This window comes from Myxococcota bacterium, assembly GCA_035498015.1.
Lineage (GTDB): Bacteria > Myxococcota_A > UBA9160 > SZUA-336 > SZUA-336 > VGRW01.
In genome coordinates, this window is the sequence record DATKAO010000134.1 from 1 (window position 1) to 57,671 (window position 57,671).

The following is a 57,671-nucleotide window of genomic DNA, read 5'->3' on the forward strand; positions in this document are numbered from 1 at the left end:
CCGATGCGCGCCAGGCGCGCGACGTTGCGGTAGTCGAGCCCGTGACCCACGCCGATCTCGAGGTGGAGCTTCGCGGCGAGCCGGATCGCGTCCTCGATGCGCCGCACCTCGTTCTCGTGGTCGGGGCCGCGCTCGGCGTAGCGGCCGGTGTGGATCTCGACCGCGCGCGAGCCCACGCGGTGGGCGGCCTTGATCTGCTCGAGGTCGGGGTCGACGAACAGGCAGCTGCGCACGCCGCCGTCGCCCAGCGCCCGCACGATCTCGCCGATCTCGCCGATCCGACTCTGCACGTCGAGCCCGCCCTCGGTGGTGAGCTCCTCGCGGCGCTCGGGCACGAGCGTCACCGAGCTCGGGCGCACCTCGAGGGCGACCTTGAGCATCTCCTGGGTCGCGGCCATCTCGAGGCAGAACTGGCCGTGCACGGTCTGGCGCAGCAGCCGCACGTCGCGGTCCTGGATGTGCCGCCGGTCCTCGCGCAGGTGCACCACGATGCCGTCGGCGCCGCCGAGCTGCGCGAGCGCCGCGGCCGTGACTGGATCCGGCTCGAGCCCGCGCCGCGCCTGCCGCACGGTGGCCACGTGGTCGACGTTCACGACGAGGCGGCGTTCGCTCATGAGCGGGTGTCTCCGATCGCTTTGCGCAGGACTTCGCAGAGCTCCTGCGCGAGTGTCTCGATGCGCGCCGCGTCGTCGCCCTCGATCATGACCCGGGCGAGCGGCTCGGTGCCCGAGTAGCGCACGTTGGCGCGTCCGTTTCCGGCCAGCGCGCGCTCGGCCTGGGCCAGCGCGCGCGCGAACTCCGGGATCTCGCCGAACGGGGTCTTCGTGCGCACGCGCACGCTCTTCAGCACCTGCGGCGTGCGCTGCATGACCCGTGCGAGCTCCGACAGCGGCCGCTCCTCGCGGCGCATGAGCGCCAGCACCTGCAGCGCCGAGAGCATGCCGTCGCCGGTCGTGTTGTGGTCGAGGAACACGAGGTGACCCGACTGCTCGCCGCCCAGGTTGATCTTCTCGCGCAGCATGGCCTCGACCACGTAGCGGTCGCCCACGTCGGCCCGCACCAGACGGATGCCGTGCGCGTGGAGCGCGCGCTCCATGCCCAGGTTGCTCATCACGGTGCCGACCACGGCGTCCGCGCTGAGCGCGCCGCGCCGCTTCAGGTCGAGCGCACACAACGTGAGGATCTGGTCGCCGTCGACCAGCTCGCCGCGCTCGTCGATCAGCATGACCCGGTCGGCGTCGCCGTCGACCGCGATGCCCAGGTCGGCGCGGGACTCGCGAGTCACTGCCGCCACGTGCTCGGGGTGCGTGGCGCCGCAGCCGTCGTTGATGTTCGTGCCGTCGGGCCGGTTGCCGACCGCGACCACCTCGGCGCCGAGCTCTTCGAGCACCGTGGGCGCGACCTTGTAGGCGGCCCCGTTCGCGCAGTCGATCGCGATGCGCAGCCCTTCCAGCGTGCAGCTGCGGGGAATGCTCTTCTTGAGGAAGACGATGTAACGCCCCGACGCATCGTCGATTCGCCGTGCGCGGCCGAGGTCGGCACCCAGCGCGCGCGCGCCCTCGAGCTCGGGCGACTGCATGAGCTCCTCGACCCGCGACTCGAGCTCGTCGGGCAGCTTGAAGCCGTCGCGCGAGAAGAACTTCACCCCGTTGTCCTCGAACGGGTTGTGCGAGGCCGAGATCATGGCGCCCGCGTCGCAGCGCATGTCGACGGTGAGAAACGCGAGCCCCGGCGTCGGGATCGGGCCGACCTGCAGCACGTCGACGCCCATCGAGCACAGGCCCGCCGCGAGCGCGTCCTCGAGCATGTAGCCCGAGAGGCGCGTGTCCTTGCCGATCAGCACGCGCGGTGCGTGCGAGCCGTTGGGGCCGAGCCGGAACACCAGCGCCACCGCGCGGCCGAGCTGCATCATGACCTCGCCGGTCATGGGGTAGACGTTGGCTCGCCCGCGGATGCCGTCGGTGCCGAAGAGCTGTCTCGTGCTGCCCACGTTCTCCCTCAAACGCGCCGAGAATCACTCGCCCGTGGAGTGGCCCGCCGCGGGCTCGACCTCCACGGTCACTCGGATCGGCCCCCCGTCCGGATCCTTGCGCCATACGTGCGGGTAGCCCAGGGCGACCGAGCTCTCCAGTACCGCCGTCTCGCGCAGCCGCGCGAGCTCGATGCGGTCGGTCACCACCTCGCGGATGTTCCGCACGGAGCTCTTGGCGCCCAGGATCGCGATCTCCTTGGGCTCCAGCGAGACGCGCACGAGCCGCAGCCCGGCCGGCAGCTCGCCCGCCAGGTCGGCGCGCACCGGCACCGTCTTCGCGACCACGGGCTCGAGCGTGTAGACCACGGTCGACGGCGAGCGCGCGGCGATGCGCGCGCCGCGCGGCACCGTGAGCTCCTCGCGGTTCACGGCCAGGCGCGCCTCGCCGGCCTTCGCGCCCTCGAGTGACACGGTGTAGTGCTGCAGCGTCTTCGAGGCCTGGCGCAGCGCGGCGCGGCTGCCCACCAGGCGCAGGTTGATCTCGTGCGCCGACTCCTCCACCACCACCAGGTTGTCGGGCACCTTCTCGACCGCGATCGGCACGTCGAGGCTCTGCTCCACGTCGGTGACTCCCTGCGCGGCGGCCCACAACACGCACGCGATCAGGAGTGACACGATCTTGTAGAGCATGTTGTCGAAGATGCGCATGGCCCTAGCGCACCTCCGCGACGCGCGACTCTTTGACCTCGCCCTCGCCGGTCTCCGCCTCGCCCTCGGGCTCGCCTTCGCGCGCGCCGCCGCCTGAGAGCTCGAGCAGCGCCTCGCGCAGGTGCGGGCCGTCGAGGTCCTCGCGGATCTCGCCGCCCGCCACGAGCGAGATCTTGCCGCTCTCCTCGGACACCACCACGACCAGCGCGTCGGTCTCCTCGGTGACTCCCACCGCCGCCCGGTGGCGCGTGCCGAGTGACTCGTGCAGGGTGGCGCGCATGGCCAGCGGCAGGATGCAGCCGGCGGTGGCGATGCGGTCGCGGCGCACCACCACGGCGCCGTCGTGCAGCGGAGAGTACGGCAGGAAGATGGCGATCAGGAGATCGCGCGTGAGCTCGGCGTCGAGCGGCGTGCCCTGCTCGACGAACTCGTCCAGGTGCACCTCGCGCTCGATCGCGACCAGCGCGCCCACGCGCCGCTGCGCGAGCGCCTGACACGCGCGCACGATCTCTTCGATCGTGTGCGCCTCCTGGGTGCGGGTCGAGCCGAACACGCCGCGCCCCACACGAGTCAGCGCGCGACGGATGTCGGACTGGAAGATCACGATCAAGACGAGCAAGCCCGACGACAGGAAGTTGTCGAGCAGGAAGCTCATGGTCGCGAGCTCGAGCAGGCTCGCGAGCCGCCAGGCCAAGACGAGGATCAGGAGCCCGAGGGCCATCTGCGCCGCGCGCGTGCCCTTGATGCGCATGAGCAGCCAGTACACGACCCAGGCCACGACCAGGATGTCGATCGTGTCGCGCACCGGCTGGAAGTTCTCGGAGAAGGTCTGCCAGCGGTCGAGCAGCCAGGCGTAGACGACGGGAATCACGAGTCACCCGCCGTTCGGGCCCTGCGGATGGCCGCGGCCACGTCGACCGCCTGGCGCGCGGCGGCCACGTCGTGCATGCGCAGCCCGGCGGCGCCTTCGAGCACGCAGGCGGTCGCGGCCGCGAGCGTGCCCGGCAGGCGCTCGTCGGCTGGAACGCCCGTGAGCTCGGCCAGGAAGCTCTTGCGCGAGGGACCCACGAGCACCGGGTAGCCCAGCGCCACCAGCTCGGACAGGCGCGCGATGAGCTCCACGCTGTGCCGCGGGTGTTTGCCGAAGCCGATGCCCGGGTCGAGCCAGATCTGCGCGCGGGGCACACCCGCGGCCTCGGCGAGCGCCGCATCGGCCAAGAGCTCCTGCGCGACCTCGCCGATCACGTCGGTGTAACTCGGCGTGCGCTGCATGGTTGCGGGCTCGCCGCGCATGTGGTTCAGCACGAGCGTCGCGCCGTGCGACGCGCACACATCGGCCAGCGCCCGATCGCGCAGCCCCGAGACCGCGTTCACCACGCGGGCCCCGCGGGTGAGGGCCGCGTCTGCGACCTCGGCCCGGCGGGTGTCGACCGAGATCGGCAGCGCGCAGCGCTTGGCCAGCCCCTGGATCACGGGCAGCACCCGCGCGCACTCTTCCGAGACCGGGACCGGCTCGGAGCCGGGTCGCGTCGACTCACCGCCCACATCGAGCCAATCGGCGCCCTCGGCCGCCAGCTCGAGCCCGCGCGCGATCGCGGCGTCGGACGAAGCCCACCGACCCCCGTCGTAGAACGAGTCCGGAGTCACGTTGACCACCCCGGCCACGATCACCCGCGGGCCTTGGTCCGGCGGGGCGGACATGGGGCTATCCTGGAACCGGCTCGGGGTCGGGGACGGGCTTGTCGCCGAAGCGGCGGCGCGCTCCCTCGGATTCGGGGGTCGCACGAGCGGGCACGCCCGGCGAGCGCTGCGGCTCGGGCAGGGCCGGGAGCTCCCGGCCATCGAGCAGGAGCCGCAGGTCACTCTCCTCGAGCGTCTCGCGCTCGAGCAGCGCGTGCGCGATGCGGTCGAGCACGTCGCGGCGGTCGATCAGCATCTGCTTGGCGCGCGCGTAGCGGTCGGACAGGATCGAGAAGACCTCGTCGTCGATCTGCCGCGCCTTGTCGGGGCTGTGCTTCGGTGTCGCGCCGAACTCGCGCCCGATGAACACCGGGTTGTGGTCGTCCGACAGAGTCACCGGGCCGAGCTTCTCGCTCATGCCGTAGCTGCACACCATGTCGCGCGCGATCTTGGTCGCCTTCTCGAGGTCGTTGGCCGCACCCGTGGAGAAGTGCTGGAACACGAGCTCCTCCGCGGCGCGCCCGCCCATGGCGCGCGTGATCGTCGCCAGGAGCTCCTCCTTCGAGACGCAGTAGCGGTCCTCGGCGGGCAGGGTCATCGTGACTCCCAGCGCCCCGCCGCGCGGGATGATGGTGACCTTGTGCACGGGGTCGCTGTGCTCCTCGAGCATGGCGATCAGCGCGTGACCCGCCTCGTGGAAGGCGGTGATCCGCCGTTCCTTCTCGGACAGGATCATGCTGCGGCGCTCGGCGCCCATCAGCACCTTTTCCTTGGCCAGCTCGAAGTCGCGCATGGCGACGGCCTCACCGTCGCGGCGCGCCGCGAGCAGCGCCGCCTCGTTCACGAGGTTCTCCAGGTCGGCGCCGGAGAAGCCGGGCGTGCCGCGCGCGATCACCGACAGGTTCACGTCGGCGGCGAGCAGCACGCGCCGCACGTGCACGCGCAGGATCGCCTCGCGACCGCGCAGGTCGGGGCGATTCACGGTGACGTGGCGGTCGAAGCGGCCCGGGCGCAACATCGCCGGATCGAGCACGTCGGGGCGGTTCGTCGCCGCGATGATGATCACGCCCTCGTTCGACTCGAAGCCGTCCATCTCGACCAAAAGCTGGTTCAGCGTCTGCTCGCGCTCGTCGTGACCGCCGCCCAGGCCGGCGCCGCGGTGCCGGCCGACGGCGTCGATCTCGTCGATGAAGATGATGCAGGGCGCGTTCTTCTTGCCCTGACTGAAGAGATCGCGCACGCGGCTGGCGCCCACGCCCACGAACATCTCGACGAAGTCGGAGCCCGAGATCGAGAAGAACGGCACGCCCGCCTCGCCCGCGATCGCGCGCGCGAGCAGTGTCTTGCCGGTGCCCGGCGGGCCGATCAGCAGCACGCCCTTCGGGATGCGCCCGCCCAGGCGCGTGAACTTCTTGGGATCGCGCAGGAACGCGACGATCTCTTCCAGCTCGGCCTTGGCCTCCTCGATGCCCGCCACGTCGGCGAAAGTGATTCGCTGCTGGTTCTCGGACAGGAGCTTCGCGCGCGACTTGCCGAAGCTCATGGCCTTGCCCCCGCCCGACTGGAGCTGGCGGAAGAGCAGGAACCAGAGCCCCGTGAAGGCGAGGATCGGCAGCCACGACAGCAGGAGCGACTGCCACACGCCGGTGTCGTCCGGCTGCTTGTAAGTCGTCTTCACCTCGTGTCTGCGCAGAAGCTTCTGGAAGCGCTCGCCGTCGGTCGGGCCGTTCGTGGTGAAGGTGGAGTTGTCGTTGAGCTTGCCGTCGATGTGCTCGCCCTTCACGACGATCTCGGCCACGTCGCCCTGCTCGAGCCGAGACAGGAACTCCGAGTAAGTGACTTCGTTCGCTTCCTGCTGCGTGCTTCCGAACAGGCTGAAGATGGCCAGGAGGACGAACATGGCCATCGCCAGTGTCAGCAGGTTCTTGTAGAGATGGTTCAACGCACCTCCGATGTGCCCGGGAACGTGGCCCGATCGACGGCCGGGCTTGGGGCGATTGGACTGCTAAACGCTCGGATTCTCTCGCAATCTAACAAGTAAAGCGCGGGCTCGAAAGTCGCTCCGCCCGGATCTCGCAACTCACCTCGGCGGCAGGCGCGCCGTGCGCCGCCCAGAGGCCGGGTACCCAGACAATCTCGCCACACCTTTCGATGACGAGCGCACGTGCACGTTCCCTGCGTGCCCAGCGCGCGCCCGCGAATACCTCCGCCAGGCGGCGCTCCCGGCCCCGGACCCGAACGAGATCGCCGTCACATGCGCTGCGCACGGTGCAGGCGTCGGCGGGGGCCACCGGGAAGCGGTCGAGCGCGGCGACGGCGGGCGAGCTCCGGGCATCGACCCAGGAAAGACGAAGGCCCCTCTCGGGAAATTCGAGCGAGTCGCCCGCCGCGAGCGCGCGCCGCACCGGCGGCGGGAAGTGGGGCCCCGAGGCCGGCCCCAGCCAGACGCGCGCGCGGTCGCGGTAGAGCGAGCGCGTGCCGGTGAGTGACAGCCGGGCGCCTGCTCGCGCGCCAGCCACGAACGCCTCGATGCGCACGAGCTGCGCACGCGTGATGCGCTCGCCCAGCTCGGCCCGTCCGGCCAGCTCCGCCAGCGCGCGCCGGCGCCGCGCCGGGTCGAGTGACAAAAGCGGCGCGCACTCGAGCCACACCCCGCCTTCTCCCGGCTCGGCCGCGCGTGCGAGCCAGGCCTCGAGCTCGGGGCGAGCCGCGTCGTCGGCCTCGCGCGCCCGGGCCGCGAGCTCGGCCAGGTGCGCGACGGCGCCGGGCGCGAGCGACTCGAGCGCCGGCAGGACCTCGGCGCGCAGGCGATTGCGCGGCACGATCCACTCGGCGTTCGACGAGTCCGTGCACCAGGCGAGCCCGCGCCGCGCGAGATACTCGCGCAGCTCCGCCCGGCGCAGTCCCAGCAGGGGCCGCAGCACGCGTCCGCCGTCGAGCGCGGGCCGGATCGCCGCCAGCCCCGCCAGGCCGGTGCCGCGCGCCGCGCGCAGCAGCACGGTCTCGGCCTGGTCGTCCATGTGGTGCGCGGTGGCGATGCTGGCGTAGCCGCCGGCGTCGCGCATGCGCTCGAGCGCCTCGTAGCGCAGCGCGCGCGCACGCGCCTCGGGCGAGCGGCCGTCGCGGCGGCGCGCGTCGACCCGCTCGGCGTGGAACGGCACGCCCAGCCGGTGTGACAGCTCGGCCACGAAGTCGGCCTCGCGGTCGGCCTCGGCGCCGCGCAGCCCGTGGTGCACGTGGGCCACCCCTACGCGCTGGCCCAGCGAGACGAGCGCGTGCAGGAGCGCCACCGAGTCGGGACCGCCGGACACCGCCGCCAGCACGCGCGCCGTGCGCGTGACTCCCTCGCCGCGCAGGAAGCGCGCCAGCTCGCGGTGCACCGGGTCGAGCCGTCCGGGCATGCGGCGAGGGTACGCGGCCCGCGGCGCGCGCGCCCCTCAACAGACACTTGCCGGCCGCCGAAAACCTACGAAGGCGCCGCGGCCTGCGTGTGCGCCGGGTTCGAGCTGCGTCGAGAGAGGTGCGGGTTGGAAGGCATCGCCAGGTTCGCGAGTGGGCTCGCCGCCATTCTGGCGCGCCTCGCCGACGACCACCCGCTCGCGATCGGCGCGCTGGTCGGGCTGGGTGGCGGTCTCCTGCTCGCCTGGATGGTGCGGCGCCGGCAGCAGCGCGAGGCGCCGACCGGGGGCGAGGCCGACGTGCAGAGACTCGTGTCGCGCGGCGAGATCGAGCGCGCGGCCGACCTTCTGGTGGAGCGCCACCAGGCGGCGCGCGCCCTGCCGCTCTACGAGAAGGCAGGCGCCAACGCCAAGCTCGCGCGCACCTATCTCGCGCTGAAGCAGCCGGCGCGCGCGGCCAAGGTCTACGGCGAGATGGGCCGGCACGCCGAGGCGGCGCATCACTACGAGGCGGCGGGCTCCTGGGCCGAAGCCGGCGAGTCACTCCTCACGCTGGGCGACGAGCGCGCCGCGGCGGAGCTGCTCGAGCGCGGCGGCGAGCTCGAGCGCGCCGCGCGCATCCACCAGAGACTCGGCGATCCCGAGAGCGCGGCGCGGCTGTTCGGGCGCGCCGGCCTCGGGGTCGAGGCCGCCGACACTCTGCTCCAGGCGCGCGGCCGCAAGCCGCGCATCCTGGCGCGCGCTGCCGACCTGTACGAGTCCGCGGGTGACTTCGAGCGCGCCGCGGTCGCCTACGCCGAAGCCGGTGAGCCGCGCCGCGCCGCCGAGCTGTTCGAGAAGATCAACCGTTTCTCGAAGGCGGCCGAGTGCTACGCGCGCTCGGGCGCGTTCGAGCGCGCTGCCGACTGCCACGAGAAGGCGGGCGAGATCACCCAGGCCCGCGCCGCCTGGGAGCGCGCGGGCGACCGCACCCGCGCCGCCGAGCTGGCGCTCGAAGAGGGCAAGAACCTGGAGGCCGGCGCCGCCTTCTACGAGGTCGGCTCGTACGAGCGCGCGATCGACATCCTGCAGCGCATTCCCCCGACCTCACCCGACGCGCGCGCGGCCTCGCGCCTGCTCGCGCGCATCTTCCTCGAGAAGGGCCTGATCGACCGCGCGCGCGAGCGGCTGCAAGCGCTGGCCGTGCAAGGTCCGCCCGAGAAGGACGACCTCGAGCTCCTGCTCACGCTGGCCACCGCGCTCGAGAGACTCGGCGACGGCTCGAGCGCGGTCGAGTCACTGGAGAAGATCGCGGCCGTCGACCCCGGCTACGCCGACGTCGAGGCGCGGCTCGAGCGGCTGCGCGAGCGCGCGAGCGGACCGGCCACCCTGCCCGCCGCCGCGCTCGAGTCCGCGCGCTACGAGCTGCGCGACGAGATCGGCCGCGGCGGCATGGGCATCGTGAAGCTGGCCTGGGACCGCGAGCTCGAACGGCCGGTCGCGATCAAGTTCCTGCCGCACGAGCTGGCGGCGAACCCCGAGGCGCTGAAGATGTTCCGCGGCGAGGCGCGGGCGGCCGCGGCCATGAACCACCCGAACATCGTGCACATCTACGACGTGGCGGTGATCGAGGGCCAGCCCTGCATCGTGATGGAGTACGTGCAGGGCCGCACCGTGCGCGAGGTCATGCGCGTGCGCGGCTCGAGCGAGAAGCAGCCGCTGCCGCCCCAGCGCGTGGCCGAGATCGGCCGCGAGATCTGCAACGCGCTGGCCTACGCGCACCGCCAGAACGTGATCCACCGCGACGTGAAGCCGTCGAACATGCTGCTCGCCGCCGACGGCACCGTGAAGCTCATGGACTTCGGCATCAGCAAGGTCATGGAGACCGGCGACGAGGCCAAGAGCGAGGCCAAGGGCACGCCGCAGTACATGCCGCCGGAGCAGATCCTCGGGCGCGAGATCGATGGCCGCACCGACCTGTATGCGCTCGGGATCTCGATGTTCGAGATCGCGACCGCGCAGCGCCCCTTCAGCGGCGAGGGCGTGGTCGACCAGCAGCTGCACGCGGTGCTGCCCGACCCGCGCCGGCTGCGGCCGGAGATCCCCGAGTCACTCGTGCGCATCCTGCAGCGCGCCTGCGAGAAGAACCCCGACCAGCGCTACGCCTCGGCGCACGAGATGGCGCAGGCGCTGGAGCGCTTCCTGGCCGAGCTCGAGTCAGTCCCCCAGAGCTGAGGCCGTTCCGACCACGACCGGCGTGCGCCGCGCGTCGTCCTTCTCGACCCAGACCTCGACCGAGCTGCGCCGCGCGCCGCCCTCCGGCTCCGTGCCCACGAGCTTGCCGCGCGCGCGCACGCGCTCGCCGCCCCACAGCACGTTCACGAGCTTCACGTCCATGCGCCCGCCGGCGAGCCAGCCCGTGCCGAAGGCGTTGGCCATGAGCTGAGACACCAGACACGTCGACAGCATGCCCTGCACCACCACGTCCGGGAAGCCGAGCTTGCGCGCTTCGTCGCGGTCGGTGTGGTAGTTCTTCACCGGGCCGCTGAAGCGCCAGCAAGTCGCGAGGTCGACCTCGAGCTCGACCGGCTCGAGCTCCTTGCCGCCGCTAGCGCCCGGCTGCGGGCGCTCCTTCTTCGCGGCCGTGTCGCGGTCGACCACGTTCTCGGCGGCCGAGCGCTCGTCGGCGAGGAACGACTGGTGCGTGCGCGAGCGCACGAGCAGACGCCCGTCGGAGTCACAGTAGTCGACTTCGTTGACCACGAAGTCGCGGTCGCGCTTGCGGTAGCGCTCGACCACGGTCGAGCGGGTCGCGAGCTCCTTGCCCGTGCGCAGCGGCGCGAACAGCTGCCACTCCTGGCGCGCGTGCAGGTTCCCGACCAGCCGCTTCAGATACCAGCGGTCGATGTGGCTGTAGACCTCGCTGTGGTAGAGCAGCGGCGGCGCGAGCCCGTCGCGGTACAGCGGATTGCGGTCGCGGAAGGTGTCGCAGTAGAACGCGACGATCTCGGGAGACACCGGGCGGCGCGCGCTGTGCACGAGATCGCCGACGCGAACGGGCTGGCCGCGGAGGTTCACGGGGCCGATTGTGTCACACTCGCCGCCCGATGCGCCCCGATCCCGGACCCGAGGCCAACGTCGGCACCTGGCTCGCGCTGCACGCGGCCCAGCGCCCCGAGCACACGGCGATCGCGGTCGAGCGCACGGGTGAGCGGATCTCGTACCGCGAGCTCGCAGCGCGCGTCGAGCGCCACGCGGCGGCGCTCGCCGGGCTGGGTCTTCGCGCCGGCGACCGCATCGCACTCGCGCTGCCGAGCGAGCCTCTGTATCTCGAGCTCTACTTCGCCGCGGCGCGCCTGGGCGCGATCACGCTGCCATTGAACACGCGACTCACCGCGGCCGAGCTGGCCTTCCAGCTCGACGACTCCGAGCCGCGGCTTGCGGTGCGGGCCGCCGACTCGGCGCTGCCCGCGCGCGCCGGCACCCGGGCGCTGACACCGGACGAGCTGTCGGCGCACACCGCGAGTCACCAAGCTCCGGCTCCCGCGCCGGGCGGCGAGTCAGCGCAGGTGATCATGTACACCAGCGGCACCACCGGCACGCCCAAGGGAGCCGTGCTGCCGCACCGGAAGACCTATTGGAACACGCGCAACGCGGAGCTCTACTTCGAGCTGGACTCGAGCTCCGTCGTGGTCTGCCCGATCCCCCTCTTCCACTCCTTCGGGCTGAAGATCCTGTCGGTGCCCGCGCTGTACTGCGGCGCGACGCTCGTGCTGGTGGACCGCTTCGACGCGCGCGAGCTGCAGGCGTGCGTCGCGCGCCACCGCGCCACCCTGCTCGGCGCCGTGCCGGTCATGTACACGCGCATGCTCGAGGCCGGGCTCGTGCCCGAGCAGCTCCAGTCACTGCGCTTCGCCTTCACGGCCGGCGCGCCCATCTCCCCCGAGACGCTCGAGCGCTACTTCGCGGCGGGCATCTGCCTGAAGCAGGGCTACGGACAGACCGAGACCTCGATCCTGTGCTGCCTCGATGCGGCCGACGCGCGCCGCAAGGCGGGCTCGGTCGGGCGGCCCGTGACCTTCGGCGAGGTGCGGATCGCCGACGAGTCGGGCCGCCCCGTGCGCTGCGGCGAGACCGGCGAGGTCCAGGTGCGCGGCCCGATCGTGATGCTGGGCTACTGGCGACGGCCCGAGGAGACCGCTGCGAGCCGCATCGGCGGCTGGCACCGGACGGGCGACCTGGGCGTGGTGGACGCCGAGGGCTTCGTGACTCTCGTGGGGCGCTCGAAGGAGCTCTACATCAGCGGCGGCGAGAACGTGTATCCCGCCGAGGTCGAGCGCGTGCTCGGGCAGCACCCGAACGTGTCGGAGGTCGCGGTGGTCGGCGTGCCCGACGAGCGCTGGGGCGAGTCGGGCCGCGCCTACGTGGTGCCGGCACGCGCGCCGTTCGACGCGCCCGAGCTGCTCGCGTGGGCCAGCCAGCGCCTCGCGCGCTACAAGCTCCCGCGCGAGGTCGTGGTCGTCGCCGAGCTGCCGAGGACCGCCTCGGGAAAGGTGCAGAAACATGTCCTGCTCCACAGTCACTAGGCTGCTGCTCGCCGCGGCCGCCGCGGGCTCACTCACCGGCTGCACGTTCCTCATGGCGGTGAAGGGCCCGCCGACCACGCCGCCCGCGCTCGACCCCGACCTGGTGCAGCGCGGTGCCATGCTGTTCAACGACCCGAAGCTCTCGGGCGACGGCTCGCGCGCCTGCGCCACGTGTCACCCGGGCGGAGGGTCCGACATGAAGGTGTATCTCGACGGGAGCCCGGTCGCGCCGGGCACACCCGGCGGCTGGCGCACGCTGTCCCTGCGCGGCGCCTGGCAGACCGCGCCCTATCTGTGGGACAACTCGGCCACCACGCTCGCCCAGGCGGTCGACCGCATGTTCGCGGTCGAGATGCGCGGGGGGAAGCTCGCGGGCCGCGAGCGCGAGGCGCTCGAGGCCTACGTGCTCTCGCTCGCGCCCTTCGACCGCGGCCGCCTGCAGCCCGACGGCACGCCGAACGAGCCGGTGTCGCTGGCCGCGCGGCGCGGCTTCGCGGTGGCGCAGGACGCGTGCCTGGGCTGTCACAAGCCGCCCGCCTACGCGCGCCTGCTGCGCTACGACGTGGGCACGGGCGGCGCGTTCGCCGTGCCCACGCTGCGCGGCGTATCGGCGGGCGGCCCCTATGGCCACGACGGCCGCTGGCCCGATCTGGCCACCTGCATCCGCGCCATCGCCGCCGCCAAGGAAATCACCCTGACCGACGACCAGCTCTCGCAGCTGCTGGAGTACCTGAAGCTGCTCTAGCAGCGCGGGGCGTGCCCGACTATCGTGTGCCGCCCGTTTTCCCGTGGCGATGTAGCTCAGGTGGTTAGAGCAGGCGGCTCATATCCGCCGTGTCGGGGGTTCGAGTCCCTCCATCGCCACCACTCCAGCAGATCCGGTCACTTGGCGCGCGCCTAGGTGACACACCGCGCGGCGCTGTCCATTGCCACCGTACCGCGGCACGTCCCCGGCAGGCGCGCCCGAACTACGACGGCACTTCGCCCGCGACCGTGGTCGCGTGATACATGACGCCCCTCGACCTCACGGTGCGCGCGTTCAGATCAGCGTCGAGTCAGTCGCCAGGATCTTCGCGCGCCGATCTCGGGGTGTGGCGCAGGGCGGAATCGAACCGCCGACAGGCGGATTTTCAGGCTAGACGCGCCCGTGGTCGTCGCAGTGCGTGCCGTGCGCGTGGTGCAGGTGGCCGGCGACCAGATAGTCGACGTGCTCGCCGTGCGGGACCACTTCGTGCCCGCAACCTCCTCCGTGCTTGTGACCCGCCGCGTGTCCGTTGCACACGTGGCCGGGCGTGCAGGAGTCCGGGTTGTTCGCGCTGATCGTGATGCGATGGTCGTCGATGTGGTCGCCGTGAACGTGGTGCAGATGCCCCTCGTGGAGGTAGTCCATGTGCCCCTCGTGCCTGAGGGCCGTGTGCCCACAGCCCGGTCCATGCATGTGCCCGCCGTGCTTCTCGTGTTCCGTGCACTCCATCGCTGAACTCCTTCCTCCGGTCGCGCGTTGCGCGCCCGATGTCCATCCCTCTTAGCGCCGGCCCGGCCGTGCTGCCATTAGATCGGTGGGAAAAGTGGCGCGCCGAACGAATGCGACAGCGACGAGGACAATGGGCGGGCCAGTCTCGCGGTTCCGCGGCCGGGCGCTCCCCGATCCCGCGTGCCAGTACGACCGCGACGTGCCGGTAGGTCGAGACCGTGCGTGGTCGGTCGAGGTGGATGACCAGGGCGCGCGCAGCCCAGTCCTGAGATGGGGCGGTTTGACGCTGGGCTGAGGCGGTCAGTCCCGAGCGTGCGCCGATCGCCCGCGACTGGACGCCGCTGCGCCGGTACGTGCTTTGCGTCTCCGTAGCTCGAGGAGGAGCTGCCGTGGGAGCAACCGACGAGCGCGAGCGCATGGTCGAGTTACAGCTGGCCGGGCGCGGCATCGAGAACGCACGGGTGCTCGCTGCGTTCCGCAGCGTGCCGCGCGAGGAGTTCCTGCCGCAGGAGCTGGCCGAGTTCGCCTACGAGGACACGCCGCTGCCGATCGCGGGCGGCCAGACGATCTCGCAGCCGTACATCGTCGCCGTCACGATCGACGCGCTGGGTCTGCGCGGTGGGGAGCGCGTGCTCGAGATCGGGACCGGCTCGGGCTATGCCGCGGCGGTGCTGAGCCGGGTCGCAGGCGAGGTGTTCACCGTCGAGCGGCTCGAGCCGCTCGCCGAGGTCGCGCGCGAGCGCCTGGCCAGGCTCGGGTACCGCAACGTCCACGTGCTCTGCGCGGACGGGACGCTCGGCTGGCCCGAGCACGCGCCCTACGACGCGATCGCCGTCGCGGCCGGCGGGCCCGACGTGCCAAAGGCGCTCTTGGACCAGCTCGCGCCGGGCGGGCGGCTGGTGATGCCCGTGGGACCCGACGAGACGTTGCAGACACTCGTGCGCGTGACTCGCGAAGCCGGCGGCCGCCATCACACCGAGCCGCTTGGAGAGGTGCGCTTCGTGCCGCTGATCGGCAGTCAGGGCTGGCCCGAGAAGGAGCCGGCGCAGGTGGCGCGCGCGCCTCGCACGCGGCACGCCGACGCTGCGGTGCCCAAGCTGATCCACGAGGCCGCGGAGCCGATTGCCGACCTCCACACGGACTCGCTCGACGCGCTCGTGGAGCGCATCGGCGACGCGCGCCTGGTGCTGCTGGGCGAGGCGACGCACGGCACGAGCGAGTTCTACCGCATGCGCGCACGCATCTCGCGCGAGCTGATCGAGCGGCGTGGCTTCGATTTCGTCGCGGTGGAGGCGGACTGGCCGGACGCGATGCGGATCCACCGCTACGTCAGCGACGCGCCGCGCTCTCCGGTCGAATTCACGCCGTTCTCGCGTTTCCCGACCTGGATGTGGCGCAACGAAGAGGTGAGTGAGTTCGTGTCCTGGCTGCGCGCCCGCAATCAGAAGCAGCCCGAGCACACGCGGCGCGCCGGATTCTACGGGCTCGACCTGTACAGCCTGTTCACGTCGATTGCGCACGTGCTCGAGTATCTCGACCGCGTGGACCCGGACGCCGCGCGCGTGGCGCGTGCGCGCTACGGCACGCTGACCCCGTGGCAGCGGGACCCGGCCGCCTATGGTCAGGCCGTCCTGAGCGGCCGCTACGGGAGCTCGGAGGCGGCGGTGGTCGACATGCTGCGCGAGCTCTTGCAGCGGCGGCTCGACTACGCGGCGCGCGACGGCGAGAGCTTCTTCGACGCTGCGCAGAACGCGCGCGTCGTCGCCGGCGCCGAGGCCTACTACCGCACCATGTACTACGGCTCCGCGGCGTCATGGAACCTGCGCGACACGCACATGTTCGAGACACTGCAGGCGCTGCTCGCCTTCCACGGACCCCGCTCGCGCGGCATCGTATGGGAGCACAACTCGCACGTCGGGAACGCTCGCGCGACGGAGATGAGCGCGCGCGGCGAGCTCAACATCGGCGAGCTGTGCCGCGCGAAGTTCGGCGCCGGCGTGTACGCGATCGGCTTCGGCACCGACCACGGCACGGTCGCGGCCGCCTCCAACTGGGATGCGCCCATGCAGCGCATGCGCGTTCGCCCGGCCCATCGGGATAGCTACGAACGCCTCTGCCACGACTCGGGCGTGCCGGCTTTCGCGCTGCCCCTGCGCGAGCCGCGGCGGCGTGAGGTCCGCGACGAGCTCTTGTCGCCGCGTCTCGAGCGCGCCATCGGCGTGATCTACCGCCCGGAGACGGAGCTCGCGAGTCACTACTTCACCGCGATCCTGCCGGTCCAGTTCGACGAGTTTCTCTGGTTCGACCAGACGCGCGCGGTGGAGCCGCTGGGCGCCGAGCGCCGCCCGAGCCCGGAGCTCCCGGACACCTATCCGTTCGGGCTATAGCCGCAGGTAGCCCTCGGGGACGAGGCTCGTCGCGAGCATCACCTCGTTGATGTCGCGATGCTCCGACCAGGTCGTGTTGCTTCGGTGCTCCGGCTCGAGCCAGAAACTCTCGATCCCGGCCCCCAGCGGCGCATAGGGGGCACACGCCGCGAGGCGGGCGTCCATGCCAACGCTCGCCAGGCCGATCGCGAGACCCAGCTCGCGGAAGGCGAGCCGCTGCGACGCCGGCTGGCGCAGCTCGCCCAGTCGCGCGTAGTGCCGGAGGCCGTCTTGCGCGGCGGCCAGCAGGTCCTCGAGCAGCTGCGCGTGCTTCGACGAGCCGCGCTCGACCAGCTCTGCGAGTCGATGCGCATCGGACAAGAGACCGCCGAGGCCGAGCGGATCGGCCGTCCGCAGCTCGGCGCCCGCGAGCATCGCGGAGAAGTCGGCCGCGGCGCGCGCCAGGCTCGGCCCGTCCGCCGCGCCCCCGAGCCGCGCCGCGCTCGCCTCGAGCTGCAGGCAGGTGATGAGTCCGTCCAGCGGGTCGTGCTGTCCCATCGACGGCACGAGCGCGCGCGACAGATCGCAGCTCATCTTCCAGACCATGCGCGGGCACCCCGCGCCGCGAGGCGTGTAGCTGAACCGGGCGTGAGCGACCTCGGCCAGCTCGCGCGCCCAGAGGTTGAAGCGCGGCTCACGCGTCGCGTTCGCGACCTGGTCGAGCGCGTACATCCATTTGGTCAGGTAGTGAAAGTACTGGCCGTCGCGCTCCCACTCGAGGTGCTCGTCGAGCGGCTCGCCGCGGCCGCGCTCGGGCAGCGGCTTGCCGATGCGCAGCCCGCCGCGCGTGGGATGCGCCTCGCCGTCGCGCTCGCCCAGACTGCTCAGCCACCCGGTGCGCGCGTCGTCGGGGCGGTGGCGTCCGAGCACGGCGTGCACGCGCTCGACGAGCCGGAGCGCCAGATCCATGTAGCGCTGCTCGCGCGTGGCGCGGGCGAGCCCGAGGAAGTTGCAGACGGCGAACGCGTCGGTCCACAGGTAGCGGCGCTCGGGCCGCTCGGGCTCGAGGCCCGTGCGCTCTGCGAAGCTCCTCATGAGCGCGGCCGCGGTCTCGACGGCGCTGGCATCGCTCGCAGCCATTGCCGTGGCTTAGCACAATCGCGGCACACAGGGGGCGCGCCCGAGTCACTGGTGCAGCGCCAGCAGGCCGGCGCGCCCCGCAGGTTGACCGCGCAGGTCTGCGAGTAGTATCAGCGCCGTGGTGAGCGGTTCCGCGCCCACATGGTTCTCTCGTGGGGCTCGCCTGGCGCTCTGGCTGCTCGCCGTCATGGCGCTCGCCGGGGGCGCACGCGCGGACGACACCGGCCCGGTCGGCACGACTCCCGTGCTGGGCAGCGGCGTGCCGCGCGACCAGGTGCCCGCGGCCGTGCAGGTGATCGAGCGCGACGAGCTCGAAGCGCGCCCGACGCAGCCGCTGGGCGTCACCCTGGGCCAGCGCTTGCCGTCGAGCGCGCTCTCCGACACGCAGGGCAGCCCGTTCAACGCCACGTTCGAGCTGCGCGGCTACTCGGCCTCGCCCGTGCTCGGCAGCCCGCAGGGCATCGCGGTCTATCAGGACGGGCAACGCATGAACGATCCGTTCGGCGACGGCGTGAGCTGGTCCACCCTGCCCTCGTTCGCGATCGATCGCGCCGAAGTGACTCCGGGCGCGAACCCGGTGTTCGGCCTGAACGCGCAGGGCGGCGCGGTCGCGCTGCGCACCAAGAACGGGTTCAGCGCGCGCGGTGCCAGCTCGTCGGCGTTCGGCACCACCTTCGGCGGCTTCGGCGGCACCAGCGAGTACGGCTGGAACGACGGGTCGCACGCGCTGTACGGCGGGTTCAGCGCCCTGCACGACCACGGCTGGCGGCACGACTCACCCTCGGACGTGTACCAAGGCTTCGCGTCCGCCGACGCGCGCAACGACCGGCTGGCCGGGGGAGTCACGCTGACCCTGGCCAGCGCCGACTTCCTCGGGAACGGGCCGTCGCCGGTGGAGCTGCTCGACCAGAGCTACCGCGCCGTGTTCACCACACCCGACGAGACGGACCAGTGGCTGGTGGGACTGGCCGCGCACGGCGGCTACGCCTGGAATGACTCGACCGCGCTCGAAGGCAACGCGTATTGGCGCCGCAGCCAGCTCGACACGACCAACGGCGACAGCGCCGACTTCGCGCCCTGCACCGGCATCGCCGGCCCGTCGAGCTCGACCTGCGCGAACGCGGGCGAGCCCGACGAGCAGGTCGTGGTGGACGAGCGCGGCGACCCGGTCGCGGTCAGCGCCGGCGTCGACGGCCTGCGCAACCGGACGAACACCCGCAGCCAGGCGTTCGGCGCCACGGGCCAGCTCTCCGACCACCGCGACCTGTGGGGCCTGGAGAACCGCTTCGCGGCGGGCGCATCGCTCGACCTCGGCACCACGCGCTTCTCGACGCGCGCCGAAGCCGGGACGCTCGACCCGTCGCGCGAGGTCGACTCACTGGGCTTCTCGCTGGGCAACGAGGACCTGAACACCGACCTGCGCACACAGAACCGCTATCTCGGTGCCTACTTCACCGAGGTGCTCGCGCTCTCACCCGAGCTCTCGGCCACGCTCTCGGGCCGGCTCGACTCGGCCCACGTGGAGCTCCACGACCTGCGCGGCGACGAGCTCGACGGCACGCACGACTTCCTGCGCTTCAACCCGGCCGCCGGACTCACCTGGCGCTTCGCAGCGGCACAGACCGCGTACCTCTCGTACGCGGAGGCGAACCGCGCGCCCACGCCCGCCGAGCTGGCGTGCGCCGACCCGGAGCGGGCCTGCCGCATCCCGAACGCCTTCACGGCGGACCCCGACCTACACCAGGTGGTGTCGCGCACGATCGAGCTCGGCGCGCGCGGCGACCTCCTGCCGGAGTGGGCCGAGAGTCACGACCTGGCCGTGCGCTGGTCGGCCGCGGCGTACTCGGCCTGGAACTCCGACGACATCCTGTTCGTCGCCTCGGGCCCGGTGCCGGGCTCGGGATACTTCTCGAACGCCGGCACCACGCGTCGGCTGGGCTTCGAGGCCGAGCTCGTGGGCCACGCCGCGCGCGCTTCCGCGTATCTCCGCTACGGCTACGTGCAGGCGACCTTCCGCGATGCGCTCGCGATCGCGAGCCCGAACAACCCCGGCGCCGACGCCGACGGCGAGATCCACGTGAAGCCCGGCGACCGCATGCCCAACGTGCCCGAGCACACCGTGAAGCTCGGCCTCGACGGCTCGCTCAGCGACGACTGGAGCGCAGGGGTCTCCGCCGTCTACGCGTCGAGCCGCACCTACCAGGGCGACGAGGCGAACCTGCTCGGCGGCGTGCCGGGCTGGTTCGTGGTCGACGCGGAGAGCACTTACCAGCTCACCCCGCACGTCGCGCTGCGGCTGCGGATCGTGAACCTGTTCGACGCGCGCTACTACACCGCCGGCGCGCTCGGCGACCCGAGCGAAGTCTTTCCCGACTTCAGTGACCCCCGCTTCCGCACGCCAGGCCAGCCGCGCACCTTCGAGCTCGCGCTGTTCGCGCACTTCTAGCGCAGATGGCGCTCGAGCGGCGCGAAACGTCGTCGGGCGGGGCCATGATCGGAACACGAGCCGCCGGCTGCTTTCTAAAGTAATCTGCGGACATGAGCGAGCACCGGCACTTCCCCCGATCACGGCGTTCCTACCTCGTCGGCTCGCGGACCGACCTGCGCGTTCCGGTCCGCGACGTCGCGGACACGGGCGTGCGGCTCTACGACACGAGCGGCCCGCACGGTGACGCGGCGCAGCAGGTCGACCTGTTCGCGGGTCTGCCGCACCTGCGCGACGGCTGGATCCGCGAGCGGGACGACGTCGAGGAGTACGCGGGGCGGGCGGCGCGGCCCGAGGACGACGGCCGGCGCGGGGCCAAGACGCCGGAGTTTCCCGGCAAGCGCACGCGGCCGCTGCGCGCGCGCGCCGGGCGCGCGGTGACTCAGCTCGCCTACGCCCGCCAGGGCATCGTGACTCCCGAGATGGAGTTCGCCGCGCTGCGCGAGGGCGTCGAAGCCGAGCTGGTGCGCGCGGAGATCGCGCGCGGGCGGGCGATCCTGCCCAGCAACGTGAATCACCCCGAGAGCGAGCCGATGCTGATCGGCCGGAAGTTCCTGGTGAAGGTGAACGCGAACATCGGAAACTCCGCGGTCAGCTCGTCGATCGACGAGGAGGTCGAGAAGCTGCTGTGGGCCGTGCAGTGGGGCTCGGACACGGTCATGGACCTGTCGACGGGCGCCAACATCCACACCACGCGCGAATGGATCCTGCGCAACTCCCCGGTGCCGATCGGCACGGTGCCGATCTACCAGGCGCTGGAGAAGGTGGGCGGCAAGGCGGAGGATCTCACGCCGGAGCTGTTTCTCGACACCCTGGTCGAGCAGGCCGAGCAAGGCGTGGACTACTTCACGATCCACGCGGGTGTCTTGCTGCGCTACGTGCCGCTGACCGCGGACCGGGTGACCGGCATCGTGTCTCGCGGCGGTTCGATCATGGCCAAGTGGTGTCTCGCGCACCACCGCGAGAACTTCCTGTACACGCACTTCCGCGAGATCTGCGAGATCATGCGCGCCTACGACGTCGCCTTCTCGCTGGGAGACGGCCTGCGCCCGGGCTCGATCGCCGACGCCAACGACGCGGCGCAGTTCGCCGAGCTCGAGACACTCGGCGAGCTCACCCAGATCGCCTGGGAGCGCGACGTGCAGGTCATGATCGAAGGGCCGGGTCACGTGCCGCTGCACAAGATCAAGGAGAACGTCGACCGCCAGCTCGAGGTGTGTCACGAGGCGCCCTTCTACACCCTGGGGCCGCTCGTGACCGACATCGCACCCGGCTACGACCACATCACCTCGGGCATCGGCGCGGCGCTGATCGGCGCCTTCGGCACGGCCATGCTGTGCTACGTGACGCCCAAGGAGCACCTGGGCCTGCCCGACCGCGACGACGTGCGCACCGGCGTCATCACCTACAAGATCGCCGCACACGCGGCCGACCTGGCCAAGGGCCATCCCGGCGCGCAGCTGCGCGACGACGCGCTGTCGCGCGCGCGCTTCGAGTTCCGCTGGCAGGACCAGTTCGAGCTGTCACTCGACCCGGAGACCGCGCGCAAGTTCCACGACGCGACGCTGCCTGCCGAGGGCGCGAAGGTCGCCCACTTCTGCTCCATGTGCGGCCCGAAGTTCTGCAGCATGGAGATCACGCAGCAGCTCCGCGAGTACGCGCGCAGCCAGCGCGTCGACGCCGAGATCGCGCGCAAGGAGGGCCTCGACGCGAAGTCGCGCGAGTTTCGCTCGACCGGCGGCGAGCTCTACCGCTAGCCGGCGAGAGCCCGGTGGACTGAGGCCATCCACCACAGCCATACCGTCCGGCGTGGCGGATCTCCGCAGCGGCGAGGCCTGGGGGCCGCCCCCATCGGGCACCCCATTTGCTCAACGCGTCGCCGCTCATGCCGCCGGTGCTGATGCTCGCCTACAAGCTCCTCGTCACCGACCGCGCCAAGTTCGCGGCGCTCGTCATCGGGCTCACGTTCTCGGTCTTCCTCATGGTCCAGATGACGTCGATCTTCTCCGGCGTCCTGCAGCGCGCGTCGGCCACCGTGATCAACATGGGCGCCCCGATCTGGGTCATGGACCCGGCCGTCATGACCGTGGCCAACAGCATCCCGCTGCCCGACTATGTGCTGGACGCCGTGCGCAGCATGAACGGCGTGGAGTACGCCGTGCCGCTCTACTCCGGCGGCGCGCTGGCCCGGCTCTCGTCGGGAACCTACCAGGCCGTCAACGTGATCGGGCTCGACGACACGAGTCTTTTCGGACGGCCGAACCTCCTCGAGGGCAGGATCGAGGACCTGTACGGGGACGACGCGTACCTCGTCGTGCACGACTCGGAGTTCGCAAAGCTCGAGAGTCCGGCGATCGGCACGAGCTTCGAGATCAACGATCACCGCGCGGTCGTGGTGGGGATCGCCGAGGTGCCGATGAGCGCTCTCTTCGGCGTGCCCACGCTCTACACCACGTATCGCCGCGCCATCGAGGACATCCCGTCCGCACGCTTCACGCTCTCCTACGTGCTCGTGCAGCCGCGGAGCCCGGCTGACCTGGCGCGAATCCAGGATCAGGTCGCGAAGCTCGGATATCGCGCCGTCTCTGCCGACGGCTTCATGACTCAGATCACTTCGTTCTACGTGTGGCAGACGGGCGTCGGGATGAACCTCCTGATCATGACGGTCATCAGCTTCATCGTCGGGATCTCGATCTCGGGTCAGACCTTCTACACGTTCATCGTCGAGAACCTCGAGCGCTTCGGCGCGCTGAAGGCGATCGGATCCAGGTCGCGAGACCTGATCGCCGTGATCTTGTTCCAGGCACTCCTCACCGGACTCACAGGCTATGGGCTGGGCGTCGGGCTCAGCACGCTCGTCATCACCCTCGCGAAGCTGCGCCTGCCCGACTACGCGTCCGTGATCACGGTTCGCAACCTCGGCATGGCGTTCGTCATGGTCCTCGTCATCGCGGGAGTGTCCGGCTACATCGGCGTGCGCAAAGTGATCCGTGTCGAGCCCTTCGACATCTTCCGCGGCTAGCGTGGAGGCCACGGCGATCGAGGCGCGCTCCGTCACGAAGTGGTTCGGAGAGGGCGCGGCGAGGACGGTCGCGGTGCGCGACGTCAGCCTCAGCATCTCGTTCGGCGAAATGCTCTACATCGTCGGGCCGTCGGGCAGCGGCAAGACCACCCTGCTGAGCATCCTGTCCGGGATCCTGCGCCCGGACGCAGGCACGGTGTTCGTGAAGGGCCGGGACATCTGGCGCCTCGGCGACGACGAGCTCGCCGACTTCCGCCTGCACACCGTGGGGTTCGTGTTCCAGGACTACCACCTGTTCCCGCGGCTCACGACGGCCGAGAACGTCGCCGTCCCGCTGATCCTCAAGCGCCGGTCGTGGGCCGACTCACTGTTCGCCGCGCGGCAGTGTCTCGAGATCGTCGGGCTGTCGGGCCGTGCGGAGCTCGCACCTGTGAAGCTCAGCGGGGGCGAGCAGCAACGCGTCGCGATCGCGCGCGCGATCGTCGGCGAGCCCGACATCCTGATTCTCGACGAGCCGACGGCTTCGCTCGACGGCGAGACCGGCCGCCGCATCGTCGAGTTCGTGCGCACGAAGGTGCTGACCTCCACGCGCTGCATCGTGATCGTGACTCACGACGTGCGGATCACGGAGTTCGCCGACCGGACCATCTCCATGGAAGACGGCCGCATCGTCGGCGAGCGGCATGGAGGCTAGGATGCGCCCGCGTCTCGTCTTCGCGATTGCGGTCGCAGGGATCGTCGCCGGGCTGGTCGCGGCGGCGATCTTCGCGGTCCGCCCGAGGACGGCCGCGCCGGCCTTCGAGCCCGTCGCGAATCCGTATGAGCGGGGCATCTACGCCAGCGGGATCGTCGAGAGCGAGCAGGCCAGCGGCGAGAACGTCAACGTGTTCCCGGAGGTCGCGGGCACCGTGACCGAGGTGCTCGTGCGCGAGGGCCAGCAGGTCGGCCGCGGGGCCGCCCTCGTCCGCATCGAGGACTCGGTGCAGCGCGCCACGGCCGAGCAGCTCGAGGCACAGGCGTCTGCTGCGCACGCCCTGCTCGAGGCGCTCCGAGCCCAGCCGCGAGCCGAGACACTCCACGTCGCAGTCAGTCAGGTGGCGGCCGCGCAGGCGGCCTTGCGCACGTCGAGCGACCAGCTCGCGAAGCAGCAGGCGTCTTACGCCGATGACTCGCGCTCGGTGAGCCAGCTCGCGCTCGACGACGCGACCAACGCGGTTCGGGTCGCCGAGGCGAACCTCAAAGTCTTCCAGCGCCAGCTCGAGCTCGTGAAGGCGGGAGCCTGGATCTACGACATCCGCAACCAGGAAGCTCAGTACACGGCGCTCTCGAAGTCGGCGGCGTCGGCCCGCGCGCTGCTCGCCAAGTACGAGATTCGCGCGCCGACCGACGGCCTCGTGCTCGCGCTCGGCGTGTCGGTGGGCAGCTACGCGTCACCGCAGGGCACGCTCGACACCTACACGCAGGGAGCCCGGCCGATCGTGGTGATGGGCCAGGCGGGAGACCACCTGGCGGTGCGCGTCTTCGTCGACGAGATCCTGATCTCGAAGCTCGGCAGCATCGAGCAGCTCGACGCGACGATGTACGTTCGGGGCACCGACGTGCGGGTGCCGCTGCAGTTCGTCCGCGTGCAGCCCCTCGTGTCTCCCAAGGTGGAGCTCTCCAACGAGCGCACGGAACGCGTCGACCTGCGCGTGCTGCCCGTCATCTTCCGCTTCGCGCAGCCGGCGGGGCTCCGGCTCTTCCCCGGCCAGCTCGTGGACGTGTATGTCCGGGCGCGCTGAGACGCTTCGGCGCTGGCTCGCGGCGGCGCCGCTCGTCGCCGCGGTGGGCTGCGCGGTCGGCCCCGACTTCGAGCCGCCGGCCGCCCCGGCCGCGGCGACGTACACGCCGGAGCCCCAGCCGACCGAGACCGCGGTCGCCGGCGGCCGTGCGCAGCGCTTCGCGGCCGGGAACGCCCTGCCCGTGAAGTGGTGGGAGCTGTTCGAGTCGCCGCGGCTCGACGAGCGCGTCGAGCAGGCGCTCGCCGCAAACCCGACCCTCCAGTCCGCCCAGGCGACTTTGCGCCAGAGCGAGAACGAGCTGCGAGCGGGCTACTCCGTCTTCTTCCCGCGCGTCGACGTGGGAGCCTCGGCGGTGCGCGAGCGGACGTTCGTGCCAGCCCCCAGCGTGCCGCGCGAGACCCTGACGGTCTACTCGCTCGCCGCCAACGCTTCCTATGTCCTCGACGTGTTCGGGGGGGAGCGGCGCAAGGTGGAGAGCGAGCGGGCGCAGACGGACACCCGGCGCTACGAGACGGCCGCGACCTATGTGACTCTGGTCGCGACCGTCGCGAACACGACGATCGCCGAGGCCGCGTACCGCGAGCAGATCGACTTCACGCAGCGCCTGATCGATGCGGAGCGGGACCAGGTCGCGATCACCCAGAGCCGGGCGCGCTCGGGACTCATTCCGCGCGCCACCTTGCTCGCGCTCGAGACACAGCTCGCCAGCACCGAGTCACAGATCCCCCAGCTCGAGCAGCGCTGGTCAGAGGCGCGCGACCTCCTGGCCGTGCTGCTCGGGCGCGAGCCCGCGAGCTTCGAAGCTGCCCCGGTGCCGCTCGCCGAGCTCGTGATCCCGCAGGAGATCCCGGTGTCGCTGCCGTCCGATCTGGTCCGCCAGCGGCCCGACGTGCTCGCCGCCGAGGCGCGGCTCCACGGCGCCAGCGCCGACATCGGCGTCGCGACGGCGGCGATGTTCCCGCAGATCACCCTCTCGGGCAGCTACGGCACCGCCGGAACGGGTGCGCTGTTCAGCGGCCCGACGGCCGCCTGGTACGCGGCCGCGCAGCTGGTCTCCCCGGTCTTCCACGCCGGCGAGCTCTGGTTCCAGCGGCGCGCGGCGATCGAGGCCTACCAGGCGTCGCTCGCCAGCTATCGGGAGACCGTGCTCGGCGGGCTCGAGCAGGTCGCGGACTCCCTCCGCGCGCTCGAGCACGACGCCGCCCAGGTCGAGGCGCAGCGGCGCCAGGAGAGCGCCGCCCTCGACTCACTGCAGCTGGTCGGTGTGAACTACCGCGCGGGCCTCGCGGGCTACCTCGACGTGCTCGTCGCCAATTTTCAGGCGAACGAGGCGACCATCGCGCGAATCGAGGGGGAGGCGCGGCGGCTCCAGGACACCGTCACCCTGTTCGCGGCCCTGGGCGGTGGCTGGTGGGAGAACCCCGGAGCAGTCGCTCCGCCCTGAGTCATCGGTGCGGCTAGGCGGCCTTCAGCGAGGCGAACTTCGGCATCACCTGTTCGATGAAGAGCTGCTGCGAAGCCGCCCAGGCCGCGTCCTGCTGCGAGTGGTCGAACGTCAGGATGAGCAGCGCGCCGAAGCCGCCGCAGGTCTGGTACATGTCGCCGAGCTTCTGCGCGACGGTGCGCGGCGAGCCGACCAGCCAGCTGTGCTCGCACAGATACTCGGGCGTGACGTCCGAGTCGGGCACGTCGGGCGAGTGTTTGAACAGCTGCGTGAAGCCGAAGGCGCCGAACAGCGGCAGGAGATACTCGCGGTAGGCGCGCGCGAGCATGCCGCCCAGCGCGTGGCGGCGGGCCTCCGCATCGGTCTCGGCCACGAACACCTCGCGCACGATGCGCCAGCCGCTGCGCGCGGGCTTGCGGCCCGACTTCTCGGCGCCCTTCTCGACCGACGCCCAGTGCGACGCGAGATACGACGGGTTGATGTTCAGGCTCATGGGCATGAAGCCGTGCTCGCCCGCGAGCAGGAGCGTGTCCGAGTTCGGCGAGAGACCCGCCACGCCGATCGGCGGATGCGGCTTCTGGAACGGCTTCAAGTGAAACTTGAGGTTCCCGAACATGGTGTCGGGCCGGTTCACGTTCCAGTACTGGCCCTTGTACTCGAAGGGCTCGTTCGCGGCCCAGAGCCGCAGGATGATGTCGAGCGCCTCGCGCGTCATCTTGCGGTTGTCGCCGCTCATGCCGTCGACGTCGAACAGCCGCCAGTCACTCGGCAGGCCGCTCGACCCCACGCCGAACATGAAGCGGCCGCGCGCCATGTGATCGAGATACGCCACGCGGCAGGCGAGCTCCGCCGGGTGGTGGTACGGCAGCAGGTGCGCGCCGGGCGCGAGCTTCATGGTCTGCGTGCGCAGCAGCGCCTGCGCGATCAGCAGATCGGGCGCCGGGTTCGGCTCCCAGGGCGACGTGAAGTGCTCGCCGATCCAGGCCTCGGCGAAGCCGAGCCGATCGCACATGGCCAGGTGCTCGAGGTCCCACTGGTAGCCGTCGCGCAGCGACCGCTCCGGCGGGTGCGACGGCATCATGAAGATTCCTGCTTCCAAGACGACCTCCTCCCCGCCGCATCATGGCACGCTCGCAGGGGCGTCTGCCGTCAGCGCGCGGCGATGGCGAAGCGGCGGCGGTAAGCGCTCGGCGGAAAGAACGCGAGCCACTCGGTGAGCGCGGTGACCAGCACGAGCGACGACACGAGCCCGAGCAGCGACGGCGGAAGCTCGTAGTGGCCGAGAATCTGCGCGGCGAGGTGGAGCCCCGCGACGCCGGCGATCGCGCCCGTGCCCACGCCCCACAAGAGCATGCGATTCGCGACCAGCGGATCGCCGAGCCCGAGCTGCGCGCGGCGGCGCATCAGCGCCGCGTAGCGCGAGGGCTCGAAGCTCGACCAGCCGTACGCGACCAGCATGCCGACGTTCGGCGCCCAGTGACCCAGCCACACGCCCAGGCCGTCGCTCTCACCGCGCACGTGAAGCGGCCAGGAGCCCGCGACGCCGAGCAAGAGCCAGAGCGCGAGCCCCGCGAGCCCGGCGCGCGAGGCCCGGCTCTCGGGCCGGAACACGCGCTGCGAGAAGAGCGCGATCGTGAAGGCGCCGATCGAGATCGCAGTCACGCCGGCGAACGAGCCGAGCCCGGCGTACGGTCCGAGCACGCGCAGCGACTCGGCGGCGATCAAGAGCGAGTAACCCAGGGCCCCCGCGAGCAGGAAGTTCAGGCCGATCGCGAACTCGGGCAGGCGGCGCGTGCGCGAGGCGAGCATCAAGAGGCGCACGCCGAGGAACAGACTCACCGCCACGAACAGCGGGAACGCCACACTTCCGAGCAGCTCGCCCACGTACATCCTCCCCGCGGCTTGGGATCGGCCGCCGGGAGGACGGGCTTGATCGCACGCGCCGATCGGTCAGCGCAGGATCGCGGGGATCTCCTCGCGCGCGCGCTCCGCCGCCTTCTGCAGCTCGCCGAACGCCGAGCGCGCCTCCTGCACGCCGCGCAGCGCGTCGAGCGGGTCGCGCAGATCGTCCACATAGCCCAGCGCGTACGCGCCGCGCGCGTAGCCCATGAGCCGCAGCAGGTCGTCCGGGAGTCCGCGCGCGACGTCGTGTGGCACGGACAGGTACTGGTTCTCCTCCTGGCGCAGCCACGAGCGCGCGTAGGTCAGGTTGACGCCCATGCGCGTGGCCTTGGAGCGGTTGCCGCCGCCGCCGTGGTAGAGCGCGCCGGAGTAGAACACCACCGAGCCCTGCTCCATCTCGGCGGGCTCGGTGTCCGACTCCTTGTACTCCAGCCGGTCGGCGTGCAAGTGACTCCCGGGGATCACGCGCGTGGCGCCGTTCTCCTCGGTGAAGTCGGTCATGGCCCAGATCGTGTTGCACTGCACCTCGAAGCCCTTCGGCCAGGGGTAGAAGTCGAAGCCCCACTGGTCGCGGTGCACGGTCTGCGCCGGCTCGCCGGGACCGATCGCGATCACCTGGGTGAGGTGGAGCTGGAAGCCGCTGCCGTCGCTGAGCAGGCCCTTCACCGCGCCCAGCACGAGCGGGTTCATGACCAGCTCGCGGCAGGCGGCGGAGCGCGCGATCAGCCCGCCGGTGCGCTTGGTGCGGAAGCCCGCGAACGGATCGGTGCCGACGGCGGTCGCAGCGAGATACGGCGCGAGCTCCTGCTTCGCGCGCTCCATGAAGGCGCGCGGCACGAGGCGGTCGACCACCGCGACGCCGTCGCGCTGCAGCGCCTGAGTGACTTCTTCGGGGCTCGCGGTCGGGGGCAGGTGTTGGATCGTCATGGCTTCTCCTCGGCTCCGGGTTGGGGACGGCGCAGCAGGAGCTCGACCACGGGGGCGAGCCGGCGGCGCAGGTCGTCGGGATCGGCGTCGGGGCGGGTCAGGCCGTCGAGCTCGAAGCCGCGCACCACGGCGATCAGCGTGCGCGCGGAGTCGAACGGCTGCGGGGCGCCCAGTGACTCGAGCGCCTCCGCCAGGCCCGAGGCCAGCGCGCGCTCGTAGCCGTGAAACTCCGCGGCCAGCTCGGCGTCGCGCGCGGCGCGCAGCATGAGCTCGTGCTCGACCACGAGCGACCAGCGCCAGTCACGGGACAGATCGTGGCGCGCCACTTCGACCAGCATCTCGACCAGCTCGGCGGCATCGCGCGGCTGCGCGCCGCGGGTCAGCGCGGTCAGCTCGCCGAGCACGCGCACCACGTAGCGGCGGAAGGCCTCGCGCACCAGCTCGTCGCGCGAGGCGAAGTAGTAGGTCGTGGAGCCGAGCGGCACAGAAGCCTGCTCCGCCACGCTGCGGTGCGTGAGCTGCTCCGTGCCGCGCTCGGCGATCAGCGCCAGCGCCGCGTCGAGGATCAGCTCGCGGCGCGGCAATACAAGTGCGCGGGCGCGTGATCGGGCGGCCGGGGCTCGCTTCTGCATCGTGTACGTTTGTACACGAATCCTGGATCATCTGTCCAGTGGCTTCAGACGCTCTTCGCGTCGGGGCCCCAGACGTACTTGTGCAGCTGCAGGTTGAGCCGCACGTGCAGGCCGTCCTCGAGCAGCCAGCGCACGAGGTCGCGGGGGTCGAGCCCGGGGTGGACCGGGGAGAAATGGACGGGCACGCGGTCCTCGAGCTTGTGCTCGCGCACGAGCGCGAGCGCGAACTCGTAATCGGCGCGGTCGCACAGCACGAACTTCAGCTCGTCGCCCGGGCGCAGGCGGTCCAGGTTCGCGAGGTCGTTGTGCTGGGACATCTGGCTGCCCGGCGTCTTCACGTCGACGATCGCGTGTGCGCGCGGGTCGAGCAGCGAGATGTCGTGGTGTCCGCCGGTCTCGACCAGCACCTGATGGCCCGCGTCGAGCAGGCGCCGCACCAGCTCCGGGGTCGCCTTCTGCGCCAGTGGCTCGCCGCCAGTGACTTCGACGAGCGGCGTGCCGAACGCGGCCACGCGCGCCAGGATCTCGTCCAGGTCGAGTCTCTCGCCGCCGCCGAACGCGTGCGCTTCGTCGCAGTACACGCAGCGGATGTCGCAGCCGGCGGTGCGCACGAACACGCACGGCCAGCCCGCGAAGGTCGACTCACCTTGGATGGACTGGTAGATCTCCTTGATCCGCAGCTCAGCCATAGAGCATCGAGCGGTGCCGCACGATCCCGCCGATCAGCTCTTCCATGCGCTCGGGCCGGGAGTCGAGCTCCTGGACGCGCGCGCGGCCGACCCGGTCGCCGCCGACCTTGGGCCGCACGAACGCCAGCTCGCCGCCGACGGCGTCGATCAAGCTGGTCACGTTGAGCGGACGTTTCTCGTCGTTGCCCGCGAGCACCACCAGGTCGTCGCCCTCGCGGCTGGCGAGTGACAGGCGCGCGCCCGTGCGCAGGCGCAGCCGGCGGCCGACCTCGCCCGGGTCGAGGGGGCTCGGCACGCGCGCCACGGCGAGCTGATACTCGCCGAAGTGCACGATGCGCGGGTCGTGCTCCTCGACCCACTGGATCTCGGCGCCGTACACGTTCTGCGCCGAGGGCAGGTCGGTCGGCTTGCCCGCGAGCACGGACACGATCTCGGCGCGGTGCTCGCCGGGGTTCGCGGCCAGCTTCTGGATCAGCTGGACGACGCGATAGCCCCACTTCTCCATGTCGTTCTCGGACAGCCGGCGCGCCGACAGGTCGACCAGCTTGTCGGTGAAGCGGCTGCGCCGCTCGGTGACTTCGGTGACCACCGCGAGCGGGCTCGCCGCCTCGGAGATCAGGATCGAGTCACGGCCCAACGCGGCGCGCAGCCGCTCGACGTCCTCGATCGCCCAGTCGTGGTGATCGAACCACTGCAGCCGGCCGCGGAACAGCTCGGCGGTGTCGAGCACCTCCTTCGGGCGCGGCTGCGCGGTGAAGCCGACGACCAAGAGGTCGACGTTGTCGGCGATGTCGGTCGCGGGGCCCTTGAAGAAGTCCATCAGGGCTTCCTGGGGGATGACCCGGAACGACACGATCGTGCGCCGGTCGCGCGCCAGCACGAGCGCGGCCAGGATGGCCTCGGTGTCGTCGCGCACCACGATCGCCGCGCGAGCGCGCCGGGCGCGCGGCGGGGGTGACTCCACGGGCTGGGCGGGCGCGCGCTCGCGCTCCTCCTCGCCCTCGGCCAGCGTGGCCTCGACCTCGTGGTCGACGAGGTCCTCCTCGCGCGACTCGCCGGCCGGCCCTTCGTCGGCTTCGGCGTGGGCTTCGCCGGTCGCCGCGAGTGACTCGTCGGGACCGCCCGGCTCCCCGGAGGCCTCGCCGCCCGGCCCGCGCTCCTCGCCTTCGCGCCCGCCCCTGCGTCCGCGGCGGCGCCGGCCGCGGCGTCCGCGCCGCCGGCCGCCATCGAAGGGGCGCCCTTCGCGATCGCCCTCGCCGGCCGGTGCGTCGGCCAGCTCTTCCCGCGGCTCCTCGCCCGGCTCGCCCTCGCCTTCAGCCTCGCCCTCGGCTTCGGCCTCCTCCGGACGCTCCCACGCGCGGCCCTCGTCGGCCGGCTCGCGGTGCGAGAAGTCGGCGGAAGCGGCGGTCCGCTCCTCGCCCTCGGGCGCGAGCTCGTCGTCGGGAGTCTCGTCGGCCAGCGCTGCGGGCTCGTCGGTCCGCGGATCGCCGAAGCGGCCCTCCTCGGCGCCCTCCCGGCCGCGACCCCCGCGGCGGCGCCGGCGGCGGCGCCGGTTGCTGCGGCCGAAGCCCTCGGAGCTCCCGTCGTCGCCCGCTCGCGCCTCGCGCGGCTCGCGCTCGCGTTCGGCGCTGCGCGGCTCGCCGGCCCCCAGCGGACCCGCCAGCTCTTCGAGCAGCTGGCGCGCGGGCTCGGCGATCTCGCGCGCCGAGATGAAGAAGCGCGGCGTGCCGCTCGCGCCAGGCGTCCAGGTCGCGCGCTCCAGGTCGAGCAGGTGCCAGCCCGCGATCAGGCCCGGCACGTCGGAGATCTGGACCGAGTCGCGGATCGCGCCCACCACGGGCCGGCCGTCGATGTCGATCCCGACCCAGTCGATCAGCTCGCGTCCCTCGCGGTTCCACGGCAGCCAGCGCGCGGTGACTCCGGCGCGCGCTTCCTCGGCGGCGCGTTCGATCTCGTCGTCGCGCCGCGCGGCCTCGCCCTCGAGCAGGCGCGGATCCTGCGCGAGCGACACGAGCCACTCGTGCAGCTCGACGCCCCAGCGCGGGAAGTTCGCTTCGTCGACGCGCACGTCGCGCGGGTCGGGCAGCGCGATCGCGACCGCCACGCCGTCGCCGGCCGCGGATACCCGCGCCACGCGCTCGCCGCGCACGAACACGAGATACTCCTGACCCGCGGGCCGCACGCCGCCTGCCGAAGTGACTGCCGCCGCGCCCTCGATCACGCGCAGCACGCGCGCGAGCAGCGTCGCGCCGCCGCCGAACAAGGTCGGAGCCGGGCGCGCGGGGTGGTCGTCGATCTCGAAAGTCTCTCCGCCCGGGTCGGCCAGGCCGGGCAGCGACAGCAGGTGCACGACGAGGCCGAGCTCGCCCGCGCGCGCTGCGGCGCGGCGCGTGCGCTCGGAGAAGAACGGCGCGGCGATGAACACCTCGCGCAGGCCGCGGCCGTTGCCGGCGCGGGCGGCCGCAATGCGCGCCCAGCCCAGCAGCTCCAGGCCGTCGCGCCGGCTGGCGACCAGGGCGACCGGGCGATTGCCCTCCCAGCGTGCCGAGGCCAGCGCGATGCCCTCGGGCGCGCCTTCGACGCGCTCGAGCCCCGACACGTCGCGCAGGCCGGCTCCGCGCAGCTCGCGCAAGCGGTCCAGCAGCCGGCTGCCGCCGTTCTGGCCGCCGCCACCGCCACCACCGCCGCCGCCCGAGCCGCCTCGTCGTCCCCAGCCCCGTCTTCGCACGAGTCTCTCTCCTGGAATCCCCTGTTGTGACCGAACGATATCCGCCGGAGACCGGGCCGCCAGGGCAGCTCCCGCCAGAGGTCGGGTCAGGCCAGGCCGAACGCCCGCTCAGACATGGGTATGGGGGTCGAAGAGGCGGTCGTGCTCGTCCATCGCGAAGCGGTCGGTCATGCCCGCGATGTAGTCGGCGATCGCGCGCTCTTCGGGCTCGCCGCGCGCGCGCTCGAGCACGTGGGGCGGCAGCTGGCGCGGGTCGGCGGCGTAGGCCCGCCACAGGTCGCCGAGAATGCGCTCGGCCTTCGCGGCCATGCGCAGCACGCGGTGGTGCCGGTAGAAGCGCTCGAACAGGAAGCGCGCGAGCTCGCGCTTCTCGTGCGCGACGTCGGGTGAGAAGCCGAGCGCGCGCTCGGGCAGCGCGGCGGCCGCGGCAGCCGAGGCCGGGCGCGCCTGTTCGAGCCGGCGCGCGCTCGCCTCGATCAGGTCGGTGGCCATGAGGTCGATCAGCGCCACGGTCAGCTGCGCGCGCGCGCTGCGCGCGTCGCTCTTCCCTTCCCCGTGCGCCGCGGCGAGCGCCCGGCGCACCAGCGGCAGCTCGCCCAATGACTCCCAGTCCAAGATCTCGGCGCGCAGGCCGTCGTCGAGGTCGTGCGTGTGGTACGCGACCTCGTCACAACAGTTCGCGATCTGCGCCTCGAGACTCGGCCCCAGGCCCAGGTCGGGCAGCGGCACCGGGTGTGGATAGTGCGGGTAGGTCGAGCCGTGCTTCAGGATGCCTGCGCGCGTCTCGTGACACAGGTTGAGCCCCGGGTAGCGCTCGGAACGGTCCTCGAGCCAGTCGACGATGCGCAGGCTCTGACGGTTGTGCTCGAAGCCCCCGTGCGGCTTCAAGAGCCCGTTCAGGACGTGCTCGCCCGCGTGACCGAACGGCGGGTGACCCAGGTCGTGGGACAGCACGATCGCCTCGACCAGGTCCTCGTTCACGCCCAGCGCGCGCGCGACGGTGCGCGCGATCTGCGCGACCTCGAGCGTGTGAGTCAGCCGGTTGCGGAAGTGGTCGCCCTCGGAGTAGGGAAAGACTTGCGTCTTGTACTGCAGCCTGCGGAAGGCGCGCGCGTGCAGCACGCGGTCGCGGTCGCGCTGGAAGGCCGTGCGATAGGCGTGGGGCGCCTCCGGCTCGATGCGCCCGCGCGAGTCACGCGCCAGCAGGGCGTACGGCGCGAGTGACTCGGCTTCGCGCTTCTCGAGCTCCGCGCGGGTCCGCACGCTACCGCCCCCGACTCTTCTCCTCGACGAGCTTGTTCAGCCGCGCCCGATCGGAGTCACCCAGCACTTCGGGCGCGGCCTCGCCCGGGCGGGCGGCCGGCGGCGCGGAAGCGACGGGCGGCGTCTCGGTGGCGTTCACCGCGCGCTCCACGGCGCGCTCGCCCAACTGTCGCGCCGTGCCCTGGGCGGTGGCGATGAGCTCCCGGGCGCTGCGCACGCGCAGCGTGAGAGTCATCGAGTCGCGCGACCAATGCGCCTCGATCATCACGAAGGCGACCCCGACGAGGAGCAGGAGAAACAGCAGCCGGAACACGGACCGCAGTCTAAGTCAGGGCTACCCGGGCGGCCAGCCGAACCTGCGCCCGCCCAGCAGGTGCAGGTGGATGTGGTCGACGCTCTGACCGGCGGCGCGGTTGGTGTTGAAGACCAGCCGGTAGCCATCGTCCGCGAAGCCCCGCTCGCGCGCGATCGCCCCGGCCAGCTCGATCAGCTCGCCCGCGAGCGCGCGCGTGGCCGGCCCGATCTCCAGCGCCGAGACGATGTGCTCGCGCGGGATCAACAGCACGTGGCTGGGCGCCTGCGGGTGGAGGTCTTCGAAGGCCACGATGCGCTCGTTCTCGCGCACGATCTTCGCGGGGACCTGCTTCGCCACGATCCGGCAGAAGAGACAGTCATCGGGCATGGGCACCTCGCTCCGGGCGCGCCAGTATACTGCGCGCGATGAGCCCGCTGTCTCTGCCCGACCGCCTGTTGCTGGGCCCCGGTCCGAGCGCCGTCTCGGAAGAGGTGCGCGCGGCGCTCGCGCGCCCGCCGATCGGTCACCTGGATCCGGCGTTCCTGGCGCTGCTCGACGAGATACAAGTCATGCTGCGGCGCGTGTTCCGCGCCGAGTCGGCGTTCGCGTTCCCGCTCTCGGGCACCGGCAGCGCGGGCATGGAGGCGTGTCTGGTGAACCTGCTCGAGCCCGGCGAGAGCGCGCTCGTAGCAGTGAACGGCGTGTTCGGCGAGCGCATCTCGACCATCGCCGAGCGCGCGGGCGCGCGCGTGCTGCGCGTCGAGGCCGAGATGGGCCAGGCGGTGCCGGTCGAGAGACTGGTCGCCGAGATCCAGGCGCGCCGGCCCGCGCTGGTGGCGCTCGTGCACGCCGAGACCTCGACCGGCGTGGAGCAGCCGATCGCCGAGGTGGCGCGCGCCGCGCGCGCCGCGGGGGCGCTCGTGCTCATGGACTGCGTGACCTCGCTCTCGGGCATCGACGTGCGCTTCGACGACTGGCAGGTCGACGCGGCCTATTCGGGCACGCAGAAGTGTCTCGCGTGCCCGCCCGGTCTGTCGCCGATCGCGCTGGGTCCGCGCGCGCTCGCGCGGCTCGAGCGCCGCACGCGGCCGGTGCAGAGCTGGTATCTCGACTTCACGCTGATCGGCCGCTATCTCGGCGCGAGCCGCGTCTACCACCACACCGCGCCGATCTCGATGATCTACGGGCTCCACGCCGCGCTCGAGCGCGTGCTCGCGGAGGGCCTCGAGGCGCGCTTCGCGCGCCACCGCGCCGCATCGCTGCGCCTGATCGCCGGGCTCGAGGCGCGCGGCTTCCGCATGCTGGTCGCCCCGGAGCTGCGCCTGCCCATGCTGAACGCGGTGATTCCGCCGGTGCCCGACGAGGCGGCGCTGCGGCGCCAGCTGCTCGAGAGACACGGCATCGAGGTGGGCGGCGGCCTGGGCAAGCTCGCCGGACGCATCTGGCGCATCGGCCTCATGGGTGAGAACGCGCGGCCCGAGGTCGTCGACCGGCTGCTCGCCGCGCTCGACGCGTCGCTCTAGAGACTCTCGGCCGCCTTCTCGGCCTCGTCGGCGGCGGTGGTGTCGACGCGCGGCCCGGCCGAGATCCCGTCGAGGCCGACGTCCACGCGCGCCTCGACCGGCAACAGGTGCACGATGCCCAGCCAGCGCGCGACCGGCAGCACGAGCGTCGCGTGCGGACCGCTCGTCCCCATGACCAGCGACAGCTCCGCCTGGCGGTAGCCCGCGCGCGCGCCGACGCCCGCCGCGCCCTCGGCGTCGGTGCTGGCGAAGAGCTGGCCGTCGACGGGCAGCTTGCGGTCGATGCAGGGTGTGTCGGCCAGACAGAAGGCGCCGTCGCCGCCGAGCTCGCGGCCGGCGGTGATCTTGTCGTCTTCGCGCGAGAGCGCGACGTCGCCCCAGGTGCGCGTGCGCTTGCCGTCGACCAACGCCGCGCCCACCTCGCCCAGGCCCGCGGCCGCGGTCGGCAGCCGCGGCGCCACGCGCAGGGTCGCGCCCGCGCGCACGCGGCCGTCCATGCGGCGCACGGCCTCGAGCACCTCGCCCATCGTGTCGCCTCGCGGCTGGAGTGACTGCGCTTCGAGGCCATCCGCCAGCCGTGACAGAAGCTCGAGCGCGCGCGGCGACGGCAGGTCGCGCGCGTTCTCGCCGACCGCGTGCTCACCGAGCACGAACGCCGCCGCGCCGGTCAGGCCGAGCTCCTGCGCGAGCTCCGGCGCCGCCTTCGCGAGCGCGTCGTCCGACACCACCACCCGCTGCGGCGCAATGCGCGTGTAGTGCGTGCGCGCGTGCGGCAGCACGAAGTAGCCGTCGCGGAACGGAGTCACCGTGCGGCTCGCCCGCTCGTCGACGCGCAGCTTCTCGAGCCACTCGCGCGCTTCGTCCGCGCGCGCGCCCTGGGGCTCGAGCTCGAGATAGCGCGTCGCCGCCTCGCGCAGCGCCCCGCCGTCGGGCCGCCAGCCGCGCCAGATGCGCACCGGCGTGTCGAGCAGGAGGTTCACGGGATTCACCGTCTTGCGCAGGATCTTGTACGAGGTCTTGAGCCGGCGATAGCCGTCGTAAGTGAAGTCGACGTTGTCGGGCTCGAGGCCCAGGCCGTTGTCGGCCAGCGCGTCGCCACCCACGAAGCCCAGTGACCGGCGCTTGGTGTAGCTCGAGGCCTCCTCGTCGAGCGCGCGCTCCGGATTCAGCGCGCGGTCCTCGAGCAGATCGCGCGCGACGCCCGAGCCCGGGCCGTCGCTCTCGGCCATCTGGCGGAACTCGTCGAGCGCGCCGGCGCGGTCGCCGGACACGTAGCGCGCGGTGGCGCGCGCGATCTCGAGGTCGTCGCGCGAGGCGGCGTCGACGCCGCTCGCCGCGTCGACCGCGGCCTCGTCGTCGACCAGGAGCGCACCCGCCGCGCGCACGTCCCAGCTCCCGAAGGCGGCGCCGCCCAGACCGACGGCCTCGCGCGCCTCGTCGATGCGCTCGCGCGCGGCGATCGCGTCGAGCAGCCGGTCGGCGTGCTGTGACCCGGGGTCGAGCTCGAGCGCGCGATTCACCGCGACCCGCGCGCGACGCACCTGACCCGCGTTGAGCGCGCGCCCGCCGTCTTCGATCAGGCCCTTCACGAGCGCGTGGCGCTCGCGGCCCTCGAGCCGCTCGTAGAGCTCGCGCGTCGCCTGGTCGAGCTCGCCGCCCAGCGCGTCGGGGCCCAGCAGCAAGAGCGCCCGTTCTTCGCCCGGCGTGCGGTTCGACCAGGTCAGCACGCCGCGGCCCAGCTCGCCGGCGCTCTGCAGCATCTTGATCGGCGACGCGCCGACCGAGGCCCGGATGCCCAGGTCGACCAGCGCGGACGAGATCACCGCGAGCTTCCGGTTGCGGTCGGTCGCGAGCAGATCGCGCGCCTCGCGCGCGCGGTCCGCGCCGGCGTCGCCCTCGGGCGCGAGCAGGAGCTGCGCGGCCTGGTCGCCCCTGCCCTGCGAGTCACTCTGCGAGTCAGCGGCGAACGCGCGCCCGCCCAGCGCGAGACACAAGAGCGCCGCCGCGATCAGCGCGCGGATCAGCTGCTGCCCGAGGCGGATGGCGTGAGCTTCAGGGAACACGCGCGGTCGCTCCCTCGTGGTAGGCCAGGAGCGCCTCGATCCGGCTGCGGGCCTCGCGGCGCAGCGCGGGGCGGCGGTCCTCCGCGGCGAGCTCGTAGGCCGAGAACGCCTGGTCGACGAACGCCTCGTAGCGCGACGGATCGAGCGCCTTGTAGTGCGCGCGCGCGTGCAGCTCCTCGCGCCGCGCGCTGTCGGAGTACAGATCGCCCAGGCGCAGCAGGTGCTTGCCGAAGAGCTTCGACTCGCGGTTGCCTTCGAGCAGGTCCTGGCACGCCGAGATCGCGTCTTCGAGCCGGTCGCCGCGCGCGAACCAGTCCACGCGCATCACCTGCCACGACTCGACCTCCTCGAGCGCGAGCGGCTCGAAGGGCGTGCCGTGCACGTCGTCGGCGAGCTTGCGCCAGAGCGCGATGCGCGCCTCGATGAACAGCCGCTCCTCCTCGGGGTTGGCGAACGGCTCGCTCGGCGGTGCCGAGGCGGAGGCGAAGCTGTCGATCACGCGCACGCGCTCGGCCGCGGCGTCGCCCAGCACCGAGCCGGAGCCGGCCACGCGCTGGTAGGCGGCGACCGCCTCGCCGTAGCGGCGCAGGCGTTCCAGCGCCTTGCCGCGCGCGAACTCGATCACGTAGTCGGCGTTCTCCCAATCTTCGTTGGCGCGCGCGCGCTGGCCGGCCAGCCGGTCGAGCTTCCAGAGCGCGACTGCGTACACGCTGCGGCCGTCCTCGGTGGTCGCGCGGTCGTAGCGGTAGGTGTCGTCGCGCAGGTGGAGCTTCAGCTCGGCGACCACGCGCGTGAGCGAGTCATCGGCGGCGGGCTCGCGCGAGGCCAGGCCGGTCATGCGCGAGAGACTCGCGCAGCCGGTCGCGCAGACCAGCACGGGAGCGATCCACGCGATGTGTCTGATGCGCTGCACGCCGCGCGTTGTTGCATCGGCCGTGCCGCGCTTCACGCGCCGGCAAGTCCCGGCTCAACTCACGTCACTTGCGAGTGCGGCGGGATTCGGGTCACTCGGCGGGTGCGCATGCGACTTCGCGCGGCGAAGAGGCGCGCACGGCGTACTTGCGCCCGCGCTGCCGACCGTGTGATCGCCGTCACTGGGGTCTTCGAGCGGGCTCCGCGGGCTTTCGCCAGTCTTCGGGCACGCCGGCCAGCGAGGCCTCCACGTCCAGGTCGCGCAGCCGCTGGCGCGAAGCCTCGAGAGACTGCCGATCTCGCTTGAGCTGCGCGCGCAGTTTGAGCACTTCGGGATCGGTGATCTCGCCGCCGGCCGGCGAGTAGTTCCACTCCCCGGCCGAGGCGCTGCGCAGGTGCTCCTGGCCGGCCTCCACCTTGCCTTCGAGGTCGGAGACCTCCTGGCGGGCCTTGCGGAACTCCTCCTTCCAGCCGCGCATGTCGCGCCCGCCGTAGGTCTTGCCGGTCGGCTGCATGCCGACTGCCGGTGGGTGAAGCAGCCGGTCGAGCGTGAGTGACTTCGGCGGCGCGGCGTCGGGCGGCTGGTCGCCCGGGGGCGGGGCCGGCGAGGCGGCATTCTCGTCCGGAATGTCGCTGTCGGCCGCAAACGCGCTCGTCTGGGCACCCAGGGCGAGAACGGCGGCAAGCAGCGCAGGCAGGAGGAGGCGCATTCGGGGTCGATTATAGGGACGGGCGGGTCCCTCCTCCATCAAGCGCCGCCCGCGCGGCGCCGAAGTAAGGAGAACTCGCAGGAGACGCGGAACTCACCCATGGATCGCGAGCGACTCCACCGACTGCTCCGACTCGGCTTCGAGAAGGGCGCGTCGGACATCCACTTCCAGGTCGGATACCTCCCGCTCTATCGCTTCAACGGCGAGCTGGTCGAGCTGAAGTACAAGGTGCTCGCGATGGCGGACACCGAGGCCATCGCTCGCCTTCTGATGGAGAACGAGAAGGAGAAGACACTCGACGGCGCATCCGAGGTCGACATGGCCTACGAGATCCCGGGCGAGGGTCGCTTCCGCGTCAACATCTCCCGCGAGCGGCGCGCGTACAACATCGTGCTGCGCGTGATTCCGCTCTCGATCAAGAGCTTCGAGGAGCTGAACCTGCCCTCGGTGCTGAAGACGATCTCGTCGGTGCAGCGCGGCCTGGTGCTCGTGACCGGCGCCACCGGCATGGGCAAGTCGACGACGCTCGCGACCATGCTCCAGGAGATCAACCGCGCGAACAAGTGCAAGATCGTCACGATCGAGGACCCGGTCGAGTTCATCTTCACGCACGAGCGCTCGATCATCACGCAGCGCGAGATCTCGACCGACACGCCGAGCTTCCCTGCCGCGCTGCGCGCCGCGCTGCGCCAGGACCCCGACGTGATCATGGTCGGCGAGATGCGCGACGCCGAGACCGTCGACACGGGCCTGAAGGCCGCGGAGACCGGTCACGCGGTGTTCTCGTCGATCCACACCAACGACGTCGTGACCACGCTGCGGCGCATCGTGTCGTTCTTCCCGGTCGAAGAGCACCAGCAGGTGCGCGAGAGACTCGCCGACAACCTGCAATCGATCGTTTCGCTGCGGCTCTTGCCCAACAAGAAGGGCACGGGCCGCGTGCCGGCGGTCGAGGTGCTGCGCACCACGCGTTCCATCCGCGAGTGCATCCGCGACATGAATCGCGCGGTCGAGATCCGCGACCACATCGAGAAGGGTCACTCGGACATGCAGATGCAGACCTTCGATCAGCATCTGCTCGAGCTCTACCAGGCCAACAAGATCAAGCTCGAGACCGCGCGCGACGCGGCCAGCAACCCGAGAGACTTCGCGACCAAGCTCGCGCTCGAAGGCGACAGCTCGTACACGCAGGAAGGCCCGTCCGGCTCGGATGCCGGCGACGAAGGCCGGTTCTAGGCCGCCATGGAGATCCTGGCGCTCTATACGTCGCCCGACACGCTCGGGTCCGCACTCGCAGCCGGTGCCCGCCACCTGGCGGCCGCGCTGCAGGGCTTCGCGCTCGTGTACCAGTCGGGCCGATCCGCCGCGGAGCCCGACGGCTGGGCCGGCTTCACCTGCGCCAAGGACGCGCAGATCGCCGGCGCAGAGCTCGAGGAGTTCATTCGCGAGGCCGAGGCCTCGGAGCGCCCCGTGCGCATCGACCCGCCCGAAGGCAGCCCGCGCGTCTGGGCGCGCGGCGCCGGCGGCGTGTTCGGCTTCCCGATCCGCCACAACGGCCAGCCGCGCGGCGTCGCGCTGCTGGGCTGCCCCGGCCCCTGGCCGCGCGTGCAGAACTCCGGGATCGAGTCGATCCTGCGCCAGATCGCGCTCGTGCTCGACCACCACGTGGTCTCGGGCAGCCGCGCGCCGGCCGAGCCCTCCGACGAGGTCCTGCGCCTGTCCGAGCAGTTACTCGCGCAGGACATCGAGCTGATCAAGCGCGAGGAGCGACTCACTCTGGTCGAGCGGCTGAAGGCCGACTTGATCGAGACCATGTCGTACGAGCTGCGCGCGCCCCTGAACAGCATCATCGAGCGCGTGATCTCCGTGCTCGCCAACGAGCACGAGAAGCTGTCCTCGACCGGGCGCGACGCCCTGCGCGGCGTGCTCGACGACGGCAACGCGCTGATGCGCATGCTGCAGAACATCCTCGACCTGTGGCGCGTGAAGCAGGGCGAGGTCGCGGTCGAGGTCCAGGACGTGAACCTGGCCGAGGTGATCGAGGAAGGCATCTTCAACGTGCGTGACACGCTGCAGCCCGAGGTGGTGCTGGAGAAGCGCCTGCCCTCGAGCCTGCCGAAGATCCGCACGGACCTCGCGAAGCTGAACCAGATCCTCTTCCACCTGCTCGACAACGCGGCCAAGTTCACGCGCCGCGGCCGCATCGAGCTCGAGCTCTCGGTCGAAGAAGGTCAGCTCTTCTGCAGCGTGACCGACACGGGCATCGGCATCGCGCCGGACGACCAGGAGCAGATCTTCGACGAGTTCTTCCGCGTCGACTCCTCCGTCGACAGCCGCCACCGCGGCGCCGGCCTGGGCCTGACCCTCGCCCGAGCCCTGATCGAGAAGCTCGGCGGAGCGCTGTCGGTGCAGAGTGAGATCGGCTCCGGCTCGCGCTTCAGCTTCACGGTGCCGGTGACCATCTCGTAAGAGCCGGATCTTCTCGGCGCCTTGCGCTCCGAGCAATACCCGCCGGTCGCTGCTTCGCGAGTACGCTCCAGACGCTCCCTCTGGGTATTGCTCCGGACGCGCAGGCGAAACAGAGATCGCCTCTCCCAACAAAGTACAAAGTCGCGCCGGCGCTCTCGCCAGTGCGACCCACCGGGCCGCGTTCGCTGCGCCATCGGGCGCGGACCGCAGTGTCGACGGGGCAACCAACGCCGACGCGTTTCCTAATTTTGCGCAAGCGAAGGATCTGATCCGCGCGCGCGGCCGGGCAAAACCCGGAGGGAGCGTCTGGAGCGTACTCGCGAAGCAGCGACCGAGGGTTTTAGCCCGGAGCGCGGCGCGCAGAGATGCTCTTAGTGCTCAATGTCCTCGATGTCGGACAGCACGTATCCGGCGGCGACTTCGCGCAGGGCGTTCACCACCGACTTGTTCTCGCCGGCCTTCACCAGGCCCTTGGCACCGCGCATCAGCTGCTTCGTCCGGACGGACACCATCAGCACCAGGGCGAAGCGGTTGCCGACGCGCTCGGTGCAGTCTTCGATCGTGATGCGGGCCATGCGAGTGCCTCCTCGAGATCGGGCGGCAGGCTAGCAAAAGAAGAAGCCCCCGTCGCTCCGAAGCGACGGGGGCTCCCCATCTGGAAAATCAGGCTAGCGACGACTCACATCTTGCGGCGTCGCGTGGCCTTGCGTCGGCGGGTGCCCTTCTTGCGGCCACCCTTCTTGCGCCGCGTCGCCTTTTTCTTGCTCGCGGCCTTCTTCCGAGCTGCCATGTCTCTCACCCCCAAATTGATGACTGACACTCACCACCGAAGCTCGAAGTATCCGAGAACGGAACCCGAAAACGGATGCTTCCCGACATCGGTTGCACACACAGTAAGCATTGCAGTGCAAAGGTGTCAACGGAAACTGCAAAAAAAACGCACCGATGTGCGACATCGGTGCGTGTCACGCCCAGTGCTGCGTGAAGTGTCTTAGCGCTTGTTCCGCTTGTGCCGGTTGCGCGCGCGCAGCTTCTTGTACTTGTGCTTGCGCATCTTCTTGCGGCGCTTCTTGATCACACTGCCCACGGAAACTACGGCCTCCACGCTCGAGTGGCGGCCGAAGTTATCCGTGTGCAGTGCTGTGTCAAGCGCCCTGAACGCGCGCGGCGACCCAGGCCGCACGTCCCAAGACGCGCGCCTGCATGCGGCCGAGGAAGCGGTTGACCGCATGATTGCGCGGCAGGAACCGGATCGGAGGCCGGCGACGGATGCCGAGGTCGGCGAGCCGTCGCTGAACGGCCGCGTTCTCGGGATCGACCATCAGCCCGCGGCGCAGAAAGCGGATCGCGTCGGCCTTGAAGTCGAACGCGAGATAGATCCGCGCCAGGTTGAGATACAGATCCGGGTTGTAGAACTCCTGCCGCACGGCAGCACGCGCGAGCTCGACCGCGCCGAGGAATTGACCCCGCACGAGGGCCAGCGCGAGCGCGTACGACGAGCGGAAGCGCGCGTTCTGGGGATCGATCAGATAGGCACGCGAGAGATGCTCGAACCCCTCGTGACCATGCCCCGCCTCGAGCAGCGCCAGACCGCGCCGGTGATGCTCTTCCGGGGTGAACTCTCCGCTGTTTTGCATGGAACCTGCCATGGACTCCCTTCCATCCCCTCGAGCGGCCTTATCGGCCGAACTCCGCCAGGGATGAGTGCGGGGTTGCCAGGGCGTCTTGCGCGGGAGTTGCCTACTCGCTGGCCGGCAGGCGGACGACGAACTCCACGCGTCCGGGCTCGCGAAGCTCGGCCCAGACGCGGCCGCCGTGCAGCTCGACCAGCGCGCGCACCACGTTCAGGCCCAGCCCTACCCCGCCGTACTTCCGGGAGTAGGAGCCGTCGCGCTGCACGAAGCGCGCGAAGATGCGCTCCAGGTCGCGCGGCTCGAGCTCGCGCGCAGGGTTGGACACGCGCAGCTCGACCGCGCCTTCGGCCACGCCGGTCGTGACCCCGATGCGCGCGCCGCGCCTGCTGAACTTCGCGGAGTTCTCGAGCAGGTTCAAAACGACCTGCTTGATGCGGTCGGGGTCGAGCCAGGCGTGCGGCAGGTCGGGGTCGAGCGCGCACTCGAGCTCGAGGCCGGCATCGTCGAGGCGCGGCTTCAGGATCTGCAGACACTCTTCGACCACCGCGCCCAGTGCCACGCGCTTGCGCTGCAACGTGACTCCGCCCGCCTCGAGGTTGGACAGGTCGAGCAAGCCGCGGATCAGCTCGGTCATGCGCGCGGCCTCGCGCTCGACCAGCGCGAGGAACTCGACGCGCTGCTCGGCGGCGAGGCGCGCGCCGCCCGCGAGCTCGGCCGCGACGTCGCCGCGCAAGAGCTTGGCGAAGCCCTTGATGCTGGTGAGCGGCGTGGTCAGCTCGTGACTCACGTTGGCGAGGAACTCGGACTTCATGCGGTCGGCGTCGGCGATGCGCTCGTTCTGGGCGCGCAGCTGCTCGTTGCGGCTGGCCAGCTCGCGCTCGAGCGCCAGCCGCCCGGTGATGTCGCGCGCGATGCACACGATCGCCTCGCCGCTCGCGGCCACGCGCGCCGACAGCTCGAGCGTGGCCTCGCCGCGGCGCGTGTGCACGTCGAGCTGCACGCCGCGCATGGCACCGGCGTCGAGCAGCCGCGGCAGCAGCTCGCGCACCGTGTCCCAGGACTCGCGCGACAGGAAGTCCTGCATCGAGTAGCCCTGGAGCTCCGCGAGTGACATGCCCGCGAAGCGCAGCGCGGCTCGGTTCGCGTCGAGCACGTCCAGGTTACGGTCGAACACCAGGATGATGTCCTCGACCTCCTCGAGGAAGCGCCGCACCGCCCCCAGCGTGCGCACGTCGGGCAGCGGGCCCGAGCGCAGCGCCAGCTCCGACAGCCGGCGCTGCAGCGCCTCGCGCCCCTCGAGGTCTGCGGCCAGATGACTCACTTCGTGCAGCGCCCGCTCGTGGCGCTTGTCGCGCACGGGGATCCAGTCGAGCACCTCGTAGCGGCAGTGATCGCCGCCGCGCGCGGCGCACTCCATGTGCGCGACCGCGACCGGCTCGTCGCCCGAGCAGTGCGCGAGCAGCGCGCGCAGCGCGCCCAGCCGGAACTCGCATTCGCCTGCGTCCGGCGGGAAGCCCGGGACGTTGGCCCAGAAGATCTGCGTGTCCTCGCCGGCCGGGAGCACGGTCACGCTCGAGTGGCGATCGAGGAAGCGCGCCCACAGCGGCAGCTCGGCGAGGATCACGCTCGGGTCCTGGGCGAGCTCGGCCAGCGCGGCGATCCACTGCTCGCTCGCGCGCCACAGGCGTTCCCCGGCGGTGTAGGCGTTCTCGCGCCGAGCCAGGGCCTCGAGCCAATCGCTGCGCTGGACCCAGAGAGAGCGCTGCGCGCGCTCCTCGTCGGGCACGACCGGAGTCGCGAGCGCCTCATCGCCGCGCAGCGCATCGACGCTGCGCAGCGCGCGCTCGCTCACCGTGGCGCGTTCTGCGTCACTCAGTGCTCGATGATCTCGAGGATGTACCGCTTGTTCTCCTTGCCGCTGGCCGCTGCCAGGATCGTGCGGATTGCGGAGGCGTGCGCGCCGCCCTTGCCGATCACCTTGCCGAGGTCCTCTTTGGCGACGTTCAGCTCGATGACGTGGGCGTGGTTTCCCTTGATCTCGGTGATCTCGACGAGCTCGGGCTGGTCGACCAGCGCCTTCACGATCATCTCGACCAGTTCCTTCATGGAGACTCCTGCAGGAGGGAGTTGGGAGCGAACGAGATACCGACCGGAAGGACGCGGAGAATTGAAGAATTGGCGGAATGAGTGTCTCACCCCGCCCCCGGGGGGTCAACAATCACGGTTTCCGCAGCCGGGACAGGTATCGGAACACGTACTTGCCCAGCACGTCGAGCTCCAGGTTGACCGCTTGGCCCGGTGCGAGAGAGCCCAGCGTCGTGACCGCGCGCGTGTGGGGGATCAGCGCCACCCAGAAGCCGCGTTCGTCGGGCTCGACGGCAGTGAGCGAGACTCCTTCGACCGCGACCGAGCCCTTGGGCACGACTTGCTCGGCCAGCTCGGCCGCGCAGTCCACGCGAATCAGTCGGTCGTCGCCGTCGGGCCGGACCTCGCGCACCGTGCCCACGCCGTCGACGTGGCCCTGCACGATGTGGCCGTCGAGCCGGGCGTCGGCGCGCATCGCGCGCTCGAGGTTCAGCGCCTCGCCCGCCTTGCGCGCGCCCAGAGAGGTCATGCGCAGAGACTCGGGTACGATCTGGAACGCGAGCCGCTCGCCGCGCACGGCCACCACCGTGAGGCACGTGCCCGAGAGCGCGATGCTGTCGCCGAGCTTCACCTCGCACGCGACGTCGGCGCCGGCCTCGACCTCGAGCTCGACCCGGCCCGCGACGGTCTCCAGCCGCGTGATGCGCGCGACCCGCTCGACGATGCCGGTGAACACGCTAGCGCGGCTTGAAGCGGAAGTTGTGCTCGGCCTCGATCCAGCGCGTGGTCATCGAGTGACTGCGCATGACCACCGAGTGGGTCAGCGCGCCCTCCGCCCGGAAGCGCACGCCCTTCAGGAAGTCACCCTCGGTGACTCCCGTGCCGGCGAACAGCACGTCGCCGCGGGCGAGCTGCTCGAGCGTGAGCTTGGCGTTCACGTCCTTGATGCCCATGGCGCGGGCGCGGTCGGCCTCGCCCGGGTTGCGCGGGCGCAGGCGGCCCTGCAAGTCGCCCCCCTGGCAGCGCAGCGCGGCCGCCGCGATCACTCCCTCGGGCGCGCCGCCCGTGCCCATCAGCACGTCGACCTGGTGCTCGCGGCTGCAGGTCGCGATCGCGGCCGAGACGTCGCCGTCCTTGATCAGCCGGATGCGCGCGCCCGCCTTGCGCACCTCCTCGATCAGCTTCTCGTGCCGCGGCCGGTCCAGGATGACCACGGTCAGGTCCTGCACCGGCACGCCCATGGCCTTCGAGATGCTCTTCAGGTTGTGAGTCGGGCTCTTGTCGATGTCGATCGCGCCGCGCGCCGAGGGCCCGACCGCGATCTTCTCCATGTAGGTGTCGGGCGCGTGCAGGAAGCCGCCCTCCTCCGCCGCGGCGATCACCGACAGCGAGTTCTGGCCGCCGGTCGCGCAGATCGTGGTGCCCTCGAGCGGGTCGAGCGCGATCTCGATCTTGGGGCCGCTGCCGGTGCCGACCTTCTCGCCGATGAACAACATGGGCGCCTCGTCGCGCTCGCCCTCGCCGATCACGATCGTGCCGTCCATCTCGATCTTGTTGAGCGCGGTGCGCATCGCGTCGACCGCCGCCTGGTCGGCGGCCGTCTCGTCGCCGCGCCCCATGAGATGAGCGCACGCCAGCGCCGCCGCTTCCGTGGCGCGCACGAGCTCGAGCGCGAGGTTTCGGTCCATCGCCATGTCTCTCCCTCTTCCTAAGTCCCGAAACGCAGCTCGATCTGCCGGAAGATCTCGCTGCGCACGTCCTCGTAGCGCGCGGCCAGGGGGATCGGCGGGTTCGCGTGCCGCGACTCGATCCCTTCCAGCTGACCCGCGTGGTAGCTGCGCTTGAAGTCGGTGAACTTGAGCCCGTGCGCGGTCGAGATCACGACCACGCGCTGGTCGCGCTTCACCTCGCCGCGCCGGATCAGCTTGTGCAGCGCGGCGAGCGCCACGCCGGTGTGCGGGCAGTTGAACAGGCCGGTGCGGTCGCCGGCGGCCGAGGCCTCGGCGAGCTCGTCCTCGGTGGCCTGCTCGACGATGCCGTCGAACCGCTTCAAGGTCGCGATCGCGCGGTCGATCGAGACCGGGTTCCCGATCTGGATCGCCGACGCCAGCGTGGGCAGCGCCATCACCGGCTCGTACTTCTCGTAGCCGGTGAGATAGCTCTTGAACAGCGGGTTGGCGTTGGCCGCCTGCGCGCAGCAGATGCGCGGCAGCCGGTCGATGATGCCCAGCTCGAGCCACTCGAGCAGACCTTTGCCCAGCGCCGATACGTTGCCGAGGTTGCCGCCGGGAATCACGATCCAGTCCGGCACCTCCCAGTCGAATTGCTGCACGATCTCCATGCCGACCGTCTTCTGGCCCTCGATGCGCAGGCTGTTCATCGAGTTGGCGAGATAGATCCCGTCGCGCTCGGCGATCTTCTGCACGATCGCCATGCAGCCGTCGAAGTCGGTCTCGAGTGACAGCGTGATCGCGCCGTTCGCGACCGGCTGCAGGAGCTGCGCGAGCGAGACCTTGTCGCGCGGCAGGAGCACCACGGCCGGGATGCCCGCGTAGGCGGCGTAGGCCGCGAGCGCCGCGGAAGTGTCTCCCGTCGAGGCGCAGGCCACGGCGCGGATCTTGTCCGGCGCGCGCTTGCGGATCTCGTTCACCACCGACACGAGCACGGTCATGCCGAGGTCCTTGAAGCTCCCGGTGTGCGAGTTGCCGCACTGCTTCACCCACAGGTCCTCGATGCCCCACATCTGGCCCAGGCGCTTGGCCCAGAACAAGTTGGTGTGGCCCTCGAACATGGACACCACGTTGTCCTCGGCCACCACGGGACAGACCAGCTCGCGCTTGCCCCACACGCCCGAGCCGTACGGCCACTCGGTCGAGTGCGCGCGTGACTCGAAGATCTTCATCCACTTCTGCGGCGGCGTGCGCTTCAGCCGCTCCATGTCGTGCTGCACCGTGAGCAGTCCCTCGCAGTGCGGACAGCGGTAGATGACCTCGGTCAGCTCCCAGCGGCCCTCGCAGCCGCGGGCGCACTCGAACCAGGCGTCGTACTTAGGGCTGGGCTTCATGACTCACAGCTCCCGCTCGATGCGGATCTTCTGCGCCGGCGCCACGACCTCGGGCAGCCGCGCCACGTCGGCGAGCGCGGCGTCGAGATCGGCCTGGCGCGCCTCGTGGACCGTGAGCACGATCGGCACGCCGCGCGACTCGTGGCGTTCCTCCTGGAGCACGCTCGCGATGCTGATGCCGCGCGCGCCGAGCGCGCCGGTGATGCGCGACAGCACGCCGGGCTTGTCGAGCGCCGTGAAGCGCACGTAGAACTCGCCGCGCTCGTCGCCCGGCCGACACAGAACTGCGTCGCCGGGCTCGCCGGTGCCGAGCGGCGGCACCCGGCCCGCCACGCCCAGGCGGCGCGCGCGCGCCAGCTCCATCAGGTCGGACAGCACGGCGCTCGCTGTGGGCAAGGCGCCCGCGCCCGCGCCGTAGTAGAGCGTCGGGCCGGACAGCTCGCCGCGCACCTCGATCGCGTTCATCGACCCGTCGACGCCCGCCAGCACGCTCTCGCGCGGGATCATCGTGGGCTGCACGCGCGCCTCGATGCACGCCCCCGAGCGCTTGGCCACGGCCAGGAGCTTGATGCGCAGGCCGATGCGCCGCGCGTACTCGATGTCGGCCGGCACGATCCGGCGGATGCCGTCGATCGGGAAGGCGTCGGGGGCGACGCGCGCGCCGAACGCCAGCCCGGCCAGGATCGCGAGCTTGTGCGCCGAGTCGACGCCGTCCACGTCGAAGCTCGGGTCGGGCTCGGCGTAGCCGAGCTCCTGCGCGCGCTTGAGACACACCTCGTACGGCTCGCCGTGGGCCTCCATCTGCGTCAGGATGAAGTTGCAGGTGCCGTTCACGATGCCGTGCAGCGCCTTCACGCGGTCGGCGCACAGACCCTCGCGCAGCGCACGCAGCACCGGGATGGTGCCGCCCACGCTGGCCTCGAAGGCGATCTCGGTGCGCTTCGAGGCGGCGAGCGCGTAGACCTCGGCGCCGTGCGTCGCGAGCAGCGCCTTGTTGGCGGTGACCACCGACTTGCCGGCGTCGAGCGCCGCGAGCACGACCTCGCGCGCCACGCGCGTACCGCCGATCAGCTCGACCACGAGGTCGATGTCGGGGTCGTTCACGATCTCGCGCCAGTCTTTGGTGAGTCGCACCCCCGCCAGCGGCACGCCGCGGTCGCGCTCCAGGTCGATGTCGGCGATGCGCGCCAGCTCGAGCCGGAAGCCCAGGCGCTCGGCGATCAGGTCGCCGTGACTCGCCAGCGCCCGCACGACGCCCGTGCCGATCGTGCCCAAGCCGACCAGGCCGATGCGCATGGCGCGCTCAGCCATCGCGGAGCAGCTTGCGCATGCTGCGCACCGCCTGGCGGATGCGGTGCGTGTTCTCGACCAGCGCGAAGCGCACGAAGCCCTCGCCCGCCGGCCCGAAGCCGACGCCGGGGGCGACCGCGACCTGTGACTTCTCGAGCAGGAGCTTCGAGAACTCGAGTGACCCGAGCTCCTTGAATCGCTCCGGGATCGGCGCCCACACGAACATGGTCCCGAGCGGCTTCTCGATCTTCCAGCTGGCCTGCTCCAGGCCCTCGCACAGCGCGTTGCGCCGCTGCCGGTAGTCCTCGACGATCTCGGCCACGAAGTCCTGCGGACCGTCGAGCGCGATGATGGTGGCGATCTGGATCGGCTGGAACGTCCCGTAGTCGAGATAGCTCTTCACGCGCCCCAGCATGCGCACGAGCTCGGCGTTGCCGGCCGCGAAGCCCACGCGCCAGCCCGCCATGGCGTGTGACTTCGAGAGCGAGGTGAACTCGATCGCGCAGTCCATGGCGCCGGGCACCTGCAGCACGCTGGGCGGCACGTAGCCGTCGTAGCAGATCTCCGCGTAGGCGAGGTCGTGCACCAGCACCAGGTCGTTGCGCCGGCAGAACTCGACCAGGCGCGTGAGATAGGCCAGGTCGACGGTCGCCGTGGTCGGGTTGTGCGGGAAGGAGGCGATCAACATCTTCGGCCGCGGCCAGCTGGCCTGCGTGGCCTCTTCCAGCCGCTCGAGCAGACCGTCGAGCGGCAGGAGCGGCACGCGCCGGATGTCGCCACCCGCGATCAGCACGGAGAAGCTGTGGATCGGGTAGCACGGGTCAGGACACAGCACGGTGTCACCGCGCTGGATCGCCGCGATCACGAAGTGCGACAGGCCCTCCTTCGCGCCGATCGTCGACATGACCTGGGTCTCGGGGTCGAGCCGCAGCGCGTAGCGGCGCTCGTACCAGCGCGCCATGGCGCGGCGCAGGTTCGGCAGCCCGCGCGAGGACGAGTAGTGGTGGTTGCGCGGATCGCGTGCGGCTTCGACCAGCTTCTCGACCACGTGCGGCGGAGTCGGGTGGTTGGGATTGCCGAAGCCGAGGTCGATCACGTCCTCGCCGGCGCGCCGCGCGCGCGCCTTGAGATCGTTCACGATTGCGAGCACGTACGGCGGAAGTCTCTCGAGCTTCTCGAACTTCATCATGGCGCGCTGCCTCTGCGGGGGAACGGAGCCTGGGTAGGGTGCCCAGGCGACCACGGAGCCTGGGTAGGGTGCCCAGGCGACCATAAGTTCAGGGCGGTATCGGCGTGGAACGAGCTGCGCACGAGCGGACCGGACTCCACGTGGCGGAAGCCGGCCGCCCGGCCGGCGTCGGCGAGCTCGGCGAATTCGGCGGGCTCGAGGTAGCGGTCCACGGCCCGGTGCGCGAGCGTCGGCCGCAGATACTGGCCCAGCGTGAGACAGTCGACGCCGGCCGCGCGCAGGTCGCGAAACTCGCTCAGCAGCTCGTCGCGGGTCTCGCCCATGCCCAACATGATGCCGGACTTGGTCAGGATGTCGGCGTGGCGTGCCTTCACGCGCGCCAGGAGCGCGAGCGAGCGGTCGTAGCGCGCGCCGATGCGCACCTCGCGGTAGAGCCGCGGGACGGTCTCGACGTTGTGGTTGTAGACCTCGGGCCGCGCGTCGGCGACCCGGTCGATGCACTCGGCGTCGCCCCGGAAATCGGGAGTCAGCACCTCGACCGAGGCGCCGGGCGCGGCCGTGCGCAACGCCGCGATCGTGGCCGCGAACTGACTCGAGCCCTGGTCGGGCAGGTCGTCGCGATTCACGCTGGTGAGCACCACGTGGCGCAAGCCCAGCTCGGCGGCCGCGGCGGCGACCTGCTCCGGCTCGCGCGGGTCGACCGGCCGGCCCAGGCCCGTCGCCACGTGACAGAAGCGGCACGCGCGCGTGCACACGTCGCCCAGCAACATGAACGTCACCGTGCCCCGCCCGAAACACTCGGCCAGGTTCGGGCAGCGCGCCTCCTCGCACACCGAGTGGAGTCCGCGCCGGCGCAGCATGCGCTTCATGTCCCACACCGCCGGCGTGGGCCGGGCGGGGCTCTTGCAGTGCGGCGGCAGGCGCTGGAAAACGCCGGAGGTCCGCGCTCGTACAGCGGATTCGGACATGGGGGAGCCAGGATATGGGAGGCGGACAACCCCTGCCAGCAGGCTCAGTCGGTGGGCTGCAGGCACTCGCGTGCGGCCCCGAACCTCAGGGTGCCGACGCGCCCGGCGACCGGTTCCGTTGGACTCAGTCGTCTAGGACGAAGAAGTTTCGGTCCCCGGCGAAGAAATACTTGCCCGAGGCGACCACGACGCGCTCGATTCCGTCATCCGACAAGTGGATTTCAAAGTCACTCTGCGAGCCGCACAACGGGCAAGACTCCCCGGCGCCATCGACCACTACCCTTCCGTGGCCCGCTTCACCGACGTCATTCCCTCCCCAGCGAAGAGCGTCCCCAACTTCATATTCGTGCTGCCAGGTGTCTCCGAACTTGAATTGAACGCGCAGACGGACCTTTCGATCGCAGTTGGGGCACGGGGCATCGACCGAGACTACGTTGAATGCACTCAGGGCGCCCACTCCTCTCTTCGCCAATGGCGGAGGCAGTCGACTTCGTCGCTCACGACGTGGCCAGCACGAGGCGGTTGCCCCAGCGGCGGGTGACGGCTTCGACGAGGCCAGGCTGGGTGGAGAGGTCGCGGTCGCGGCGGAGAAGCTGCTCGGCGGCGCGGCGCACCGGGTCCAGATACTCGCCGTGTCGCACCAGGTCGGCGAGGCGCAGCTCGGGCAGGTGACCCGCCTGGCGCGTGCCGAGCCACTCGCCAGCGCCGCGAATGCGCAGGTCGGCCTCGGCGATGTCGAAGCCCGAGTCACTGCGCTCCAGGATCGCCAGTCGCTCGACGCTCTCCGGCGTGGTCGGGTCGGCGATCAAGAGCGCGCGCCCCGGACGGCCGCCCCGCCCCACCCTGCCGCGCAGCTGATGGAGCTGCGCGAGGCCGAAGCGCTCGGCGTGCTGCACGATCAAGAGTGTCGCCGCCGGCACGTCGACGCCCACTTCGATCACGGTCGTCGCCACGAGCACGCGCACGCGGCCGGCGGCGAAGTCGGACATGGCCCGCGCGCGGTCGGCCCGCTCCATGCGGCCGTGCACGAGCGCGGCAGTGACTCCCGGCAGCGCCTTGCGCAGCCGCTCGAAGCCGCGCGTGGCGTCCTTCAGGTCGGCCTTCTCGGACTCCTCGACCAGCGGGTAGACCACGAAGATCTGCTCGCCGCGGCGCAGGGTCTCGTTCACCTCGCTCATCACCGCGCGGCCGGCGGTGGGCGCGACGATGCGCGTGGCGACCGGCGCGCGGCCGGGCGGCCGTTCGCGCAGCACCGAGTGATCGAGGTCGCCGAACACCGTGAGCGCGAGCGAGCGCGGGATGGGAGTGGCCGACATCGCGAGCAGGTGCGGGTTCTCGCCCTTGCGCGCCAGCGCGCGCCGCTGCGCCACGCCGAATCGGTGCTGCTCGTCGATCACCACCAGCCCGAGCCGCGGCAGCTCGACCGACTCGGAGAACAGCGCGTGCGTGCCCACGACCAGGCTCACTTCGCCGCGCTCGAGCCAGCGCGCGAGCTCGGCGCGCTCGCGTGGCGGCGTCGCGCCCGTGAGCAGTGCGCCGCGCACGCCCAGCGGCGACGCCAGGCGCTGCAGGGTCTCGAAGTGCTGCTCCGCGAGCAGCTCGGTGGGCGCGGCCAGCACGGCCGAACGGCGCGAGGCGCGCGCCGCCGCCGCCGCCAGCACGGCGAGCACGGTCTTGCCCGTGCCCACGTCGCCCACGAGCAATCGGTTCATCGGCGCGCGGGCGGCCAGGTCGGCCCGGATCTCGCCCCAGACACGCAGCTGGTCGCGAGTCAGTGAGAACGGCAGCGCGGCGCGCGCTCGTGACTCCGCCTCGTCGGAGAGCACGAGCGGCTCGGTCGTCCGCCGGCGCAGGTCGCGCCGGCGAAGCTCGAGCCCGAGCTGCAGGAGGAACAGCTCCTCCGCGACCAGCCGCAGGTGATACGGCGTGCTGCGCTCGCGCAGGCTGGCGGGGTCGAGCCCAACGCCGGGCAGGTGCACCTCGCGCAGCGCGGCGCCGATCTCGGGCAGGCCGAGCTCCGCGACCGTGGCCTCGGGCAGCCAGCCGTCGACCAGGTCGGCGGCCGAGCGCAGCGCCGTCTCGACGATGCGGCGCGCGGTGCGCGGCGGCAGGCCTTCGACCGCCGAGTAGCTCGGCACGATGCGCGGCAGCTCGCCGGGCTCGGTGGCCTCGGCCAGCACCTCGACGTCGGGGTGGTGCAGCTCCTTGGCGAAGCGGTAGCGGCGCACCTCGCCCGCCACGAGCACGCGCGTGCCGGGCGCCAGCCGGTGCTCGAAGGTCGCGAGGCCCCGGAACCACTTGAGCTGCACGGCCCCCGTGCCGTCGGAGACCACCGCCTGGAAGAACCGCCGCCCGTTGCGCAGCGGCACGACGGCGCTGCGAGTCACCGTGCCGGCGAAGGCCGCCGCGCGGCCGACCTCGAGTCTCTCGATCGGCGTGATCTCGCGCCGATCCTCGTAGGCGCGCGGCAGGAAGAAGAGCAGGTCTTCGACGCTGGCGATCTCTTTGCGCGCGAGCGCCTGCGCGGTCTTCGGACCCACGCCCGGCACGCGACTCACATTCTCGGAGAGCCAGCGGTCGGGGAAGCCCGGCGCGAGCAGGCCCGCGAGCAGCTTCGCGATCTCCTCGAGCGTCTCCGGCGTCGCGCCCGACTCGAGCGCCGCCCCGGCGTCGCGCAGGCGCTTGGAGACTTCGGGCGGGACCCAGAGCTCGGCTGCGCGCTCGAGCGCCGCGCGCAACGTGCCCGCGAGATCGCGTACGCGCGCCGCGGCGTCGGGCGCGCGCCGCGCGAACTCGAGGGGTCCGCGAATGGCCGCGACCGCGTCGCGCCAGCGGGACATCAGCCCCTGTGCAGGTCCTGAAGCGCGATCGGCTGGACGGCTCCGGCGCGCAGCGCGCGGATCGCGCCGGCCGCGGCGCGCGCGCCGGCGACGGTGGTGAAGTACGGAATCCCGGCCTCGAGCGCAGAGCGGCGCATCGAGGCCGAGTCCTTCACGGCGGCGGCGTCGCCCAGCCGCGTGGTGGCGATCACGAGTGACACCTTGCCGCCGCGGATCAGGTCGTCGACGTGCGGCGAGCCCTCGCGCACCTTGTTGATCGCGTCGATCTGGAGCCCGCGCTCGCGCATGAACTCGGCCGTGCCGCGCGTGGCCACGAGCGAGAAGCCCTCCTCCTGAAGCACGCGCAGCGCCGCGGCGCCCGAGGGCTTGTCCTCGTCGCGCAGGGACGCGAGCACGGTGCCCGAGGTGGGCAGATCCATGCCCGCGCCGCGCTGCGCCTTGGCGTAGGCGCGCCCGAACTCGCGGTCGATGCCCATGACCTCGCCCGTGCTCTTCATCTCGGGACCGAGCAGCGTGTCGACGCCCGGGAACTTCACGAACGGGAAGACCGATTCCTTCACCGACACGTGCGCGGGCACGATCTCGGCGGTGAAGCCGAGCTCGGCCAGTGACTTGCCTGCCATGACCCGCGCCGCGAGCTGCGCGATCGGCACGCCGATCGCCTTGGACACGAACGGCACGGTGCGCGAGGCGCGCGGGTTCACCTCGAGCACATAGAGCATCTCGTCGGCGATCGCGAACTGCACGTTCATCAGCCCCACCACGCCGAGCTCGAGCGCCAGCGCACGCGTGGCGCGCTCGATCTCCTCGACCAGATAGCGCGGGAGGCTGTACGGCGGCAGCGAGCAGGCCGAGTCACCCGAGTGGATGCCCGCCTCCTCGATGTGCTCCATGATGCCGGCGATCACCGCCTGCTTGCCGTCGCACAGCGCGTCGACGTCGACCTCGATCGCGTTGGCCAGGAAGCGGTCGACCAGCACCGGATGCTCGGGCGAGACGTTCACGGCCTCGCGCATGTAGGTCTCGAGCTCGGTCGCGTCGTGCACGATGCGCATGGCACGGCCGCCGAGCACGTACGAGGGCCGCACCAGCACCGGGTAGCCGATGCGCTGCGCGAGCCGCACCGCGTCGGCGCTGCTGCGCGCCGTGCCGTTCTCGGGCTGGCGCAGGCCGAGCTTGGTCAGGAGCTCCGCGAAGCGCTCGCGGTCTTCGGCGCGATCGATCGCGTCGGGGCTCGTGCCGATGATCGGCACGCCCGCCTTCTCGAGCGGCACCGCCAGGCGCAACGGTGTCTGTCCGCCGAACTGCACGATCACCCCGCGCGGCTGCTCGCGCTGCACGATCGCGAGCACGTCCTCGAGCGTGAGCGGCTCGAAGTACAGCCGGTCACTCGTGTCGTAGTCGGTCGACACCGTCTCGGGGTTGCAGTTCACCATGATGGTCTCGAAGCCGTCCTTTTCGAGACCCAGCACGCCGTGGACGCAGCAGTAGTCGAACTCGATGCCCTGGCCGATCCGGTTCGGCCCGCCGCCCAGGATCAGGACCTTCGGCCGGTCGCTCGGGTCGGCCTCGCACTCGGCCTCGTAGGTCGAGTAGAGATACGGCGTGTGCGCCTCGAACTCGGCGCCGCACGTGTCGACGCGCTTGTAGACGGGCACGATGCCGCGCGCGAGTCTCTCGCGGCGCACTTCGTCTTCACTGACTCCCGACAGCTTGGCCAGGCGGCGGTCCGAGAAGCCCGCGCGCTTGGCTGCGGCGAGGTCGCGCGTGGCCGGGTCCCGGTACTCGGCCTCCTGCCGGATGATCTCCGACACGTGCCACAGGAACCACGGGTCGATCGAGGTGCACTCGTAGAGCCACTCGATCGTGCGTCCGCGGCGCAGCGCCTCGCCGATCGCCCACAGCCGGTCGGGGCCCGGCACCCGGAGCTTGCGCTCGAGCGTGGCGTCGTCGACGGCCAGCTCCTCGAAGCCGAAGCGCTCGATCTCGAGCGAACGGATGCCCTTCTGCAGTGACTCGCGGAAGGTGCGGCCGATCGACATGGCCTCGCCCACCGACTTCATCTGCACGCCCAGCCGCGGGTCGGCCTCGGGGAACTTCTCGAAGGTGAAGCGCGGGATCTTGGTGACCACGTAGTCGATCGTCGGCTCGAAGCTGGCCGGCGTAACGCGCGTGATGTCGTTCGTGATCTCGTCGAGCGTGTAGCCGATGGCGAGCTTGGCGGCGATCTTCGCGATCGGGAAGCCGGTGGCCTTGGAGGCCAGCGCCGACGAGCGCGACACGCGCGGATTCATCTCGATCACGGTCATGGCGCCGGTCTGCGGGTGCACCGCGAACTGGATGTTCGAGCCGCCGGTCTCGACCCCGATCTTGCGGATGATCGCGATCGCCGCGTCGCGCATCCGCTGGTATTCCTTGTCGGTGAGCGTCTGCGCGGGCGCGACCGTGATCGA

The 57,671-nt window shown here is 71.4% G+C and carries 48 protein-coding genes and 1 tRNA gene (1 of these 49 running past the window's edge); 14 read left to right on the forward strand and 35 right to left on the reverse strand.

From position 1 onward, the window contains the following. The 7 genes from VMR86_11995 to tilS all read right to left on the reverse strand — a co-directional run. Positions 1–614 (reverse strand): pyridoxine 5'-phosphate synthase (locus tag VMR86_11995; protein ID HTO07764.1); only part of this gene is annotated, 614 nt, incomplete at its 3' end. Beyond that, positions 611–1,990, reverse strand: a complete 1,380-nt coding sequence (gene glmM, locus VMR86_12000) for a phosphoglucosamine mutase (GenBank protein HTO07765.1) — start codon at positions 1,988–1,990, stop codon at positions 611–613. The genes VMR86_11995 and glmM, both read right to left, overlap by 4 nt. A 24-nt stretch (positions 1,991–2,014) precedes the next feature. After that, the gene (locus tag VMR86_12005; protein ID HTO07766.1) at positions 2,015–2,680 is read right to left on the reverse strand and encodes a CdaR family protein; all 666 of its coding nucleotides are present in this window, start codon (positions 2,678–2,680) and stop codon (positions 2,015–2,017) included. Between the two features lie 4 nt (positions 2,681–2,684). After that, the gene (gene cdaA, locus VMR86_12010) at positions 2,685–3,551 is read right to left on the reverse strand and encodes a diadenylate cyclase CdaA (GenBank protein ID HTO07767.1); all 867 of its coding nucleotides are present in this window, start codon (positions 3,549–3,551) and stop codon (positions 2,685–2,687) included. Beyond that, positions 3,548–4,381, reverse strand: coding sequence for a dihydropteroate synthase (gene folP, locus VMR86_12015; protein HTO07768.1), 834 nt, complete (start codon positions 4,379–4,381; stop codon positions 3,548–3,550). Before folP ends, cdaA begins: the two co-directional genes overlap by 4 nt. 4 nt (positions 4,382–4,385) lie before the next feature. After that, positions 4,386–6,266 carry an ATP-dependent zinc metalloprotease FtsH gene (gene ftsH, locus VMR86_12020; protein ID HTO07769.1) on the reverse strand — a complete coding sequence of 627 codons (1,881 nt, stop codon included), beginning with the start codon at positions 6,264–6,266 and terminating at the stop codon, positions 4,386–4,388. Positions 6,267–6,390: 124 nt separating this feature from the next. Then, on the reverse strand, positions 6,391–7,761 hold the full coding sequence (gene tilS, locus VMR86_12025; GenBank protein HTO07770.1) for a tRNA lysidine(34) synthetase TilS: 1,371 nt from the start codon (positions 7,759–7,761) through the stop codon (positions 6,391–6,393). A 126-nt stretch (positions 7,762–7,887) separates the two neighbouring features. Here tilS and VMR86_12030 point away from each other — a divergent pair, with 126 nt between their 5' ends. Further along, positions 7,888–9,972 (forward strand): protein kinase, encoded by a 2,085-nt coding sequence (locus VMR86_12030; protein HTO07771.1) that lies wholly within the window; start codon positions 7,888–7,890, stop codon positions 9,970–9,972. On the opposite strand, the gene VMR86_12035 is transcribed toward VMR86_12030, so the two are convergent. Continuing rightward, a complete protein-coding gene (locus VMR86_12035; GenBank protein HTO07772.1) occupies positions 9,955–10,815 on the reverse strand; it encodes a MaoC/PaaZ C-terminal domain-containing protein in 861 nt (286 codons plus the stop codon). The two genes, VMR86_12030 and VMR86_12035, sit on opposite strands and share 18 nt — an antisense overlap. A gap of 29 nt (positions 10,816–10,844) precedes the next feature. On the opposite strand from VMR86_12035, the gene VMR86_12040 reads away from it, so the two are divergent. From VMR86_12040 to VMR86_12050, 3 genes are all read left to right on the forward strand, one after another. Next, the gene (locus tag VMR86_12040) at positions 10,845–12,323 is read left to right on the forward strand and encodes an AMP-binding protein (GenBank protein HTO07773.1); all 1,479 of its coding nucleotides are present in this window, start codon (positions 10,845–10,847) and stop codon (positions 12,321–12,323) included. Continuing rightward, positions 12,301–13,068, forward strand: a complete 768-nt coding sequence (locus VMR86_12045; protein ID HTO07774.1) for a cytochrome c peroxidase — start codon at positions 12,301–12,303, stop codon at positions 13,066–13,068. Before VMR86_12040 ends, VMR86_12045 begins: the two co-directional genes overlap by 23 nt. A gap of 45 nt (positions 13,069–13,113) precedes the next feature. Further along, positions 13,114–13,190 (forward strand) — tRNA-Met (locus VMR86_12050). 268 nt (positions 13,191–13,458) lie between these two features. Here VMR86_12050 and VMR86_12055 read toward each other — a convergent pair. Then, a complete protein-coding gene (locus tag VMR86_12055) occupies positions 13,459–13,797 on the reverse strand; it encodes a hypothetical protein (GenBank protein ID HTO07775.1) in 339 nt (112 codons plus the stop codon). Positions 13,798–14,186: 389 nt separating this feature from the next. Here VMR86_12055 and VMR86_12060 point away from each other — a divergent pair, with 389 nt between their 5' ends. Continuing rightward, positions 14,187–16,184 carry a protein-L-isoaspartate(D-aspartate) O-methyltransferase gene (locus tag VMR86_12060; protein HTO07776.1) on the forward strand — a complete coding sequence of 666 codons (1,998 nt, stop codon included), beginning with the start codon at positions 14,187–14,189 and terminating at the stop codon, positions 16,182–16,184. Here VMR86_12060 and VMR86_12065 read toward each other — a convergent pair. Then, positions 16,179–17,303, reverse strand: coding sequence for a hypothetical protein (locus VMR86_12065; protein ID HTO07777.1), 1,125 nt, complete (start codon positions 17,301–17,303; stop codon positions 16,179–16,181). The two genes, VMR86_12060 and VMR86_12065, sit on opposite strands and share 6 nt — an antisense overlap. Positions 17,304–17,490: 187 nt before the next feature. On the opposite strand from VMR86_12065, the gene VMR86_12070 reads away from it, so the two are divergent. The 6 genes from VMR86_12070 (at position 17,491) to VMR86_12095 (ending at position 26,035) form a co-directional block, all read left to right on the forward strand. Continuing rightward, a complete protein-coding gene (locus VMR86_12070; protein ID HTO07778.1) occupies positions 17,491–19,749 on the forward strand; it encodes a TonB-dependent receptor in 2,259 nt (752 codons plus the stop codon). A gap of 92 nt (positions 19,750–19,841) precedes the next feature. Further along, complete coding sequence (thiC, locus tag VMR86_12075; GenBank protein ID HTO07779.1) at positions 19,842–21,545, forward strand: phosphomethylpyrimidine synthase ThiC; 1,704 nt, start codon at positions 19,842–19,844, stop codon at positions 21,543–21,545. 128 nt (positions 21,546–21,673) lie between these two features. Beyond that, positions 21,674–22,810 (forward strand): ABC transporter permease, encoded by a 1,137-nt coding sequence (locus tag VMR86_12080; GenBank protein ID HTO07780.1) that lies wholly within the window; start codon positions 21,674–21,676, stop codon positions 22,808–22,810. A 1-nt stretch (position 22,811) separates the two neighbouring features. Beyond that, on the forward strand, positions 22,812–23,504 hold the full coding sequence (locus tag VMR86_12085; GenBank protein ID HTO07781.1) for an ABC transporter ATP-binding protein: 693 nt from the start codon (positions 22,812–22,814) through the stop codon (positions 23,502–23,504). 1 nt (position 23,505) lies between these two features. After that, positions 23,506–24,591, forward strand: coding sequence for a biotin/lipoyl-binding protein (locus VMR86_12090; GenBank protein HTO07782.1), 1,086 nt, complete (start codon positions 23,506–23,508; stop codon positions 24,589–24,591). Beyond that, positions 24,575–26,035 carry an efflux transporter outer membrane subunit gene (locus VMR86_12095; protein ID HTO07783.1) on the forward strand — a complete coding sequence of 487 codons (1,461 nt, stop codon included), beginning with the start codon at positions 24,575–24,577 and terminating at the stop codon, positions 26,033–26,035. The genes VMR86_12090 and VMR86_12095 overlap by 17 nt, the downstream gene beginning before the upstream one ends. Positions 26,036–26,048: 13 nt before the next feature. On the opposite strand, the gene VMR86_12100 is transcribed toward VMR86_12095, so the two are convergent. The 9 genes from VMR86_12100 to VMR86_12140 all read right to left on the reverse strand — a co-directional run bounded on the left by VMR86_12100 (position 26,049) and on the right by VMR86_12140 (position 34,858). After that, positions 26,049–27,134 (reverse strand): LLM class flavin-dependent oxidoreductase, encoded by a 1,086-nt coding sequence (locus tag VMR86_12100; GenBank protein HTO07784.1) that lies wholly within the window; start codon positions 27,132–27,134, stop codon positions 26,049–26,051. A 50-nt stretch (positions 27,135–27,184) separates the two neighbouring features. Further along, positions 27,185–27,919 (reverse strand): hypothetical protein, encoded by a 735-nt coding sequence (locus VMR86_12105; GenBank protein HTO07785.1) that lies wholly within the window; start codon positions 27,917–27,919, stop codon positions 27,185–27,187. Between the two features lie 66 nt (positions 27,920–27,985). Next, entirely contained in the window at positions 27,986–28,864 is an 879-nt protein-coding gene (locus tag VMR86_12110; GenBank protein HTO07786.1) for a phytanoyl-CoA dioxygenase family protein, read from the reverse strand. After that, complete coding sequence (locus VMR86_12115; protein ID HTO07787.1) at positions 28,861–29,448, reverse strand: TetR family transcriptional regulator; 588 nt, start codon at positions 29,446–29,448, stop codon at positions 28,861–28,863. Before VMR86_12115 ends, VMR86_12110 begins: the two co-directional genes overlap by 4 nt. A gap of 92 nt (positions 29,449–29,540) precedes the next feature. Next, on the reverse strand, positions 29,541–30,185 hold the full coding sequence (locus VMR86_12120; GenBank protein ID HTO07788.1) for a 7-carboxy-7-deazaguanine synthase QueE: 645 nt from the start codon (positions 30,183–30,185) through the stop codon (positions 29,541–29,543). Continuing rightward, the gene (locus tag VMR86_12125) at positions 30,178–32,913 is read right to left on the reverse strand and encodes a hypothetical protein (protein HTO07789.1); all 2,736 of its coding nucleotides are present in this window, start codon (positions 32,911–32,913) and stop codon (positions 30,178–30,180) included. Before VMR86_12125 ends, VMR86_12120 begins: the two co-directional genes overlap by 8 nt. Positions 32,914–33,021: 108 nt before the next feature. Continuing rightward, entirely contained in the window at positions 33,022–34,176 is a 1,155-nt protein-coding gene (locus VMR86_12130) for a deoxyguanosinetriphosphate triphosphohydrolase (GenBank protein ID HTO07790.1), read from the reverse strand. Between the two features lies 1 nt (position 34,177). Beyond that, on the reverse strand, positions 34,178–34,489 hold the full coding sequence (locus VMR86_12135; GenBank protein ID HTO07791.1) for a hypothetical protein: 312 nt from the start codon (positions 34,487–34,489) through the stop codon (positions 34,178–34,180). Between the two features lie 21 nt (positions 34,490–34,510). After that, positions 34,511–34,858: a histidine triad nucleotide-binding protein gene (locus VMR86_12140; protein ID HTO07792.1), complete on the reverse strand. Its 348-nt coding sequence runs from the start codon at positions 34,856–34,858 to the stop codon at positions 34,511–34,513. 38 nt (positions 34,859–34,896) lie between these two features. Between VMR86_12140 and VMR86_12145 the strand changes: the two genes are divergently transcribed. Further along, the gene (locus tag VMR86_12145) at positions 34,897–35,994 is read left to right on the forward strand and encodes an aminotransferase class V-fold PLP-dependent enzyme (protein HTO07793.1); all 1,098 of its coding nucleotides are present in this window, start codon (positions 34,897–34,899) and stop codon (positions 35,992–35,994) included. Here VMR86_12145 and VMR86_12150 read toward each other — a convergent pair. From VMR86_12150 to VMR86_12160, 3 genes are all read right to left on the reverse strand, one after another. After that, positions 35,991–38,057, reverse strand: a complete 2,067-nt coding sequence (locus VMR86_12150; protein ID HTO07794.1) for a hypothetical protein — start codon at positions 38,055–38,057, stop codon at positions 35,991–35,993. The two genes, VMR86_12145 and VMR86_12150, sit on opposite strands and share 4 nt — an antisense overlap. After that, positions 38,047–39,006, reverse strand: coding sequence for a hypothetical protein (locus tag VMR86_12155; GenBank protein HTO07795.1), 960 nt, complete (start codon positions 39,004–39,006; stop codon positions 38,047–38,049). The genes VMR86_12150 and VMR86_12155 overlap by 11 nt, the downstream gene beginning before the upstream one ends. A gap of 142 nt (positions 39,007–39,148) precedes the next feature. Then, complete coding sequence (locus tag VMR86_12160; GenBank protein HTO07796.1) at positions 39,149–39,679, reverse strand: hypothetical protein; 531 nt, start codon at positions 39,677–39,679, stop codon at positions 39,149–39,151. A gap of 99 nt (positions 39,680–39,778) precedes the next feature. On the opposite strand from VMR86_12160, the gene VMR86_12165 reads away from it, so the two are divergent. Next, the gene (locus VMR86_12165; GenBank protein ID HTO07797.1) at positions 39,779–40,915 is read left to right on the forward strand and encodes a PilT/PilU family type 4a pilus ATPase; all 1,137 of its coding nucleotides are present in this window, start codon (positions 39,779–39,781) and stop codon (positions 40,913–40,915) included. Between the two features lie 6 nt (positions 40,916–40,921). Then, entirely contained in the window at positions 40,922–42,148 is a 1,227-nt protein-coding gene (locus tag VMR86_12170) for a HAMP domain-containing sensor histidine kinase (protein HTO07798.1), read from the forward strand. Positions 42,149–42,519: 371 nt separating this feature from the next. Here VMR86_12170 and rpoZ read toward each other — a convergent pair whose 3' ends face one another. The 13 genes from rpoZ to carB all read right to left on the reverse strand — a co-directional run. After that, entirely contained in the window at positions 42,520–42,723 is a 204-nt protein-coding gene (rpoZ, locus tag VMR86_12175; protein ID HTO07799.1) for a DNA-directed RNA polymerase subunit omega, read from the reverse strand. Positions 42,724–43,139: 416 nt separating this feature from the next. Next, positions 43,140–43,235 carry an AURKAIP1/COX24 domain-containing protein gene (locus VMR86_12180; GenBank protein HTO07800.1) on the reverse strand — a complete coding sequence of 32 codons (96 nt, stop codon included), beginning with the start codon at positions 43,233–43,235 and terminating at the stop codon, positions 43,140–43,142. Between the two features lie 58 nt (positions 43,236–43,293). Next, the gene (locus VMR86_12185; GenBank protein ID HTO07801.1) at positions 43,294–43,797 is read right to left on the reverse strand and encodes a tetratricopeptide repeat protein; all 504 of its coding nucleotides are present in this window, start codon (positions 43,795–43,797) and stop codon (positions 43,294–43,296) included. 91 nt (positions 43,798–43,888) lie between these two features. Then, positions 43,889–45,634, reverse strand: a complete 1,746-nt coding sequence (locus tag VMR86_12190; GenBank protein ID HTO07802.1) for an ATP-binding protein — start codon at positions 45,632–45,634, stop codon at positions 43,889–43,891. Between the two features lie 20 nt (positions 45,635–45,654). Further along, positions 45,655–45,888, reverse strand: coding sequence for a KH domain-containing protein (locus VMR86_12195; GenBank protein ID HTO07803.1), 234 nt, complete (start codon positions 45,886–45,888; stop codon positions 45,655–45,657). Between the two features lie 112 nt (positions 45,889–46,000). Beyond that, entirely contained in the window at positions 46,001–46,603 is a 603-nt protein-coding gene (locus VMR86_12200) for a riboflavin synthase (GenBank protein HTO07804.1), read from the reverse strand. Position 46,604: 1 nt separating this feature from the next. Beyond that, entirely contained in the window at positions 46,605–47,555 is a 951-nt protein-coding gene (glpX, locus tag VMR86_12205) for a class II fructose-bisphosphatase (GenBank protein ID HTO07805.1), read from the reverse strand. 20 nt (positions 47,556–47,575) lie between these two features. Beyond that, positions 47,576–48,931 carry a threonine synthase gene (gene thrC, locus VMR86_12210; protein HTO07806.1) on the reverse strand — a complete coding sequence of 452 codons (1,356 nt, stop codon included), beginning with the start codon at positions 48,929–48,931 and terminating at the stop codon, positions 47,576–47,578. A 3-nt stretch (positions 48,932–48,934) separates the two neighbouring features. Beyond that, positions 48,935–50,242: a homoserine dehydrogenase gene (locus VMR86_12215; protein ID HTO07807.1), complete on the reverse strand. Its 1,308-nt coding sequence runs from the start codon at positions 50,240–50,242 to the stop codon at positions 48,935–48,937. Continuing rightward, positions 50,235–51,410 (reverse strand): aminotransferase class I/II-fold pyridoxal phosphate-dependent enzyme, encoded by a 1,176-nt coding sequence (locus VMR86_12220; protein HTO07808.1) that lies wholly within the window; start codon positions 51,408–51,410, stop codon positions 50,235–50,237. The genes VMR86_12215 and VMR86_12220 overlap by 8 nt, the downstream gene beginning before the upstream one ends. Further along, positions 51,407–52,378: a lipoyl synthase gene (gene lipA / locus VMR86_12225; protein HTO07809.1), complete on the reverse strand. Its 972-nt coding sequence runs from the start codon at positions 52,376–52,378 to the stop codon at positions 51,407–51,409. The genes VMR86_12220 and lipA overlap by 4 nt, the downstream gene beginning before the upstream one ends. Before the next feature lie 497 nt (positions 52,379–52,875). Beyond that, entirely contained in the window at positions 52,876–55,218 is a 2,343-nt protein-coding gene (recG, locus tag VMR86_12230) for an ATP-dependent DNA helicase RecG (protein HTO07810.1), read from the reverse strand. Continuing rightward, a protein-coding gene (carB, locus tag VMR86_12235) for a carbamoyl-phosphate synthase large subunit (protein HTO07811.1) crosses the window boundary here: on the reverse strand, positions 55,218–57,671 show its 3' portion. Its footprint extends 738 nt past the window's final position; 2,454 of the gene's 3,192 nt are visible here — the last part of the coding sequence; the start codon falls outside the window, past its right edge — the gene reads right to left on this strand; the stop codon is at positions 55,218–55,220. The genes recG and carB overlap by 1 nt, the downstream gene beginning before the upstream one ends.

What these genes read in the sequence shown, in the direction of transcription:
- VMR86_12005 (HTO07766.1), bottom strand. Translation starts at nt 2,680, where the DNA reads ATGCGCATCTTCGACAACATGCTCTACAAGATCGTGTCACTCCTGATC.
- folP (HTO07768.1), bottom strand. Translation starts at nt 4,381, where the DNA reads ATGTCCGCCCCGCCGGACCAAGGCCCGCGGGTGATCGTGGCCGGGGTG.
- ftsH (HTO07769.1), bottom strand. Translation starts at nt 6,266, where the DNA reads ATGGCCATGTTCGTCCTCCTGGCCATCTTCAGCCTGTTCGGAAGCACG.
- tilS (HTO07770.1), bottom strand. Translation starts at nt 7,761, where the DNA reads ATGCCCGGACGGCTCGACCCGGTGCACCGCGAGCTGGCGCGCTTCCTG.
- VMR86_12040 (HTO07773.1), top strand. Translation starts at nt 10,845, where the DNA reads ATGCGCCCCGATCCCGGACCCGAGGCCAACGTCGGCACCTGGCTCGCG.
- VMR86_12045 (HTO07774.1), top strand. Translation starts at nt 12,301, where the DNA reads ATGTCCTGCTCCACAGTCACTAGGCTGCTGCTCGCCGCGGCCGCCGCG.
- VMR86_12055 (HTO07775.1), bottom strand. Translation starts at nt 13,797, where the DNA reads ATGGAGTGCACGGAACACGAGAAGCACGGCGGGCACATGCATGGACCG.
- VMR86_12065 (HTO07777.1), bottom strand. Translation starts at nt 17,303, where the DNA reads ATGGCTGCGAGCGATGCCAGCGCCGTCGAGACCGCGGCCGCGCTCATG.
- VMR86_12070 (HTO07778.1), top strand. Translation starts at nt 17,491, where the DNA reads ATGGCGCTCGCCGGGGGCGCACGCGCGGACGACACCGGCCCGGTCGGC.
- thiC (HTO07779.1), top strand. Translation starts at nt 19,842, where the DNA reads ATGAGCGAGCACCGGCACTTCCCCCGATCACGGCGTTCCTACCTCGTC.
- VMR86_12080 (HTO07780.1), top strand. Translation starts at nt 21,674, where the DNA reads ATGCCGCCGGTGCTGATGCTCGCCTACAAGCTCCTCGTCACCGACCGC.
- VMR86_12090 (HTO07782.1), top strand. Translation starts at nt 23,506, where the DNA reads ATGCGCCCGCGTCTCGTCTTCGCGATTGCGGTCGCAGGGATCGTCGCC.
- VMR86_12095 (HTO07783.1), top strand. Translation starts at nt 24,575, where the DNA reads ATGTCCGGGCGCGCTGAGACGCTTCGGCGCTGGCTCGCGGCGGCGCCG.
- VMR86_12110 (HTO07786.1), bottom strand. Translation starts at nt 28,864, where the DNA reads ATGACGATCCAACACCTGCCCCCGACCGCGAGCCCCGAAGAAGTCACT.
- VMR86_12120 (HTO07788.1), bottom strand. Translation starts at nt 30,185, where the DNA reads ATGGCTGAGCTGCGGATCAAGGAGATCTACCAGTCCATCCAAGGTGAG.
- VMR86_12140 (HTO07792.1), bottom strand. Translation starts at nt 34,858, where the DNA reads ATGCCCGATGACTGTCTCTTCTGCCGGATCGTGGCGAAGCAGGTCCCC.
- VMR86_12145 (HTO07793.1), top strand. Translation starts at nt 34,897, where the DNA reads ATGAGCCCGCTGTCTCTGCCCGACCGCCTGTTGCTGGGCCCCGGTCCG.
- VMR86_12160 (HTO07796.1), bottom strand. Translation starts at nt 39,679, where the DNA reads ATGCGCCTCCTCCTGCCTGCGCTGCTTGCCGCCGTTCTCGCCCTGGGT.
- VMR86_12165 (HTO07797.1), top strand. Translation starts at nt 39,779, where the DNA reads ATGGATCGCGAGCGACTCCACCGACTGCTCCGACTCGGCTTCGAGAAG.
- VMR86_12170 (HTO07798.1), top strand. Translation starts at nt 40,922, where the DNA reads ATGGAGATCCTGGCGCTCTATACGTCGCCCGACACGCTCGGGTCCGCA.
- rpoZ (HTO07799.1), bottom strand. Translation starts at nt 42,723, where the DNA reads ATGGCCCGCATCACGATCGAAGACTGCACCGAGCGCGTCGGCAACCGC.
- VMR86_12185 (HTO07801.1), bottom strand. Translation starts at nt 43,797, where the DNA reads ATGGCAGGTTCCATGCAAAACAGCGGAGAGTTCACCCCGGAAGAGCAT.
- VMR86_12195 (HTO07803.1), bottom strand. Translation starts at nt 45,888, where the DNA reads ATGAAGGAACTGGTCGAGATGATCGTGAAGGCGCTGGTCGACCAGCCC.
- glpX (HTO07805.1), bottom strand. Translation starts at nt 47,555, where the DNA reads ATGGACCGAAACCTCGCGCTCGAGCTCGTGCGCGCCACGGAAGCGGCG.
- thrC (HTO07806.1), bottom strand. Translation starts at nt 48,931, where the DNA reads ATGAAGCCCAGCCCTAAGTACGACGCCTGGTTCGAGTGCGCCCGCGGC.
- VMR86_12215 (HTO07807.1), bottom strand. Translation starts at nt 50,242, where the DNA reads ATGGCTGAGCGCGCCATGCGCATCGGCCTGGTCGGCTTGGGCACGATC.
- VMR86_12220 (HTO07808.1), bottom strand. Translation starts at nt 51,410, where the DNA reads ATGATGAAGTTCGAGAAGCTCGAGAGACTTCCGCCGTACGTGCTCGCA.
- lipA (HTO07809.1), bottom strand. Translation starts at nt 52,378, where the DNA reads ATGTCCGAATCCGCTGTACGAGCGCGGACCTCCGGCGTTTTCCAGCGC.
- recG (HTO07810.1), bottom strand. Translation starts at nt 55,218, where the DNA reads ATGTCCCGCTGGCGCGACGCGGTCGCGGCCATTCGCGGACCCCTCGAG.